The organism is Pseudoalteromonas sp. J010 (assembly GCF_003934235.1).
In the GTDB taxonomy this organism is placed as follows: Bacteria; Pseudomonadota; Gammaproteobacteria; order Enterobacterales; family Alteromonadaceae; genus Pseudoalteromonas; species Pseudoalteromonas peptidolytica.
Window position 1 is genome coordinate 1 of sequence record NZ_RDBW01000019.1, and the last position, 57,671, is coordinate 57,671.

Annotated in this window: 46 protein-coding genes (1 of these 46 running past the window's edge); 25 read left to right on the forward strand and 21 right to left on the reverse strand. The window is 41.1% G+C overall.

All coding sequences use genetic code 11. From position 1 onward, the window contains the following. The first annotated feature begins 471 nt into the window (after positions 1–471). Positions 472–825 (forward strand): hypothetical protein, encoded by a 354-nt coding sequence (locus EAG18_RS11445; protein ID WP_125252518.1) that lies wholly within the window; start codon positions 472–474, stop codon positions 823–825. Positions 826–1,114: 289 nt separating this feature from the next. Further along, entirely contained in the window at positions 1,115–1,564 is a 450-nt protein-coding gene (locus tag EAG18_RS11450) for a DoxX family protein (protein WP_125252519.1), read from the forward strand. An 85-nt stretch (positions 1,565–1,649) separates the two neighbouring features. Here EAG18_RS11450 and EAG18_RS11455 read toward each other — a convergent pair whose 3' ends face one another. The 3 genes from EAG18_RS11455 to EAG18_RS11465 all read right to left on the reverse strand — a co-directional run bounded on the left by EAG18_RS11455 (position 1,650) and on the right by EAG18_RS11465 (position 3,926). Continuing rightward, entirely contained in the window at positions 1,650–2,375 is a 726-nt protein-coding gene (locus EAG18_RS11455; protein WP_125252520.1) for an ABC transporter permease, read from the reverse strand. A 1-nt stretch (position 2,376) separates the two neighbouring features. Beyond that, positions 2,377–3,264: an ABC transporter ATP-binding protein gene (locus EAG18_RS11460; protein WP_125252521.1), complete on the reverse strand. Its 888-nt coding sequence runs from the start codon at positions 3,262–3,264 to the stop codon at positions 2,377–2,379. A 152-nt stretch (positions 3,265–3,416) separates the two neighbouring features. Next, positions 3,417–3,926 carry a DUF2141 domain-containing protein gene (locus tag EAG18_RS11465; RefSeq protein WP_125252522.1) on the reverse strand — a complete coding sequence of 170 codons (510 nt, stop codon included), beginning with the start codon at positions 3,924–3,926 and terminating at the stop codon, positions 3,417–3,419. Between the two features lie 255 nt (positions 3,927–4,181). Here EAG18_RS11465 and EAG18_RS11470 point away from each other — a divergent pair, with 255 nt between their 5' ends. From EAG18_RS11470 to EAG18_RS11480, 3 genes are all read left to right on the forward strand, one after another. Next, on the forward strand, positions 4,182–5,009 hold the full coding sequence (locus EAG18_RS11470; RefSeq protein WP_125252523.1) for a pirin family protein: 828 nt from the start codon (positions 4,182–4,184) through the stop codon (positions 5,007–5,009). Between the two features lie 9 nt (positions 5,010–5,018). Then, positions 5,019–6,002, forward strand: a complete 984-nt coding sequence (locus EAG18_RS11475) for a glutathione S-transferase family protein (RefSeq protein WP_125252524.1) — start codon at positions 5,019–5,021, stop codon at positions 6,000–6,002. A gap of 496 nt (positions 6,003–6,498) precedes the next feature. Beyond that, positions 6,499–9,906: an ATP-binding protein gene (locus EAG18_RS11480; RefSeq protein ID WP_125252525.1), complete on the forward strand. Its 3,408-nt coding sequence runs from the start codon at positions 6,499–6,501 to the stop codon at positions 9,904–9,906. Between the two features lie 183 nt (positions 9,907–10,089). On the opposite strand, the gene EAG18_RS11485 is transcribed toward EAG18_RS11480, so the two are convergent. Beyond that, positions 10,090–10,674 (reverse strand): DJ-1/PfpI family protein, encoded by a 585-nt coding sequence (locus tag EAG18_RS11485; protein WP_125252526.1) that lies wholly within the window; start codon positions 10,672–10,674, stop codon positions 10,090–10,092. Between the two features lie 275 nt (positions 10,675–10,949). Between EAG18_RS11485 and EAG18_RS11490 the strand changes: the two genes are divergently transcribed. Further along, on the forward strand, positions 10,950–13,115 hold the full coding sequence (locus EAG18_RS11490; RefSeq protein WP_125252527.1) for a M3 family metallopeptidase: 2,166 nt from the start codon (positions 10,950–10,952) through the stop codon (positions 13,113–13,115). A 54-nt stretch (positions 13,116–13,169) separates the two neighbouring features. On the opposite strand, the gene EAG18_RS11495 is transcribed toward EAG18_RS11490, so the two are convergent. The 3 genes from EAG18_RS11495 to EAG18_RS11505 all read right to left on the reverse strand — a co-directional run bounded on the left by EAG18_RS11495 (position 13,170) and on the right by EAG18_RS11505 (position 17,272). Continuing rightward, entirely contained in the window at positions 13,170–13,847 is a 678-nt protein-coding gene (locus tag EAG18_RS11495; RefSeq protein ID WP_125252528.1) for a LiaF domain-containing protein, read from the reverse strand. 757 nt (positions 13,848–14,604) lie between these two features. Next, a complete protein-coding gene (locus EAG18_RS11500) occupies positions 14,605–15,909 on the reverse strand; it encodes an ATP-binding protein (RefSeq protein WP_125252529.1) in 1,305 nt (434 codons plus the stop codon). Further along, positions 15,899–17,272, reverse strand: coding sequence for a sigma-54 dependent transcriptional regulator (locus EAG18_RS11505; RefSeq protein ID WP_125252530.1), 1,374 nt, complete (start codon positions 17,270–17,272; stop codon positions 15,899–15,901). The genes EAG18_RS11500 and EAG18_RS11505 overlap by 11 nt, the downstream gene beginning before the upstream one ends. A 175-nt stretch (positions 17,273–17,447) precedes the next feature. Here EAG18_RS11505 and EAG18_RS11510 point away from each other — a divergent pair, with 175 nt between their 5' ends. Genes EAG18_RS11510 through EAG18_RS11520 form a run of 3 tightly spaced genes read left to right on the forward strand, consistent with a single transcriptional unit; the run spans position 17,448 to position 21,850 of the window. Next, positions 17,448–18,695, forward strand: a complete 1,248-nt coding sequence (locus EAG18_RS11510; RefSeq protein ID WP_125252531.1) for an efflux RND transporter periplasmic adaptor subunit — start codon at positions 17,448–17,450, stop codon at positions 18,693–18,695. A 46-nt stretch (positions 18,696–18,741) separates the two neighbouring features. Beyond that, the gene (locus EAG18_RS11515; RefSeq protein ID WP_125252532.1) at positions 18,742–19,431 is read left to right on the forward strand and encodes an ABC transporter ATP-binding protein; all 690 of its coding nucleotides are present in this window, start codon (positions 18,742–18,744) and stop codon (positions 19,429–19,431) included. Continuing rightward, positions 19,424–21,850, forward strand: a complete 2,427-nt coding sequence (locus EAG18_RS11520) for an ABC transporter permease (RefSeq protein ID WP_125252533.1) — start codon at positions 19,424–19,426, stop codon at positions 21,848–21,850. The genes EAG18_RS11515 and EAG18_RS11520 overlap by 8 nt, the downstream gene beginning before the upstream one ends. Before the next feature lie 32 nt (positions 21,851–21,882). Here EAG18_RS11520 and EAG18_RS11525 read toward each other — a convergent pair whose 3' ends face one another. Then, positions 21,883–22,806, reverse strand: coding sequence for a diguanylate cyclase (locus EAG18_RS11525; protein WP_125252534.1), 924 nt, complete (start codon positions 22,804–22,806; stop codon positions 21,883–21,885). Between the two features lie 226 nt (positions 22,807–23,032). On the opposite strand from EAG18_RS11525, the gene EAG18_RS11530 reads away from it, so the two are divergent. From EAG18_RS11530 to EAG18_RS11540, 3 genes are read left to right on the forward strand one after another with little or no spacing between them, the layout of a single operon-like run. Continuing rightward, complete coding sequence (locus EAG18_RS11530; RefSeq protein WP_125252535.1) at positions 23,033–24,130, forward strand: PAS domain-containing sensor histidine kinase; 1,098 nt, start codon at positions 23,033–23,035, stop codon at positions 24,128–24,130. An 11-nt stretch (positions 24,131–24,141) separates the two neighbouring features. Next, a complete protein-coding gene (locus tag EAG18_RS11535; protein ID WP_125252536.1) occupies positions 24,142–24,561 on the forward strand; it encodes a response regulator in 420 nt (139 codons plus the stop codon). 11 nt (positions 24,562–24,572) lie between these two features. Then, entirely contained in the window at positions 24,573–26,306 is a 1,734-nt protein-coding gene (locus tag EAG18_RS11540) for an EAL domain-containing response regulator (protein WP_125252537.1), read from the forward strand. A gap of 58 nt (positions 26,307–26,364) precedes the next feature. Here EAG18_RS11540 and EAG18_RS11545 read toward each other — a convergent pair whose 3' ends face one another. Beyond that, positions 26,365–27,825: a dihydrolipoyl dehydrogenase gene (locus tag EAG18_RS11545; RefSeq protein ID WP_125252538.1), complete on the reverse strand. Its 1,461-nt coding sequence runs from the start codon at positions 27,823–27,825 to the stop codon at positions 26,365–26,367. 139 nt (positions 27,826–27,964) lie between these two features. Then, the gene (locus EAG18_RS11550; protein WP_125252539.1) at positions 27,965–28,693 is read right to left on the reverse strand and encodes a glutathione peroxidase; all 729 of its coding nucleotides are present in this window, start codon (positions 28,691–28,693) and stop codon (positions 27,965–27,967) included. A 299-nt stretch (positions 28,694–28,992) separates the two neighbouring features. Between EAG18_RS11550 and EAG18_RS11555 the strand changes: the two genes are divergently transcribed. Then, positions 28,993–29,517 carry a DinB family protein gene (locus EAG18_RS11555; RefSeq protein ID WP_125252540.1) on the forward strand — a complete coding sequence of 175 codons (525 nt, stop codon included), beginning with the start codon at positions 28,993–28,995 and terminating at the stop codon, positions 29,515–29,517. 530 nt (positions 29,518–30,047) lie between these two features. Here the strand turns inward: EAG18_RS11555 and EAG18_RS11560 are convergent. Continuing rightward, complete coding sequence (locus EAG18_RS11560) at positions 30,048–30,404, reverse strand: Hpt domain-containing protein (RefSeq protein WP_125252541.1); 357 nt, start codon at positions 30,402–30,404, stop codon at positions 30,048–30,050. Further along, positions 30,401–33,145, reverse strand: a complete 2,745-nt coding sequence (locus tag EAG18_RS11565) for an ATP-binding protein (protein WP_125252542.1) — start codon at positions 33,143–33,145, stop codon at positions 30,401–30,403. The genes EAG18_RS11560 and EAG18_RS11565 overlap by 4 nt, the downstream gene beginning before the upstream one ends. Before the next feature lie 193 nt (positions 33,146–33,338). On the opposite strand from EAG18_RS11565, the gene EAG18_RS11570 reads away from it, so the two are divergent. After that, complete coding sequence (locus EAG18_RS11570) at positions 33,339–34,409, forward strand: LamG domain-containing protein (protein WP_185745591.1); 1,071 nt, start codon at positions 33,339–33,341, stop codon at positions 34,407–34,409. 151 nt (positions 34,410–34,560) lie between these two features. Here EAG18_RS11570 and EAG18_RS11575 read toward each other — a convergent pair whose 3' ends face one another. Continuing rightward, a complete protein-coding gene (locus EAG18_RS11575; protein WP_125252544.1) occupies positions 34,561–35,451 on the reverse strand; it encodes a TetR/AcrR family transcriptional regulator in 891 nt (296 codons plus the stop codon). A gap of 125 nt (positions 35,452–35,576) precedes the next feature. Here EAG18_RS11575 and EAG18_RS11580 point away from each other — a divergent pair, with 125 nt between their 5' ends. Both EAG18_RS11580 and EAG18_RS11585 read left to right on the forward strand, forming a co-directional pair. Beyond that, positions 35,577–37,328, forward strand: coding sequence for an ABC transporter ATP-binding protein (locus tag EAG18_RS11580; RefSeq protein ID WP_125252545.1), 1,752 nt, complete (start codon positions 35,577–35,579; stop codon positions 37,326–37,328). Between the two features lie 1,282 nt (positions 37,329–38,610). After that, on the forward strand, positions 38,611–39,078 hold the full coding sequence (locus tag EAG18_RS11585; protein WP_125252546.1) for a GNAT family N-acetyltransferase: 468 nt from the start codon (positions 38,611–38,613) through the stop codon (positions 39,076–39,078). Between the two features lie 88 nt (positions 39,079–39,166). Here EAG18_RS11585 and EAG18_RS11590 read toward each other — a convergent pair whose 3' ends face one another. Both EAG18_RS11590 and EAG18_RS11595 read right to left on the reverse strand, forming a co-directional pair. Next, positions 39,167–39,703, reverse strand: a complete 537-nt coding sequence (locus EAG18_RS11590) for a DUF3833 family protein (protein ID WP_125252547.1) — start codon at positions 39,701–39,703, stop codon at positions 39,167–39,169. A 2-nt stretch (positions 39,704–39,705) separates the two neighbouring features. After that, entirely contained in the window at positions 39,706–40,227 is a 522-nt protein-coding gene (locus tag EAG18_RS11595) for a chalcone isomerase family protein (protein WP_125252548.1), read from the reverse strand. 137 nt (positions 40,228–40,364) lie between these two features. Between EAG18_RS11595 and EAG18_RS11600 the strand changes: the two genes are divergently transcribed. After that, on the forward strand, positions 40,365–40,847 hold the full coding sequence (locus tag EAG18_RS11600; protein WP_125252549.1) for a GNAT family N-acetyltransferase: 483 nt from the start codon (positions 40,365–40,367) through the stop codon (positions 40,845–40,847). 530 nt (positions 40,848–41,377) lie between these two features. Here EAG18_RS11600 and EAG18_RS11605 read toward each other — a convergent pair. The 4 genes from EAG18_RS11605 to EAG18_RS11620 form a co-directional block, all read right to left on the reverse strand. Then, positions 41,378–41,656, reverse strand: a complete 279-nt coding sequence (locus EAG18_RS11605) for a SelT/SelW/SelH family protein (RefSeq protein WP_125252550.1) — start codon at positions 41,654–41,656, stop codon at positions 41,378–41,380. 385 nt (positions 41,657–42,041) lie between these two features. Further along, a complete protein-coding gene (locus tag EAG18_RS11610; protein ID WP_125252551.1) occupies positions 42,042–43,202 on the reverse strand; it encodes an aspartyl/asparaginyl beta-hydroxylase domain-containing protein in 1,161 nt (386 codons plus the stop codon). 18 nt (positions 43,203–43,220) lie between these two features. Then, positions 43,221–45,020: a tetratricopeptide repeat protein gene (locus tag EAG18_RS11615; RefSeq protein WP_125252552.1), complete on the reverse strand. Its 1,800-nt coding sequence runs from the start codon at positions 45,018–45,020 to the stop codon at positions 43,221–43,223. Between the two features lie 351 nt (positions 45,021–45,371). Beyond that, on the reverse strand, positions 45,372–48,215 hold the full coding sequence (locus EAG18_RS11620) for a TonB-dependent receptor (RefSeq protein WP_125252553.1): 2,844 nt from the start codon (positions 48,213–48,215) through the stop codon (positions 45,372–45,374). 286 nt (positions 48,216–48,501) lie between these two features. Between EAG18_RS11620 and EAG18_RS11625 the strand changes: the two genes are divergently transcribed. Continuing rightward, positions 48,502–49,215 carry a LytTR family DNA-binding domain-containing protein gene (locus tag EAG18_RS11625; RefSeq protein WP_125252554.1) on the forward strand — a complete coding sequence of 238 codons (714 nt, stop codon included), beginning with the start codon at positions 48,502–48,504 and terminating at the stop codon, positions 49,213–49,215. Between the two features lie 12 nt (positions 49,216–49,227). Here the strand turns inward: EAG18_RS11625 and nhaR are convergent, their stop codons facing one another. Further along, complete coding sequence (gene nhaR / locus EAG18_RS11630; RefSeq protein ID WP_125252555.1) at positions 49,228–50,118, reverse strand: transcriptional activator NhaR; 891 nt, start codon at positions 50,116–50,118, stop codon at positions 49,228–49,230. A 147-nt stretch (positions 50,119–50,265) separates the two neighbouring features. Between nhaR and EAG18_RS11635 the strand changes: the two genes are divergently transcribed. Continuing rightward, complete coding sequence (locus EAG18_RS11635) at positions 50,266–50,565, forward strand: hypothetical protein (RefSeq protein WP_185745592.1); 300 nt, start codon at positions 50,266–50,268, stop codon at positions 50,563–50,565. Positions 50,566–50,686: 121 nt separating this feature from the next. Next, the gene (locus EAG18_RS11640; protein ID WP_125252556.1) at positions 50,687–51,130 is read left to right on the forward strand and encodes a hypothetical protein; all 444 of its coding nucleotides are present in this window, start codon (positions 50,687–50,689) and stop codon (positions 51,128–51,130) included. Here the strand turns inward: EAG18_RS11640 and EAG18_RS11645 are convergent. Next, on the reverse strand, positions 51,122–52,021 hold the full coding sequence (locus EAG18_RS11645; protein WP_125252557.1) for a response regulator: 900 nt from the start codon (positions 52,019–52,021) through the stop codon (positions 51,122–51,124). The two genes, EAG18_RS11640 and EAG18_RS11645, sit on opposite strands and share 9 nt — an antisense overlap. A gap of 92 nt (positions 52,022–52,113) precedes the next feature. Here EAG18_RS11645 and EAG18_RS11650 point away from each other — a divergent pair, with 92 nt between their 5' ends. From EAG18_RS11650 to EAG18_RS11670, 5 genes are all read left to right on the forward strand, one after another. Beyond that, positions 52,114–52,920 (forward strand): chromosome partitioning protein ParA, encoded by an 807-nt coding sequence (locus EAG18_RS11650; protein ID WP_125252558.1) that lies wholly within the window; start codon positions 52,114–52,116, stop codon positions 52,918–52,920. Positions 52,921–53,142: 222 nt separating this feature from the next. Beyond that, positions 53,143–54,414 (forward strand): efflux RND transporter periplasmic adaptor subunit, encoded by a 1,272-nt coding sequence (locus EAG18_RS11655; protein ID WP_125252559.1) that lies wholly within the window; start codon positions 53,143–53,145, stop codon positions 54,412–54,414. A 12-nt stretch (positions 54,415–54,426) separates the two neighbouring features. Further along, positions 54,427–55,116, forward strand: coding sequence for an ABC transporter ATP-binding protein (locus EAG18_RS11660; RefSeq protein WP_125252560.1), 690 nt, complete (start codon positions 54,427–54,429; stop codon positions 55,114–55,116). Positions 55,117–55,125: 9 nt separating this feature from the next. Further along, positions 55,126–56,457 carry an ABC transporter permease gene (locus tag EAG18_RS11665; protein ID WP_125252561.1) on the forward strand — a complete coding sequence of 444 codons (1,332 nt, stop codon included), beginning with the start codon at positions 55,126–55,128 and terminating at the stop codon, positions 56,455–56,457. Between the two features lie 10 nt (positions 56,458–56,467). Then, a protein-coding gene (locus tag EAG18_RS11670; RefSeq protein ID WP_125252562.1) for an FtsX-like permease family protein crosses the window boundary here: on the forward strand, positions 56,468–57,671 show its 5' portion. 5 nt of this gene lie beyond the right edge of the window; only the first 1,204 of its 1,209 coding nucleotides appear in the window; the start codon lies at positions 56,468–56,470; its stop codon lies beyond the right edge, outside the window.

A 57,671-nucleotide genomic window follows, 5' to 3' on the forward strand; every position in this document is an offset into this window, starting at 1 on the left:
CCAATTTGACTTAATACTTGCTCAATTTGAAGGAGTAAATCTGACGCTAACAGCGTTAAAAATTTCTCATTTAGAACAACTAAATAGCAAAATTTTTGCCTCGTTATCGACAAGATTTTCTCGCCTCAAAATAGACCACTTAATTAAGCAAATTGGTATAAAAAGTGGGCGATAGATTCGTGTCATTGTTTGTTCCAAATACCGAAACTTTACATTTATTTGAAATACCCCTTTCGGGAATAAGATATTCCATATAACTTTATTTTTTGTAACCTTATATGTGGTCAATAATTAGCTCGTTCAATGCAGCCATAGTGACAGAAGTAAACAAGCTTGGGTGATCTGAGCCTGCGCCAAGCAGTAATTTGCGTGAATATTTCTCATCATTTGGTTGCGTAATTAAGTGTATTACTCCATACTTCACTCTGTTTACATCACATACACTTTTTAACATTTTCAAAGGACTTGATAATGATTTACAAAGCTACCGGTTGGGCCGCTGTGCTCCTTGCTATCGTTGCATTATATCCAAGTATGCAGCCTGGTGCGTATTCTGTTATTGGTTTCTACCTTTGTTTGTTTTCTCTCATTATTGCTGCATTCGCGAGCCACATGGACAGGCCTATTTATTTTCGCGGGGCGATAGGCATATCACTCGTTAACATACTATTGGTTAACGATGGCACGCGAGCCAGCTTATTACTTGGACAAAGCGACTGGGTGTATATCGGTTCTATGTATGGGATTTTTCTCGTCGTGGTCAGCATCTGTGGATTTTTGGTGAGTAGAGACTTACTGATTTCAACTCTTGAAAACCATCGATAACGCTTAACGCCATGCAGCTGTTACATCAGGTTAATTAGACTGGTATTGAATGGTGTTGTGTATGAGTTATGTCCTCTCTGTTTGGGGACGGCTATATATTATACTAGTTAGTCCGAGCTTAAAGGTTAAATCAGTTTCTTCCTTATCTCAGCCAAAGACTCGCTTTCATTCTTATAATTAGAATGAAATTAGTGATTTTTACAAATTTTATATTCTAAAATGGAACGTATACTTTCCTCATCGGCTCTTCAACAACGAGCCCCCAATTTTATAAACTGAGGAAAGTATCATGAACATCATTAATATCATCAATCCAAGTAGTACGTTTTCATCGTTAGCATCTTTGTTTGGCCGCGTTGGGTTGTCAGCGATTTTCATCTTAGCCGCTGTCAATAAGATCCAATTTTACGAAGGCAACGCGGCATATATGGCCTCCAGTGGTTTGCCTAGTGAGTTATTACCTTTGGTTATTGCGTTTGAGTTAATTGGAGGGCTCTTCATTTTGATTGGCGCTTTTACTCAACTAACAGCGCTCGCGTTTGCCGGATTTAGCTTAGTTAGTGCTTTGCTGTTTCACTTTGACCTTGCGGATCAAATCCAGTTTTTAACGTTTTTTAAAAATATAGCGATAGCCGGAGGCTTTTTGGCATTAGCGGCAACTGGCGCTGGTGACTTTAGTGTTGATAAAAAACTAAATAACTCACGCTTGATTAAGATAAAAAGCGAGTCACTAAACTAAAGCTGCCTTTACACTGGCAAAAATAATTGCCGAATGTCGTAAAAGAAGCGCACAGGGTTGGGTCTGTGCGCTTGCGGGATCAATGCTAGGCTTGTTTAAATTTGGTATGTGCAACAAAGCACAGGAGACAGGTTTGTAGGGTGAATATGCTCAGGTGGTAATAAATTGCAAAACCTAAAGCGGCGTCAATAACACCAAGCGCTAACTGCGAAATATGGAAGGTAGGTAGAAGCCAAGCAAACCACTGCATAGGCTCAGGAAAAAGAGTAATTGGCAACCAAAGACCTGACAACAGTGAAAGTGGTAAGTAGACTAAGTTGACGACAGCTGGCGCTGCTTTTGCCGACACACACAAGCCAATTACGAGCCCTAACAGACATAAAGGAAAGGTACCTAATAAGGCGATTAACACAATTATAAGAAACTGTTCCAAGGCTAATGATACACCTGAAAACAAAGCTAACATACTCATTAAACAGGCCACAATTAATGAAAAAACCGAGGCACTTACGCATTTTGCGAAGAGGTATTGGTATGCAGAAACAGGGGATAATTGCTTAAGAACCAACCAGCCATTTTGCTTTTCAATAGCCACGTTCACACCAAATGAAAATAACGCCGGGCTTATCATTCCAAATATCAAATAGTTGATAAACATATAATTGTGAGAGTCGTCATGGCTGAACATGATGCCAAAGAAAAGATAAAACAAGCATGGAAAGACTGATGCAGGGATCACAAATCCCTTACTTCTAAAAATACTCAATAGTTCAACTTTGCTTTCTAGTAAAAAAGATGTTGTATTCATCATGTTAAGCATTTCCATTATTCATTAAAGAAAGGTAAGCCTCTTCTAGGCTCATTGGTGCTACCTGTAAATTGTGAACATCAAATTGTGTTAATAGTTGCTGTAGAATGGGGTTTGGCTCGTTCGTTAGTATGGTGAACTTATTGCCTTCAACACTTAGATTTACCATAGGGAGAGCGTCAAGAAGTGTGACCTCAGGCAAATCGCAGGTAAACTTTATTTGAGCACGAGGGTAGATGTTAGCTAATTCTGGTATATCGGTTAGGTTTGTACACTTACCCTCCCTCAGCACCAATAATTCATCAGCCAGTGTCTCAGCTTCATGAAGATAGTGTGTGGTAAGCAACACCGTTTTATTTTGTTGCTTTAGCGCGAGAATGGCTTGCCAGAGTTGTTGTCGCGATTCAACGTCCATACCAACGCTTGGCTCATCTAAAAAAATAATATCCGGATCGCCCACCATTGCGATGGCCATAAACAATCTTTGTTTCTGCCCTCCAGAGAGCGTATCAAAGGTTTGCTGTAAAAAACCTTCGAGCTGACAGAGTGAGATAATGTCATCCAATGGGGTAGGGTGTTGATGATAGCTTGAAAAAAGCTCGATAAACTCTCGCACTTTGATATGCAGAGGCAGCCCGCCCAACTGCATCATAGCGCCAACACGCTGGCGACAAAATAATGAGTCTGGAGGATGACCAAGTACACGAACCTGTCCCGATGTTGGCTTTATTCTGCCGAGCATGATGTTTATTAAAGTAGTCTTCCCTGCACCATTTTGCCCCAAAATAGCATGCACTTGACCTTGTTGAAGGGTAAGGTTTAGCCCCGCTAAAAGGGGGTTACTGTCTCGGTATCCAAAATTGATATTTGATAAATCGATTGCGCTATTCACGGTCTTGATTCCATTTACTAGGTATATTTGCAGTATGTATAGGTAACGGAGTGAATATCAGTGAGTGTTGTCAGAAAATAAAATGACAATTGTCAGAGGTGGAAAACGCAAGACAGGTGTGATGAACACCACACCTGTTAAAACCTCAGATATTAAAGGCCTGTGACTTTTGATAAATGTGTAGAGAGCGTAAGTTGTATTTTTGTATTGGGCGCTTTGACCGTAAATAACGCTTCTTCAAAATCACCTTTTGAAAAACTGTCATGAATATTATTGGATAAGGCGTAAGGCTCACTGGGCATGCCTGTAAATGGGAAAATCATTCGATCCATGCCACCATCACTGTCTTCGTCATGAATAACATGAATGGCATACTTACCAGCTGGTACCGACTCAAAAGTAACAGTGGTTAAGGGAGAAGTTGGGGCGACAACCAGTTTTCGAAAAAAGTGTGCATCGGGATCATTCACATTCTTGTCACTGTGGTAGTCGGCGCTGTTGTCAAATAACAATACCAGCATTTGTCCTTTCGTGTTACTTACTTCAGTAATTTCAACAGTTAGATTAGTTGGTGGGCCTGCAACAGCGTTTACGCTGACAGGACTGGTAGAACTACACGCCGTAAGTAATGCTAGCGCCATCAAAATAATTAGAGACTTCATCCTTTGCTCCTAGTAGCAGTTAAATTGTAGCCTCTCAAGCTTGTCAGATAATTGTGTTATTACTGTTAAAAATTGTTATTTGTGACTTGCATTATTACTGTTCAGACCAGATTGAAGTGCTGCTGAGTATTTAATCTAATTATAGGCTAAGTTTATTCCATTCTATTAAATCGAACGTACTAACCAAATTTGACTAATTTTAATCTTTTTCAGCTTTGTTATGCTAATTCTCAACAAAGATATTGAGGCATTATTATGAAGATACGTCGAATACAAAAAGCACAAGCAACAAGTGACGGAGCTGGTGTAAAGATTAACCGAGTGGCAGGTTTCGATGGAAAAAGTTTAGATCCATTTCTAATGATTGATGAATTAAGGTCGGAAGATCCGAAGGATTTTATGGCTGGTTTTCCACCTCACCCACATCGCGGTATAGAAACATTAACGTATATCAGAAAAGGTGGATTTGAGCACCAAGACCAAATGGGCAATCGTAAGGCAATCCAAGCCGGAGATGTTCAATGGATGAGTACGGGACGGGGCGTAATACATAGTGAAATGCCGTTAAGTGATAAAGAGGGGATGCATGGGTTTCAGCTTTGGTTGAATATGCCAGCTAAAGAAAAGATGCGGGCGCCCAGATACCAAGATTCAACAAAGCAACCTGCAAAACAAGTAGTGCTCGATGAAACAAGTTATTTTACAGCGCTAGCGGGTACATGGCAGGTTGGAGAGGTGCAGCTAAAGACGGCGCTACAAGAGTTAGCTGGTCAAAGTGCACTTGCTGATGTGTGGCTACAAAAAGGAGCGCGTTTACAGGTAGATATTACTCAATTTGCTAAAGTGATGATCTATATCCATACCGGACAATTGGAAAGTTATGGTGAGCAAACGCTTATCGAATTAGACTCAGACTTTTTGCTTGATATGGTGGCGACAAATAACGTCGGTTTCTTGCTCCTTGCTGGACAACCGATTAACGAGAAAATAGCGCATATGGGACCGTTTGTTATGAATACGCAAGAAGAGTTGCAACAGGCGGTGAGAGACTACCAAATGGGTCGCTTTGGCGACATTGTATAGGGGGTTTACATGGGACTATTAATTGATGGTCAATGGCACGACAAATGGTATGACACAAAGCGCAGCAAAGGCAAATTTGAACGGGAATCTGCAAAGCTACGTAATTGGATCACGCCCGATGGTCGTGAGGGAGCAACAGGAAAGGGTGGATTTAAAGCTGAGTCTGGTCGTTATCACTTGTATGTATCGCTAGCCTGTCCTTGGGCACATCGTACGCTTATTTTTAGAAAGCTCAAACAGCTAGAAGCGCATATTGATGTTTCGGTTGTGGATCCTGATATGCTTGACCAAGGTTGGAGTTTCTTAAGCCAACGCCCTGAGGTTGAAGAACGAGTGTACGGGCTTGAATTTATGCACCAGCTGTATACAAAAAATGATAAAAGCTACTCAGGCAGAGTAACCGTTCCCGTACTTTGGGATAAACAAACTGCACAGATCGTCAGTAATGAGTCGAGTGAAATCATCCGGATGTTCAATAATGCGTTCAATCACATCACAGGAGATAGTAGCGACTATTATCCACATGCGCTGAGAAGTGAAATTGATGAAATCAATGACTTTGTTTACCACAATATTAATAATGGTGTATATAAAGCAGGGTTTGCTACAACGCAAGATGCCTATCGCATTGCTGTTCATGATTTGTTTGAGGCATTAGACAAAATTGAAACTAGACTTGCTAACACTCGGTACTTGGTTGCAGGGCAATTAACGGAAGCGGATTGGCGACTATTTACGACCTTGATCCGGTTTGATAGCGTATATCATGGGCACTTCAAATGTAATATTAAGCAGATAGAAGATTATCCAAATCTTAGTGCTTATTTGCGAGACTTATATCAACATGTTGGGATAGCTGAAACCGTCAATTTTGAGCACATAAAACGGCACTATTATTTTAGTCACACTATGATTAATCCGACCCAGGTAGTACCGGAAGGACCCAATATTGACTATCTGAGTGACCATAACCGCCACAGACTTTCACTGTAAAAGAGAGCCAACATTGCCTTTGTATTGATTTAGACTAGAGTTAAATAGGCGATGATTATGTGGTTTTATGGTGTCGTCATCGTCTATTCTGAAGGTTGAGAGGCGGTGTTGGCGTCAACGCATACGATTGTTTATTGTAATGTTAGTCGCAGCTTTGCGTAGTGTTGAATTTGGATAAAAAGCGAGATAAGTTGCGATTTTAAGTTATACCAATTCACTTAGTTAAGCTTTCTATTTTGAGGCGAGAAAACTTTGTCGATAGCCTCGCTACCGCGCTTTGCTATCGCCAAGGTTTTTGCATTTGTGCGGGCACGGTAAAAATTTTGCTATTTAGTGGTTTTAAATAAGAAATTTTCAACGCATTTAGCGCCAAGTTTACAGCTTCAAATTGAGCAAGTATTAAGTCAAATTGGTATAAATCAATGCCTGTCTAGGTAGAGAGCTATAGTGGTGATGCAGGGATTACATGCTGCGGTCACAAAATCAAGGAGAAAGCGTGTCTTCTTCCAATATTGCTAAAAGTGCGATTGTATTATTGTTGGCAGTTCTGCTCGGGGCTATTTTATATTTTGAAAATAACATTCAAGACGACCTCAATGACAGTTTTTACCAGCGCTTGGAGCAAGTGCACTTAGCTCAAAATAATATCTATTTAAGCGAAATTGATGCCAGTAGAAGGTTTTTGTACTTTCTTCTCGATACGCCCCCTATCCAAGGTATTGCCAGAGCTGAAAAAAATAATGGCATCGACCCGCAGGAAAATACACCTCTAAAAGTGTGGCGAGCGCGACTTAGCACAATTTTTAGATCTATGCTTTATTCCTACGACGGTCTGATTCAGATCCGGTTGTTGGATGCACACACTGGACTGGAGCTAGTCAGAGTGGAGCGACAACTCGGAAAAGTTATTACGGTTTTAGATAGCAAGTTGCAAAATAAAAGCCAATATGATTATTTTACGCAGTCATTGCAACTGCCTGAGCGAACTATCTACTCAACGTCAATTAACTTGAACAAAGAGCGCGGTCAAATTGTTGTGCCGTTTCAACCCACCAAGCGTTTTACCTTACCCACCTACGATATTGATAACGATTTGTTCGGCATATTAGTGATCAACACCAATGCAGAAAAAATGATAAATAAAATTGTCTCACAAGCACCCAATACGCAAAAAGTGATAGTGCTAGGAGAGGGCGACTCATTTATTTATCATCCAGACTTTGCTCTGCGTTACAGCAGAGATCTCAATCCGGATATAGATTTTCGTAGCCGCTATCAAGTGCAGCCATGGAACAACAAACTACAGCTAGTGGAAGACAAAGAAACGAATGCACGCTTTTTAGCATTAATCAATGAAGTGGAAGGGGTAAACGTTGGTAGTTTGAATGCGAAATTAGTCAATCTGATCCCATTTTCAATTTACCAGCAAAGTTTGAATGAAAAACGACTCACAACATATAGTTTACTTGCAGTTGCCAGTGGTGTGTTTGCGCTGATTTTCTTTGCTTTTTGGCAATATACCCGAAGTTTACAAGCGCTTGACTCAACGCGTGCAGAGTTCAAAGCTATTTTAGATGGAGCATCAGATGGGGTGCTTGGTTTTGACAAAGCTCTACGGCTCACAAGTTTTAATGAGTCGGCCACATCTTTTTTTAACAAATTGAATAATACCAAGCTCAGGAGTGAACCGCAGTTTCTACCTGACCCTGTATCTGCATTTATTTATGCTAATGCAAGTAAAGTACTTGAAGGCAAAGAAGTCGAGTCTCGCTCGATTAAGCTGACTCAAAGCGGCCAAGATAACAGTTGGTTATCGCTGAATTTATCGCCAATTTATGGTGGTAAACAAGTGATCCAAGGTGTGGCATTGTTTGTTGAAGATATAACCGCACAACAAGAGGCTGAAACACAATTGCTATTGGCGAATGAGCGTCTTGAAAATGAAGTCGCAGAGCGTACCAAGGAGCTAGTAGATGCGCGTGATAAAGCTGATAAAGCCTCAGAAGTGAAAAGTGCCTTTATCTCAACTATTAGTCATGAGATGAGAACGCCACTCAACGGTATTTTGGGGTCGCTGAATTTGGTTAGAAAGGAGCCTGTAACAAAGCATCAGCAAAAATATTTAGAAATGATGGAAACTAGCTCAACCACACTGTTGTCACTGATCAATGATGTGCTTGATTTATCAAAGATAGAAGCTGGAAAGTTAGAGATTGATAATGAACCTTTTAATCCGCTTTCTGTGATTGAGCATGTAGCCTTGTCTATGTCTACCAAAGCTAAAGAGCAAGAGATAATTTACATAGTCGACCAACTAGGTCTCGAATACATCGAATTATGTGGGGATGCTGCGCGAGTCAAACAAGTTGTATATAACTTGCTTAGTAACGCAATCAAATTTACCAAAGAAGGCTATGTTAAATTAAGTGCCACCACAAAACTGACAGACGATACGGTATGGCTTAAAGTTGCAGTGGAAGATACAGGTGTAGGTATAGACAAAGCAAATCACAATAAACTGTTCCAGTCTTTCAGCCAAGAGTCAACCAACACCGCAAATGAGTTCGGAGGTACAGGCCTAGGTCTTTCTATTTGTAAACAATTAATTGAAAAGATGCTGGGGCATATTCGTTTTGAAAGTGAAAAGCATAAAGGTAGTGCATTTTGGTTCGAGCTACCGTTTGCTAAATCACAAGCTAAGGCTATCAACCTCCCCAGTTTTCTTGCTGGAAAAACCGTGTCTGTTTTTTGCGATACGACTGTTGAGTTGGACTACATGATTAAACTCATCACGAAGTTTGGCGGGCAACATGTTGATCATGCTCGCCCAAGCGATATTTGTATCGCAACCAGTAAACAAGCGTTTTCTCAGGTAGAGCAAGTAGCAAGTGAGTTCAAAAAGGTGATTTTGGTTGGCGATGAACTGCAACATATCAATGATTCTGACAATATTGTGCATATCTCCGCACCTGTGAGGCTGGGCGAGTTTGTCTCTGTGTTTGACCTCAATAAAGCTGTGACCCTTCAGCCGAGCTTAAAGAAATCAGGAGAGGCAGTAACGCTTACAGGCAACTTGGTAGCAGGGTGCGAGTTTCTTGTGGTTGATGATAACCAAATTAATCGCATTGTTGCTAAAGGTATTTTGGAAGGACAAGGTGCTAAAGTGCAATTTGCAGTAGATGGTCAGGATGCTATCAATAAACTATTATTATTTGAGGATCAAGGGGTTAATTTTGATGCCATCTTTATGGATTGCAATATGCCTGGAATGGATGGCTACCAAGCGACAAGAGCTATTCGTCAAGGGCAAGGTGGTGAGTGTTTTTGCAATACAACAATCATTGCTATGACAGCAAGTGCTTTGGCGGGAGAAAAAGAGCGCTGTCTCAGTGCAGGTATGGACGAATTTGTGACCAAACCAGTTGTAATTGAGCAGCTATTTTCAGTGCTAGAGAGCCTCAACATCTATGCTAAAGAGGATGATTCGGTGCTTATCCAACCATTTGAATTTGGCAACAAAGACGATGAAGAGGTACGGCAACAACTCCCCATTTCAGAGAGTGAGATACTTGAGCGGTTATCAGGAAACTACGAGCTGTTACAACAGCTTTATGCGCTGTTTTTACAGGACTCTGAAAGTAAAATGCAGCAACTAATACTAAGCATTAAAAATAGTAACTGTGACGCAACTGTAAAATACAGTCATTACCTGAAAGGGCAAGCTGGAGATTTGGCTGCTCAAAAGCTGTTTGATGTGCTCGATAATATTGAAACATACGCCCGAAACCATCAGGCTGGTCAATGTAAGTCCCACCTCGCAGCTGCGCAAATAGAGTATGAGAATGCACTTAAGTTTGTAAAAAATCGAGTTGCAGATCTAGAGCAACAACACGCCAAAAGTTAGTAAAGTGTTTGGTTGTATGGGTACAGTTCCCCTTGCGCCATCAAGAAACGTGGATGGCGCTATCACGAGGTTTATCGCTCACAAGGGGTTAATTAACAAAATTTATTGTGTAGAAATCTTCCGTAAATTCTGGCGTCATTGCACCAAAGCGATACAATGGGTTTGATATAAAGTTAGGCTGAACTATTCGTTAGGATATTTTGGCCAGTCGTAGTCCATTTGCATCGCGGTTTTTCGAGCGATAGCCTGCCCAAAGCGCTTTTTCACAAGCTCCAGGCTCATATCGATACCAGCAGAGATACCCGCTGAGCTAGTAAAATTTTGATCCATCACAAATCGTGTGTCTTCAATGACTTCTAGGCTAGGATATTGCTCACGTAAATCATCGAGATCTTGCCAATGTGTTGTGACACGTTTGCCATCTATAATACCGGCCTCTGCGTACAAAAATATGCCAGTACAAACTGATGCACACTGTGAAGTATGATTTGCGGTTTCTGCAAGCCAATTGAGCACATTGTGGTTTCCACAAATTTTGTGATGAAGTCCTCCAACGACAATAAGTAAATCGAATTTAGGATGTGAATGTATGCTGTAATGGGGGTTTACACTCATTCCACCCCTTGTTGTGACGGGGATATGAGTAGGTGCAACTAGGCTGACGTTAATGGGGGTATCTATAAAGCGTTTTGCAGTATTGAATACTTCAAATGGACCACAAAAGTCTAAACATTCTGCGCCATCGTATATGAAAATGCCTACTTCCATTATCTATTCTCACAGATCAGTTTTTTACTAACTTGGCTGATTTCAGCTAATTTTTCAAGGTAAATTGTAACAATCCATGAAAAAAGCTTTTGGTTTTGCGCTAAGCGTTGGGCTATTTATACAGCGTAACTGTTGAGATTAACCCATTTTGCAGCCGATGAGTGCACTTCTTGCTGCTCTATCGCGTAGAATCAGGTTTTACCCGCAAAGAAATTGCACTTTTGAAGGCAATCCGTAATATTTCCCTTCAAGATAACAACAAGCGATGAAATATTATGTTCAAACCTTCTATCACATTATTAAGCGCTGCAGTGTGTGTAGCCCTTGCTGGTTGCGCAGGTACTACTAACAAAACGGCTGAGCCGGTCAAATTAGTTCAAGACAAACAGTATGATAATGTGCTGTTACAGGAATTTTCAGGCCCTTATCAAGGCGTTCCTCAGTTCGATAAAATGAAACTGAGTGATTTAGAAGCCGCTCTTGAAATCGGTATGGCAGATAATCTGAAAGAAATTGAAGCGATTGCGAACAACCCAGCAGAGCCTAATTTCGATAATACAATTGTGGCATTAGAGCGCACTGGTGCAGCTTTAGATCGTGTTTTTACCTACTACGGTCTGTGGAGTTCAAATATTTCAAGTCCTGAGTTTAGAGAAATTCAGTCGCGAGTAGTACCAAAGTTTTCTGAATTTAGCTCTAAGATCACACAAAATCAAAAGCTGTTTGAACGAGTGAAAACGGTGTATGAAAGCGCAGAGTATAAAAAGCTAACTGCGGAAGAGCAGCGTATTACTTGGATGCGCTACAATAGCTTTGCACGTAATGGTGCAACCCTCACAGGTGATGACGCTAAGCGTTATGCAGACATTAATCTTGAATTGTCAAAACTACACACAAAATTTGCGAATAATGTACTTGCTGACGAAGAAAACTATGTTGTTTACCTCAGTGAAGCACAGCTGTCAGGTTTGCCTGAGTCATTTGTGGCGTCTGCAGCGGCTGCAGCGAAAGCGCGAGGTAAGTCAGGGATGTACGCGATTACAAACTCTCGTTCTTCGATGGATCCATTTTTAACTTACTCAACAGAACGTGAGCTACGTGAAAAAGTTTGGAATAACTACTATAACCGTGGCAACAATGGCGGTGAGTTTGACAATAAAGCTATTATTTCTGAAATCTTAAAGCTCAGACACGAACGTGTTAATTTACTGGGCTACGAGAATTATGCTCAGTGGCGTCTTGAAGACCGTATGGCCAAAAAGCCAGAAAATGCCATGGCACTGATGAAGAAAGTGTGGCCAGCAGCCATTGCTCGTGTAGAAGAAGAAGTTGCGGATATGCAGGCTATCGCTGATAAAGAAGGAGCCAAGATCACTATTAAGCCATGGGATTATCGTTTTTACGCTGAAAAAGTACGCCAAGCTAAATATCAGTTAGATTCAAATGAAGTGAAGGCCTACTTACAATTGGATAACCTGCGCGAGGCGATGTTCTATGTTGCGGGTCGTCTGTTTAACTTTGAGTTTACTGAAATCACCGATGGGTCGGTACCCGTTTTCCACCCAGATGTTCGGGTGTGGGAAGTGACCGACAAAACATCAGGTGAAAATATCGGCCTGTGGTACCTAGATCCATTTGCACGTAAAGGTAAGCGCTCTGGAGCGTGGGCTTTATCGTATCGCAGTCATACCACGTTTGATGGTAAAACCAATGTGTTGAGCTCAAATAACTCTAACTTTGTAAAAGCACCAGAAGGAGAAGTTACACTTATTTCTTGGTCTGATGCTGAAACTTACTTCCATGAGTTTGGCCATGCACTTCATGCACTATCATCGAATGTGAAATACCCAAGCTCTAACTCTGGTGTGCGTGACTATACAGAGTTCCAGTCACAGCTATTGGAGCGCTGGCTTGCAACTGATGAAGTAATTAACCGTTACTTAGTACATTACAAAACAGGCAAGCCTATGCCTAAGGCACTTATCGAGAAAATTAAAAAGTCAGCGACCTTTAATCAAGGTTTTGCAACGACTGAGTACTTAGGTTCAGCGATTATGGATATGTTGTTCCACACAACGGATCCAGACAAAATTGGCGACCCAGTTGCATTTGAAAAGTCACAGTTAGATGCGCTTGGCATGCCGAGTGAAGTGGTTATGCGTCATCGCACGACACATTTTGGTCACGTATTCTCTGGTGAAGGGTACTCTGCAGGCTACTACGGTTACCTATGGGCTGAAGTATTAACATCTGACGCTGCAGAAGCTTTTGCTGACTCTCCTGGCGGTTTCTACGATAAAGACGTTGCACAGCGTCTGGTGGATTATCTGTTCTCGGTACGTAACGCAATGGATCCAGCCGAGGCGTATAGAAAGTTCAGAGGTCGTGATGCCAAAGTTGAAGCATTAATGCGTGATAGAGGCTTTCCAGTAGAAAAGTAATACTGAATATGCACACAAAAAGCCCCCTAGTGACCAACTAAGGGGCTTTTTCATTTAGTATTTTGAGTTAGATTGATCACTGAACAAAGACTTTAGCCCGTCTGCAAACTGTTTTAACTGCATTTTCATTGAGCGTTTTACACTGACCTCAAGACTTCCCAAAATGGTTCTACCTTTAATATATATGCGAGGGCGTTGTTTTACTTGGGTATTTGTCGCTAAGGTATTTCGTGTATTTTCGACCGAACCCATAATATTGTTTATATCAGTTATCACATCCACTGAATCAGGAATATAGATTTCGCCACTGCCTAGAATGCAGTCCATGTAAATATGCACTTCAGGGTGGCTAAAAATAGCGCAAGTAAAATCCAACTCAATACTACCGAGATAATTTTTTAAATGAATTTCCTTGGGAACAACCCATTCACCGCTGCGGTGGCTTGACCCTAACATTGAAGTCATGTGCATTTTTTCGACATCCTCAGTCGATGAGGTAAATTTTGGCCCCAACCGAGCTGCTTTTTCACTGTGATATCTGGGGTCTGACTTGAGTGGTAAGTCGGCACTCAATGCGGCAATTTTTTGGTGTTCTTGTAAATTGTAGGCTTGATCTAATCTTCTCTCGAACGCCTCAGCTGATAGTTCACCATGGCTATAGTTGAGTATTAGCTGATCGATGATTTCCTCTCTAACTGACTCGAGAGGCCTATCTTGTAGTGGTACAGACATAACATGAGGTTCCATTTCGTTGATGTGCTAGGTATTAAGCAATTATTAAGCCACTGAAAGCTTTTAATAAAATCAAATGGTTAAAATAACAACAAAGCGTGACTTTATGATAAACACTAAAACTTAACGAATGAGCCTACTATTTGGTCAAAATAATCTACTTGATTAAGCAAATGAATTTCACTCCTCGCTGGTTGGACTTTTCAATGAGGTTGAAATCACTGTGGCATTTGCTAAGGTGTAATACCAATTTGACTTAATACTTGCTAAATTTGAAGGAGTAAATCTGACGCTAACAGCGTTAAAAATTTCTCATTTAGAACAACTAAATAGCAAAATTTTTGCCTTGCCTACAGGACGTAGGTACCAAAGCGTGAGCAGGACGCGGAAGCGGTGTTATCGACAAGATTTTCTCGCCTCAAAATAGACCACTTAATTAAGCAAATTGGTATAATCTCAGCTAGTTGGCTTAACTGAGCTAGGAATTAGTTGATATTAAGTGGACAAAAATCAATTAATCAAGGAGTTTTTTCATGGCGAAAAAAGACGAAATAAAGCAACTTAAAAAGGAAATAAAAGCCCGTAAAGCAAAGATTGAAAAGCATGAAGCTAAAATCAAAAAGCTGAAAAAGGCGATTAAAAAGGCATAGCCGCAGCACCATCAGTGTGCCTTGATTTTTGTAATTCAATCAAGTCACACTGATGCCGAATGCGGGCGCAGACCATTACCTCAAGCTACTTACCTTGTGATGTCGCTTCATAGCAATAAACTAAAACAACTGCCTTTTTCGATTTCAGAGCAGACACTAATTCGGCCTTTATGACGATGAAGAATTTGTTGACTAAGTGCAAGCCCTATTCCTGAGCCATTGGGTTTGGTAGTAAAAAACGGCACGAAAATTTTATCAATGGCACTTTGCTCTATTCCTACACCATTGTCTGTGACCTTTATCTCACATTTGCCGTAGCGATTAATAGTAGCGGTTACTTGGACTACTTTTTCTTGCTTGTTAGATGTTGCGTTAAGCGCCTCTTTGGCGTTGCTGAGGAGATTCAATAGCACTTGCTCTATCATTTTTCTATCGATCTTGATGGTCAGTGACGCAGGGGAAACATCAAAGGACAAAGAGATTTTGGCTTCGTTAAATTCGTTTTGGACAAGGGGAGCAATATCATCAAACAGTGCTTTGACTGTAACTGGTCTCAGCTCAAGCTCTGGAATATGGGTGAGCTTTCTATAATTATCGATAAACCCGAGCAAAGATTGGCTGCGTATCCCTATGGCTTGTAAGCTCTGAAGATAGTCTTCAACAAGCTCTTTGTCTGCTACTGTACCTGCGAGGTGATTGTTAGTCATGTTCACAAGTGTATTAGAGAGCGAATAGATGGGCGCAACTGAATTACCAATTTCGTGAATAAGTACTCGGATCAACTTTTGCCAAGATTCAATTTGCGTACTCTCAAGCTGCTCTGAGATAGCGGTAAACAGCCAAAGCTCGTATTGGTTATTATGATTAGAAAAAGTGAAGTATTTAAATAGTAGATCGGCAGTAATATGACTACCTACTTTGGCCTGTTCAAGCTCTGGGTGAACTTTTAACAATGAAGTTCCTGTTTCGGCACCGCGAATATCGAGTAACTGCTTTGCGCTGTTATTACAGAGTATAATAGTATGGCCATTTTTTATGAGGATCAGACCTGCCTCAATATGTTGTAACATGGTTTCATAAGTGGTCACTAACTCATCTTGTTTGACTTTATCTTCTCGCACCTTTTGCATCATTTCGTGACAAACAGTGAGCGCTTGCTCACTAATAGGGTGTGCATGATTAATCCGAAAGCTACTATCTTGGTATTTGAGTGCAGTAAATACCTCTTCGAATTGTTGTTTTTGGCTTTTTAATGTGGAAATAGATAAAGCAGAGAACCCCGCGGCAATAGCGACAGCCAGTATGCTAAACAGGTGAGCGTAGCTATGAAGTAGGCCTAAAACCCCAAGCGTGGCGAATAAAATAGCTCCAAGTTGAAAAGCTATCATTCGAGTAAGAGGCTTATTCCACATCGTACTTCTCCATTTTGCGATAAAGCGATGCGCGTGTTATGCCAAGCGCTTTAGCAGCGTGACTGATGTTGCCTTTGAAGTCTTTAATCGCGCGTTCAATGGTTTTTTGCTCAATTTCTGCCAGGTTGTAAGAGTCTGTCACTGGATTGTCAGGTGCATGTGTTTTTGATGTAGTGAGTTGGAACTCGAGCTGTGCCGAGTCAGACAAAATAACAGCACGCTCCACTAAATGCTGCAACTCACGGATATTACCTGGCCACTGGTACTGTACTAGCTCTGCCATCACTTTATCGCTGATCGCTTTGCGCGCTAACTTGTACTTTTTACTATATAAATCGGCGTAAAACTCGATAAGTAACGGAATGTCTTGAGGCCTATCTCTGAGCGCTGGGAGCGTCAACTCAACCGTATTGATGCGATATAATAAATCTTGACGAAAATTACCTTCACGAACCATATCATATAGGTTCATGTTGGTTGCTGTGATCAGCCGTAAGTCGACTTCAACTTGCTTGCTGCCACCTACAGGCGTGACTATTCTATTTTGGATAGCGGTAAGTAGTTTCCCTTGTAATGCTAAGGGAATATTTGCGATTTCATCTAAAAACAAAGTTCCGGAGTCTGCCAATTCAAAGCGGCCTGGCTTATTGCTCTTGGCATCAGTAAATGCACCTTTGACATGACCGAACAGTTCACTCTCAAATAACGAGCTGGCAATCGTCCCCATGTCCACAGACATAAAGGTGTGCTCTTGTCGCAATGATTGTTTGTGTAGCTCCCTCGCGACGACTTCTTTTCCTGTGCCACTTTCACCTAAAATAAGCACATTGGCATCAGTTTTTGCCGCTTTTTCTATGGTTTGAAAGACTTGCTCCATGGCGGGACTTGACGCAATTAAGTGTTCAAACGGTTTATGTTGTGCAGCCATTGAAATTTGTGCGAGCTGCGTCAGTTTTTTGGACTTTTGTCTTTGTTCGCTCAGTTCAATGCAGTTTGCGACTGTGGCCAGAAGTTTCTCATTTTGCCAAGGCTTAAGTACAAAATCATTGGCGCCAAGTTTAATGGCATCAACCGCCATGTTTAGGTCACCGTAGGCGGTAAAGAGCACAACGACAGCATCTTCATCGATTGCTTTTATTTGCTTTAGCCAATAAAAACCTTCAGCACCCGAGGTAGACTCTCGAGTGAAGTTCATGTCTAACAGTACCAGCGCAAAGTCTTGTTCAGACATCGCTTTTTTAATGTCATGGGGATTATCTAACGTTACCACTTTTTTATAATATTGTTTGAGCAACATTCTCGTGGCGACAAGTATTTCGGTGTTATCGTCTACAACTAAAATCGCTTTGTTATTGACCGCCATAGGATCTCCTTACCTCGTAAAACTGTACGATATCGTACACTAGGTGTTTAATTTTTTTACACTCTTTTGTTCCTTTATTTTATTGTTTAAACTTATCTTTATGATTTTTATGTTGTTTTTTATTTGGCATGTAACTTGAGTTATTAAATCTAACTAAATTCAAGTGAGTGACAAAATGGATAGAAAAATAACACCTAACAAAAAATTCCGACTTTGGTGGTTGGCTCTGCCTATGGTTGTAGTCGCATACTTTGCATTCGGTAGTGCTGCGACGAGTAGCGGGAATCGATTTAATGTTGATATCAATCGGATCAAAATAAGCACTGTCACAGAAGGGGAGTTTCATGATCTGATCCCTCTAAGAGGTAATATTACCCCAAGTAAGTCAGTGTACTTAGACGCCATAGAAGGAGGGCGAGTAGAGGCGCGCTTTGTAGAAGAGGGAGCCATGGTAAAAAAAGGCGACAAGCTACTCGCGCTTAGCAACACCAGCTTGCAGCTTGATGTTATTTCTCGCGAGGCGCAAATTTCAGAGCAGCTGAATAATTTGCACAATACACGCTTAGCAATAGATCAAAATCGCTTAAATTTAAAACGGGATCTATTGGAGTTGGACTTTCAAGTTAGTCAAAGTGAACGAAAGCTTGCTCAGTTTAAGCGCCTAGGTAATGGTAACTTGGTTTCAAAAGATGAACTGCAAGCCGCCGAAGACGAAACTGTGTATTTGAAAAATCGCCGCAAACTAATTATTGAGCAGCAACAACAAGATGAAAAGATCCGTACCGCACAAATTGCGCAGCTAGAAGACAGTGTTAAGCAATTAAATAAAAACTTAGCGTTTGCACGTAAGAACTTAGAGAATTTGATAATCAAAGCGCCTATTGATGGACAGTTGACTGCACTCAGTGCAGAGTTGGGGGCATCTAAAGCAAGGGGAGCGCGGTTAGGTCAAGTTGATATCGTTTCTCAATATAAAGTGTCGGCACAAATCGATGAATTTTACCTTGGCCGTGTGTATGAAGGACAAGCTGCAAGATTGTCTTTGCAAGGTCAACAATATGAGTTAACCCTAGAAAAAGTGTATGCCGAGGTGTCAAATGGGCGATTTGAGGTAGAGTTAACCTTTAATGATGCCTTACCGAGTGGGATCCGCAGAGGGCAAAGCTTACAGTTGGATTTATTACTGGCAGATGCTAAGTCGGCAATATTGTTGCCAAATGGCGGATTTTATCAAGATACCGGTGGTCAATGGGTGTTTGTGTTAGAGCAAGGCAGTCAAGTGGCGGTGAAAAAGCCGGTGACGTTTGGTCTGCGTAATAACAAATTTATTGAAGTACTAGATGGACTGGCAGTGGGTGACCGAGTGATCACCTCAAGTTACGGTAGCTTCAAGGATATGCAGTCAGTAAGCCTGATGCACTAAGTGTAAGCCAAATCCCAAGTTAACAAGATTCAGAAGGCACAAGAATATGATACAGCTAACAAAAATAAATAAAGTTTTTCGTACAGAATTGGTTGAAACTTACGCGCTAGAGGACGTCTCGCTGGTAATTGAGCGCGGTGAGTTTGTGGCCATTATGGGGCAATCAGGTTCAGGTAAATCTACTCTACTGAATATTATCGGTATGCTAGATCAGCTTGACGGTGGTGAGTATATTTTTGATGGTAGTGACATCAGTCACACGACAGAGGGACAATTGGCGGATATTCGCAAAGACAATATTGGTTTTATTTTCCAAAGCTTTAACTTGATTGATGAACTAACAGTATACGAAAATGTTGAGCTACCTTTGGTATATCAGGGAGTTGCAAAAAAGGAGCGTGAGCAGCGTGTCACTGCGGTATTAGAGAAAGTGAATATTGCTCACCGTAAAGATCACTACCCACAACAGCTTTCCGGTGGTCAGCAGCAGCGAGTTGCAGTTGGACGAGCCATTGTCGCCAAGCCAAAAATGATTTTAGCGGATGAACCAACTGGTAACCTAGACTCCAAAAATGGTGAAGAGGTGATGGGGTTGCTGGCTCAACTCAATCAAGAAGGCGTGACAATTGTGATGGTAACGCACTCTGAGCACCATGCAAATTATGCACACAGAACGATTCACGTTTTGGATGGGCATATCGTTTCCAGCCAAATGCAGGAGGTACGTTATGCTTAAAAACTATCTCTTGATTGCGTATCGTAGCTTGCTACAACAAAAGCTTTATTCGGCTATTAATATTTTGGGTTTGGCGATTGGTCTTGCAATTTGTATTAGTATGGCAATTTTTGTTGAATCTGAGCTTGGCTACGACAAGTTTATCCAGGATCACGAACAAGTGTATCGTTCGTCAGTAAAGTGGATGCCTCCCAGTGCGCCTGAAATCTATTATGCTCAGGGGCAAGTGTTTAATGCCCAAAACTACAAAACACATTTTGAAGAAGTCGTCGATGCCACTCGATTTAGACAGGTGACGGTAGCACTTGGTGAAGGTAGGGAGAGCTTTATTCATGAAGGTGTACTGCTTGCTGATGCGAACTTTATAGACTTTTTTTCTTTGCAAGTACTACATGGTAATGGCCAAACTGCACTCAATAATCCTAATTCCATCGTGCTAACAGAAGCTGCCGCAGAGCTTTATTTTGGCCGCACCTCTGTTGTTGGCGAAGCGTTATTAGGTGATGGAAAGTTACCTTTGAAAGTCACTGCGGTTATCAAAGATTTACCACAGCGCACTCATTTGAATGTGTTTGCACTAATCAGTATGGAAACGGCAACAACTTATTATGGTGATACCAGTTGGCAGCGTGACCCAAGTTTTAACTATTTCACTTATGTTAGGCTTGCTGACGGCGTGTCGGGGCACGACGTAGAGGCAAAAATCCCAAGTTATTTAGAGAACCGCTACGGCCATGGTGCAAGTGACACGTTAGACTTTACATTAATGCCTGTCAGCGATATTTATCTTCACTCTCAAATGTATGGCGAGATGAAAGAAAACGGTGACATTAATACGGTATATTCATTTAGTGTGATATCGGCACTTATTCTTTTTATTGCTTGTGTTAACTTTATGAATTTATCTACCGCGACTGCTACTAAGCGAGCAAAAGAAGTTGGGGTGCGTAAAACCTTGGGTGCAAAGCAGCAGCATTTGGTTGTACAGTTCATCGTTGAAGCGATGATGTTAAGTTATATTGCGTTGATCATAGCCGTGGCACTGGTTGAGGCTTGTTTACCTATGTTCGCAAGCTTTATTGGTAAACCACTTAGTTTTGATTTTTATTCACAGCCCGTTATTTTAGCTATTCTATTGCTACTAGGCTTTGTCGTTGGGCTCATTTCAGGTTCGTATCCTGCTTTTTATCTGAGCGGCTTTAAACCCGCCAAGGTACTCAAAGGAGAAATCACACAAGGTAGGTCAGGGGCACTGTTACGCAAAGGGTTGGTGGTGTTCCAATTCAGTGTTGCCATCGTGCTTATTATTGCCACTGTAGTGTCAAACCAACAATTAAAATACGCCCGAGCGATAGAGTTGGGCTATGACAAAGACAACACTTTTGTACTGAATCGTCTCTATACCGATATTGCAAGCCAGCAACGCAGTGCACTGAAGACAGAGCTGCTCTCACATCCAAATATTAACAGTGTAACGGCAAGCTCTGCTGTACCAACACAAAGCATAGTTGATGCCTTTGGAATGGTTAACCCTAAGACTCAATTATCGCAAACTATGCCTACTTTAGCAGTCGATGAAGATTACTTTAGCAGCTACAACATCAAACTACTGACTGGCCGTGGGTTTAGCCGTGATTTTCCTGCAGATATATTTACTCTGCCTAGTGAGACCAATCCACACCCTCACTTTTCTGTTGTGATAAATGAAAAAGCAGCGCAGAGTCTTGGGTTCAGCTCTGATGAGGCTATCGGTAAAACGTTTGAAGTGAGATTAACTCGACACTCAAGTGCAACAGCGACCATCATTGGCGTCACACAGAACTATTACTTCTCGTCGCTCAGAACAGAAATAAGTCCAACCTATCACTTGTTAAGGGAAGGAGAGGGGAATGCGATGGCAATTAAATTCCGAGGAGATGCCTCGCTTATTCGCGATTTTATAGAGGCGACTTGGCGTAAGCTGATACCCGAGCAACAGATGGAGTTGACATATCTTCAAACTGAGTTTGAACAGATGTATCAACAAGAGGATAAAGAAATCACGGTGTTTAACTTGTTTTCTCTCCTTGCCATTTTCATTGCGTGTCTTGGACTTTTTGGCCTTGCTTCTTTTACAACGAAACGTCGGACAAAAGAGATTGGTGTGCGTAAAGTGTTGGGTGCCTCGGTGATGGACATTGTCTTATTGATCAACAAAGAGTTTTCAAAACAAGTCTTGATTGCAAACCTGATTGCTTGGCCGTTGGCATACATTGTGATGAGAGAGTGGTTGAATAATTTTGTTTATCGCATTGAGCTATCTTTTGTCCCATTTTTGGCCGCTGCCGTGATAGCCTTTGTAATTGCTTGGGTGACAGTAGGTTCTTTAACTATGGTAGCTGCGCAGGCAAGGCCTATCAATTCATTGCGATATGAATAAAAACGTTAAGGCCTCACATTAAATGAGGCCTTTTATCTGTTTGCGCCGCAGACTTTGTTTTTTCCGCCATGTTTTGCTTCATACAGTGCATCATCAGCTTGTTGTACCAGCGAGGCGGCTGACTCGTGATGGCTTTGTGCATTGTAAGTTGCCACTCCAGCGCTGATGGACGCATAGTTAAAAGGGGAATGCTTGTGCTCGATTTTGGCATCGAAAAAATGCTTGATAATACGCTCAGTGATCTTAATTGCCGAGTCGTACGGGGTGCTTGGGAGTAAAATTACAAACTCTTCGCCACCGTAGCGGTACACGGCATCCATTGGGCGACGGATATGGCTTTTGACAGACTTAACCACATGCTTTAATACGTCATCTCCCATAAGATGTCCATATTCGTCGTTGTACAGTTTGAAGTAGTCAACATCAAGCATAATAACACTCAAAGCATGCTCGGCTCGCTTTGCACCGCGATAATGTTTTTCAAGATCTGACTCAAAAAGCCGACGGTTAAATGCTTTTGTTAACCCATCAACATAAGAATATTCTCTTAGCTGATCAGCCTGTTTTTTGTACTTTAAATGGGTTTTTACGCGGTTTACCAGTGTTCGAGCAACAATAGGTTTACTGATAAAATCGACCGCCCCCGCGTCCCAGCACATTTCTTGCTGATTTTCTTTTATATTTGAAGTAACAAATACAACCGGAATTTGCGCTGTGATCGGATCCTTTTGCAATTCTTTGCAGGCGTCAATACCGGTGATCCCATCGAGCATCCAATCCATTAGGATTAAGTCCGGCAGAGCAAGTTTAATATAATCAATGGCTTTTTCAGCGCCTTCAAATGCAACCACTGTGCACATGTCCTCAAGGCAAGCTGTTAATACTTTTTGTGTCAGCGGGGAGTCTTCAATAATGACTACGGTGCAATCATTAAGCTCAGTCACTTCTTCAAACATTGTGTTGCTCTACTCCTACGCGAGGCTGCCAATTATGATGGCTCAAGGTTGAATATAGCGTTAAACCTGCTTTGCTGCTATGTCAACGTCATACCAAGGTTGTACCTTAATCAAAGTATACGCTTTATTCATGAATTAAAACACTTTTATAACAAAAAAGCGGTTTTTGCTTGAATAAATGGTGATTTCTACTATACAAAAATATACGTGATTTAAAGGAATAACGATGACAAATTCAGCCCCCCTCGCCAAAGCAGAGCGGTTTGTTGGTGATGACTCGCTCTCTGATCTAATCTTCGACAATATTCCTGACTATGCCTTCATTAAAGATGACAAGTTCAGGATTGTGAAAGCAAATGACGCTTTTCGTTCAATGTACCCAGAGTCTGCCCGTGAAAAAATTATCGGCTACACCACTTTAGAGTCGTATCACCCTGAGGAGGTGGAAGCGTTTATCAAAGACGACAAGCTTGCATTTGCTAGCGGATATGCCGAATGCTATGAGACGGTAACCTTTCCAGATGGCGGCGTACGTACACTCTTTACTCGCAAGAAGCGATTTTATGATGCTAATGGTGCTGCGTTTATATTGGGGCTCTCGAGTGACGTTACCGAGCGAGAGCATTTGGTTGCGCAGCTCAAACGCTCAAATGACGCATTAGATGAATTTGCATATATAGCTTCACATGACTTAAAAGCACCACTCAATGCGATTTCAAAACTAGTAACTTGGATTGATGAAGACTATGGAGACGAATTACCTGAAGGGGCAAAAGAAAACTTTGCGTTGATCCAGCAGCGCGTCTCTAGAATGAATAAGTTGTTGCATGACTTGTTGATATATTCACGGGTTAATCGCAAGCATAGTGAATGCGAAACTTTTGAATTTAGTGAGTTTTCACAAGAAATTTATGACTCAATTGATATCGAATCAACGCTAACACTGCAATGTGCGTCACTAATGGTCACTTTACCAAAAACAGCCCTTGAGGTTGTCACGCGAAACCTGATCAGTAACGCACTGAAACATCACCATTGTGAGAGTGGTAATTTGATCATAGRCATCAAAGAGACGCCAGAATTATACCAGTTGCATTTTACTGATGATGGCCCCGGGATCCCCAAAGAGTATCGAGAAAAAGTATTCGAAATGTTTCAAACACTCAAACCCCGAGACCAACAAGAAGGCAGTGGTATGGGGCTCGCGATTATTAAAAAAGTACTAGATTATTATGGTGGTAGCATTGAGATATTAGATACAGATGTAGGCACTGAGTTTGTAATTAAGTGGCCAAAAGTAGACACCAGAGTGAATCCTATTTAGGCGAATAAGAGATGCAGAATAACGATATTACAGTGTTAGTTGTTGAAGATGACGACGTTGATTATATGACAGTAAAAAGAAGCTTTGCAAAGCGCAAAATCATGAATCCTATGGTTAGAGCAATTGACGGCGTTGAAGCACTCGAATTACTGCGAGGTGGCCAAGTTGATTACCCGTTTATTATTCTTCTTGATTTAAAGATGCCACGGATGGGCGGGCTTGAATTTTTAGAGAAGTTAAGAGCGGATAGTCAGTTACAAGAAACGGTGGTATTTGTGCTTACTACGTCAAAAGACGAGGATGACATTCACCACAGCTATGCAAATAATGTTGCCGGTTATTTTTTAAAAGAGCAGGCCAGTGACTCGATGTCGAGTTTAGTGGATATGTTGGATGGGTATTGGCGGATAGTGCAGTTTCCGGCAAAGTAAATGGTGCATATATGAATATATTGCTGGTCGATGACGATATTGTTGATAGGAAAATGATCCGCCGCTCTTTAATAAAGGGAGGTATTGAGCATCAACTTACCGAAGTGGAGAGTGTTGAAGAGGGGATAATTGCTATTGAGCAGCTTTCGTTTGATTTGTTGCTTCTTGATTACAATATGCCAGCAAAGAATGGCTTAGACCTATTGATAGAGCTGAAACGGATTAACCATATTCGAGATCTAACTATCGTTATGATCAGTAATGCGCAATCTGATGAGCTGGTATTAAAGTGCCTTGATTTAGGGGTTCAGGATTTTTTATTAAAAGAAGAAGTCACAGCCTCAATATTGAGTCGCTCAATTATTCAAGCGAGAAAGCGCTTTGAACTTGAAAGCCAGCTCCACAATAGTTACTTACAAGTAAAAGAAATGGCTGAGCTGGATGCGCTCACCGGCTTGTATAATCGTTATTACTTTGAAGAAACTTGTCAACGGCTGATGCAAGCAGGCAAAAGTCGATATAGCTGTGCTGGGGTTTTGATTGTAGATATTGTTGATTTTAAAAAAATCAATGACCGGTTTGGTCATGAGGCAGCCGATCAATTGCTGGTTGAGCTTGGTGCAAGCTTTAAGCGGCATACCAAACCCGAAGATATAGTAAGCCGTTTTGGGGGAGATGAGTTTGCTTGTTTGCTGGTATCTTGCGACAACCCATTACAAATAAAAATTGAGGCAGAAAAGTTAATAAAGCTATTAAGTCGTACCTATTCTATTATGTCTATGGATATTCGCTGCCAAGTACGAATGGGGCTAGCGCTTTATCCTCTAAACGGTAAGCGAGCAGATGACCTTATCCGCTTCGCTGATATTGCACTTTTTAGATCGAAATCAGCTAAGAGCAGTGCGGCATGTATATTTGAAGATAACATGCAGACTGAGTTTCAAATGAAATATAACGTTGAGCAAGACCTAAGAGGAGCAATCGACAAACAAGAGCTCGAGCTTGCATTTCAACCTATCGTTGATATTCGCCAAGGGAAGGTGGTATCACTTGAGGCGCTGATCAGGTGGCCTACTGCTCAATTCACTAGCAGTCCGCAGGAATTTATTTTGGTAGCGGAAGAGTCACGGTTAATAGAGCCTTTAGGAAAATGGATTATTGAGCATGCGATCTACACATTAAAACAAATTAACTCGAAATTCGGCTATCCGATCCGTTTAGCCATTAACCTTTCACCGTTGCAGCTGGTGGATATGTCCTTACCTGCTTTTATCAATGACTGTCTTGAGCGTGCAAACATGGAAGGGGGGTTATTCACATTCGAGCTGACCGAAACCGCGCTGCTTAATGACAGTGAGCGAGTAATGACTAGCTTAAATCGCATTAAGGATATTGGTTGTAAACTTGCTTTAGACGATTTTGGTACCGGTTATTCGTCTATCTCTCACCTGCTAAATTATCCAATTGATATTGTAAAGGTAGACAAATCCCTCACCGATAGAATAGAAGCAGATGAAATGGGGGAAAGAGTTTTCTTTGGCTTGATAAATATGTTGAAAAGCTTGCAGTTAAGTATTGTGGTGGAAGGTGTTGAAAGGTATCAGCAGTATTATGCTTGTAAAGAGGCTAATGTTGATAAAGTTCAAGGCTATTATTTCTCAAGTCCTGTCTCTGAGTCCTCAGTTATTAATACTATAAGAGCAATAAACAAAGATCTCGCCAGAGAAGTAGATGCAAGACGTTAACGGGTAAACCAGTGAAGTACTGGTTTACCTGCCGATCAGCTATTAAATCAAGAAATGCTTAGGCACCTGGTCCGCACTCTAAACAATGAGCGATAATGTCGGGTCCAAACTTTAGATTGGCATTGAGGTTACGAAGCGCAGTTCTTAAGCCTTCTTCTATCACTGGATGATAAAACGGCATCTCAAGCATTTGTGGTATTGTCATCTTATTTTGCAGCGCCCAAGCCAGTAAATGAGCGATATGCTCAGCCGCAGGGCCAACAAATTCAGCACCTAAGAATAGCCCAGTCCCCTGCTCAGCATAAACGCGCATATGTCCTTTATTTTTTAACATGACTCGACTGCGGCCTTGATTTTCAAAGCTCACCTCGCCGATGGCGAAACAGCCACAATCACCGTATTGTTTTTCTAGCTCCTTGTAACTTGCCCCTACCATCGCTATTTGCGGATCGCTAAAGACTGCTGCAAGTTTGGCTCGGCGTAGTCCGACTCGAACATCCGGAAAGCGACCGGCATTTTCACCTGCAATGGTGCCCTGATCCGCAGCTTCATGTAACAATGGGATTTGATCACTGGCATCGCCAGCAATGAAAATGTGCGCGTTACCTGAGCCATCAAGGCATTGCATAGTGTGTGGGTCAGCTATAGGAACGCCTCTACTATCGAGTTCAAGGCTTGTATTTTCTAGCCCCAAATTATCAACATTAGGAACTCTCCCCGTGGCAGCTAGCACATAATCAAACTGCTCTGTTTGTGGGTAACCCTGCTTATCTATATAGGTGAGTTCGGCTTTATCGCCCACTTGCTTCATCTGTGAGACGTTGGCATCGGTATCGAGATAAAATTCATTGCTAAATACAGTAGTCGCATAATCTTTCACAATGGGATCCGTCAAAGGGCCAAGGCCTTTGCCAACGCCAAACACTTTGACTTTCACACCTAGGCGGTGCAGTGCTTGGCCAAGCTCTAAGCCAATTACTCCAGGTCCAAATACAGCGACAGAGTGTGGCAGGTCGTCCCAGTCAAATACGTTGTCATTAAAGACTAAGCGTGTTCCAAAGTTATTAAACGCCTCAGGGTAACTTGGTCTAGAGCCTGTGGCGATGACGAAACGTTTGGCTGTGATCTGCGTATGCTCATCTAATTGTACCGTGTGATTGTCTATGAATTTGGCTTTACCTTGGAGTTTATCGTGCTCAGGTAATTCATCAACGGCATCCACAACAAAGCCTACAAAGCGGTCACGCTCGCTTTTTACTCTTGTCATTACTGCTTTGCCATCAATTGTGGCTGGTGGTACTTTTACACCGAACTTTGGCGCAGTTTCAATTTGATGTGCAGCTTCTGCTGCTGCGATTAGTAGCTTACTGGGCATACACCCAACGCGAGCACAAGTAGTTCCATATACACCTGATTCGATCATTAATACTTCTGATGTATATTTCTTAGCATTTCTATAGGCGCTAAGACCAGCAGTTCCCGCACCAATCACGACTACGTCAGTGTTTATCTTTTTCATTTGTTGATCCCAAAATTTGAAAGTGTAAACCCCCTTGACAATATATGATTCACTGTCTTATTTGCTCGTGTTGGGGGGCGCAGTATGACTTGATATCTGTATATACCAAGTCACTGTGTAATAAGGTTATTGAAGTTATTTACGCAAAATATTCGGCTAAGTCGTCTGAGCCACCAATATGCTTACCGCCAATAAATACCTGTGGTACAGTTTCACGTCCAGACAGCGCTTTAAGGCTGGTTAGTGATGCTTGTTGACCTAGTACTAACTCTTCGTATGCTAGCCCTTTTTCCGTTAGTAATGCCTTGGCTTTTTCACAGAACGGACAGCCAATTTTGCTGATAATAGTCACGGGTTCAGGCTTTATTTGACTAGGGTTAATATACTCTAACATGGTGTCTGCGTCTGACACTTCAAATGGGTCTCCCGGCTTTTCTGGCTCAATAAACATTTTGTCAATCACACCATCTTTAACTAGCATTGAATAGCGCCAGCTTCGTTTACCAAAGCCTAAATCATTTTTATCGACTAACATCCCCATGCCGTCAGTGAATTCGCCATTACCATCAGGGAGTAGCGTTATATTTTGCGCTTCTTGATACTGGGCCCACGCATTCATTACAAAGGTATCATTCACAGATAAACATACAATTTCGTCAACGCCGTTTTGCTTAAATACACTCGCAAGTTCGTTATAGCGAGGCAGGTGAGTCGATGAACATGTTGGTGTAAATGCACCTGGTAATGAAAACACAACGACGGTTTTACCTTTAAAGATTTCATCGCTGGTGATGTGCTTCCACTGATCATTTTCTCTGATTGGGAATGTAACCTGCGGTACGTGTTGACCTTCAATATTCTTTAACATTTTGCTTTCCTTCTTAAGTTGATGTGGCTAGTATGCCGAGAGTTTTTCTATTTGTATAATTGATTGTTTTGATTGAATCGTACAATAAAATAGATTGGTTGGGACTTTGAGCACCGTTAACTTTGATCTACTTCATGAACATTGTTAATCTGAATTTTGGATAGTTGATGCCCACCTTGTTGCAAGTGTAGGCGCTATTTTAGTGAGAGCAAGCTCTCCTTTTCGTGCCTTGGTAGGAGAAGTTGTTTGCTTCTTGTCCAAAAATTCAAGTTAGGCTTTTTAGGGAATTAGAATAGTAGATGAAATCACATTTTGAATTAATGGCAGATTACAATCGCTGGATGAATGAAAGGATGTTTGAGGCAATTGCACAATTAAGCGACATTGAATTACACCAACCTCGGGGGGCTTTTTTTAGTTCTATCATAGGGTCGTTAAATCACATTCTTGTTGCAGATGTTATTTGGCTCAAACGATTTTCTACAAGTAGCCATCAATTCAAAACATTGCATCCATTACTAGATATGACATTACCATCAAAATTAGACGACCTGCTATATGATGAGTTTGCGACCTTGAGGGCTGCGAGGGTAGCAATGGATGAAATCATTATAAATTTTGTTGAAGAGGTAACAGATGAAGTCCTAGCAACAGAGCTTCACTATCAGAACACAAAAGGTAAGACTTTCGCTCGCAAATTAAGCTTGTTACTACTCCATTTATTTAATCATCAGACACACCACAGAGGACAGGTAACAACATTGCTTAATCAAATCGACATCGATATGGGAGAAACTGATTTATTGGCACGGATCCCCCAGTGAATTAGGCTCATCTTCAATCGCTAGTTGGTGTCACTAGTAACTTTTATAAGTCTCAAACCATCATAAATGTCCGCACAGCAACAATGTGGCTGATGGTAATAAAGTAGGACTCATAATATTGCAGCTCAAGGCTGAACAGGTTATACCATGTGCCTTAATTAAGAGCTCTATTTTGAGGCGAGAAAATCTTGTCGATAACATCGTTTCTGCGTCCTGCTAGTGCCAAGATACCTAAGTATATGTAGGTAGGCAAAAATTTTGCTATTTAGTATTTTTAAATAAGAAGCTTTTAACGTAGTTAGCGCCAGGTTTACTCCTTAGCGCTAACTGCGTTGAATTCACTTCCAATAGCCAGCTATTGGTGCATAAATTCGCCTTGCCTACAGGATGTAGGTACCTTAGCGAGAGCAGGATGCGGGAGCGGTGTTTTCCCTAAAACTCTCTGGCTAGGCAGGGGAAAAACTAAGTTGTGCTTTAGCAACAATGAGTTGGAACATTTTTTACCCAAACCTCAGGTTACCTAGTAGGTATTAACTATGGGGGTGAGAGGAGAGGTATGCCTTTAATTCCCTGACAAATTCGCTGCCAATTTCATGGTGGATAGCTTTTATCTTTTCGGCGCATAGGCTGCTGTTGCCGTCCATTGCAGCATATTCTAGCTCCTGTAAATAGTCTGCTAATAACTCAGCACCGACTGCTTTTGCTGAGGTTTTAAGATAGTGCGCTTCATCTTTCAAGCGCTTTAAATCGTTATCTTGATACGTTGCCCTCATTTTTGCAAAGCTCGATTTTGATTGAATTAAAAAGTCAGTATAAAACTTTTTAGCCGTAATAAAGTCATCGCCGATTAGTTCGATCAGCACATTAGGGTTGAGGGTTTTACTCATAACTTTAATTCCATCTTTAGCCATTTACCCAATGTACTTTGAAGCTCTGTTAATCTGACAGGTTTGCTGACATAGTCATTCATACCACTATCAAGGCACAACTTTTTATCACCCTTCATTGCAGCACCAGTTACAGCAATGATGGGAGTTGGGTCGAGCGTGTTGGCAGACTCAAATGCACGTATCAACTTAGCAAGCTCGTAACCATCAAGTTCAGGCATGTGACAATCAGTAAGCAATAACTGATATCTTTGTTTTTTAAACATAGCTAGCGCTTCGCTGCCGTTGTTGGCAATATCGCACGATAATCCGAGCTTATTTAACTGCTTGACTAGGAGCTTTTGGTTAAATGGATTATCTTCAGCAAGTAAAATATGAACGGCTGTCTTATTGTCGACAGCTGCGCAGCCGCTTTGAACAGCAGCATCTTGATGTAATAAAAACTCATCAATAGCGCTGAAATCGCTCAAATTTTCTAGCTCTGTTACTTCACATTGCTTTGTCTTTTCAGCGAGCTTTTCTAACAATTGCCTTATTGAATAACATGTTTGAGGCGATACGGGTTTGGACGGTTGAGATAAAGGTGGGCAATTAGCAGCAGACCGCATTGACCGCTCATCAACAAACAGTAATGTCGGCACTTGATAACTATCTATATTACTGCCGGTATTGTTTTTACCAACGATAACGTGAACTAATGCGCAATTGTTTGTCTCTTCTATTTGCTCTATTGCATCAATAGCGACTAGCTTATGGCAGCAATGTAAACATGCCTGATAAAGTTGTTTAAGCGTTACTTGGCTTTGCCACGAAATATCACAAAACCAATATAACGTTTCGAAAATCTTATTTTTTGGTTGCTCAGGACTTGCTTGCCAAACGGGAATACTAATAGTAAACGTAGAGCCACTACCTAATTGACTTTCCAATGCCACTTTGCCACCCATTAAATCGATTAGTTTGCCGCAAATTGCAAGTCCCAACCCTGTTCCACCATATTTCCTCGTGGTGGAGCGTTCTGCTTGTGTAAAGGGGGTAAACAGTTTTTTTTGTACTTCAGCTGCGATGCCTATACCGTTGTCTTCTACCTCAAAAATAAGGTGAGACAACGCGACGCCTTCAGACTCCCAATGAACCGATATTTTGACAAAAGCCCCCTCGTCACGCTCGGGCATGCTAAATTTGATGGCATTACTAAGAATGTTAAAAATAATTTGCCGAGTACGGTTTTCATCACCTACCACCTCTAGTGGAAGGCTCTGATCTTCAAGTACAAGGAGCTGTACGCGATGCTCTTTGGCATGAGCCTCGAATGTCTTAAGAATATTGTAAATCATTTTCGAAGGTGAAAATGGGTAGCTTTCGAGCTCCATTTTTCCTTGTTCCACTTTGGCGAGATCTAAAATGTCATTTAAAATGGCAACTAAGTTATTAGCAGAGATCTGTGCTGTTTCTAACAGCTCTTTGTTATCTTCATCAAGCTCTGACAATCCGATTAAGTCTAGCGAGCTGATAATGCCATTCATAGGCGTTCTTAGCTCGTGGCTCATCATTGATAAAAAGTCGGATTTGGTGCTGTTTGCTTGCTCAGCCTTGCTGATTGCCGCTTGCAAGTCTGCGGTACGTTCAGCGACGCGTTGTTCCAATTCTTGATTAATGTGCTGTAATTTCTTTTGCGCGATATAAACATCAGTTTGATCGATAACCACACCGTCGATACGAACAGGCTCTCCAGCTTCATTTTTCCCTACTACACCTTTAGCATAGACGACGATAATATCTCCATCATTGAGCAAACCACGATAACGTTGTTCAAACACTTCACCAGTTAATAGCGAGTGTTCAAGTGCTTTGATAACACGAGGCTTATCTTCAGGGTGTAAGCTTTGCTCCCACTGACTTAATTGACCTATAGCATCTTCTGGAAGTTTGAAGATTTTATTCGCTTGATGATCCCAGCTCCAAAGCCACTGCTTTGAAACTCTAGTCGCTCGCCATGTGCCTATTTTTCCTGCTTGCATTGCCAGGGCTTTACTTTCTTCTGCATCATGCAAAGCACTTAACATGTCTTTTTCGTGTGTACAATCTGCCAAAATACCATATATGCTATGGGTACGAACGCAGTATTTTACTTGCTCGCCTTTTAACTCAAACCACCTCAGTTTTCCTTTAACTTCAATCCTAAATTCAAAGTGTAACATCAAGCCAAGTTCTATATGGTGTGATAAAAATTCAGTAAACAGTGGCCGGTCTTCATCATAGATCATGTCTTGTAGTGATCCCCAATCCAAAGCTGCTGACACAGGTAAGCCAATTAGGGATTTAAATTTTGGTGAAAAATAGGCACTTTTATTGACCAAGTCGTAACACCAAGCACCAAGGTTGGCGCTATTTACAGCGTGCCTTAAAATTCGAGTTTGCTCATCTTCCAATGGGTTCTGGCAGTAATACATTGTTAATTCAGCAATATGCACAAATATTTCATCGCTTTTTACATCATAAAAAGACAATAAAAATTGTACTGTTGGGGAGCCGCGAAGTGATACCTGTATGAGTGCACCATCCGACAGTGAACGATGCTCGGTGGTACAAGAAGGAAATATGAATAAGTCTTCTAAGCGTTGGTTGATAAGTGTATCTGGACGGTGGAGTAACTGCTGGGCCACAGTAGTCGAGTGGCTCACCTTCCAGTCAGCTGTTACGATCAGCACAGGCATGCTATTTTTCAATGCTGTTAACATCTTATCCTCCTGAGTTCCCCTCAATAATATAGCAGCTTATTGGTGTGTTGCTTATGTTATGGCTGTGTTGAGAGGGGAAATAGGTGGTTTTCATATCTCCTGAATTTATTGCATATATAGGAATGAGATTTTAGTTGGATTTATTAATTTTGAAATGTATTATAATAAATTAAAAACTTTATATAGGATATTTATGCTTTTAACTGGTTATTTCTCAAGGCTTCTTATTATTTTTATATCTTTTTTCTCGTTCTTTTCTTACGCATTAGATAAAAACCCAGATGGACTTGTAAGTTTGTGGAAGCTAGACAATGCTCAGGCTGTTATCGACTCTGTTGGTGAAAATCACGGTACATTTTACAATGGCCCTGTAACTACGCAGGGGAAAAATAATCTTGGAATAAAATTTGATGGTGTAAATGATACCGCTATTATACCTGATAGTGAAAGTTTAAACTTTGGTAATGGTGATTTTACCGTCGCGTTTTGGGTTAAAAAGCTCCAACCTACAACGAGTAATTGGAACCGATGTGCCGCAGTTAATAAGTGGCACAGCGGAGATAAGCCGGGAACAAATGAGTGGCATTTATCTATCTGTAGCGGTAGAAGCTCCAAAGGACTTACATTTGGAGTTGAAGTAGACAAGCAGTCCGTCAGCGTTAGAGATTATGAAGCGCTTACACTCAATGAGTGGTACTTTATTACAGGTGTGCGTGAAGGTGAATATATAAAATTATATAGAAACGGTGAGTTAAGAGGTACTGAGTATGTGGGGAATGGCTCAATAGCAGATACTAGCAGAAGGTTACGGTTTGCAACGTGGGAAAAGTCGACTCTATATAGTCACAGCGCATCAGTGTTGGATGATGTTCAAATATATAGTAGAGCGCTTAGTGAAACTGAAATTGCTCGACTTAGTCAAGGTGGTCTTTTTGCTAAAAGCACTTTGCAGCTATGTGAGAGTCAATTAGATTCAGCTAAGTTGAGTATCAATAGTCTTAGTACTCAGGTTTTCACTTTAAGAAACTTATCTAACATTTTAGAAAATAAAGTGGCGTCATTAGTTAATGAAAATGACAGCCTAAATAAAACAATTTCGGAATTGACTCATACTACTCAAAATCAGCAGCAAGAAATTACAGAGCTAGAAAATAGTAATATGTTACTGTTAGAGGAGAGTGCTCAAAAAGATGTTCATATATCTACACTTAATCAAGAAATATTGAATCTAAAAGCGGAGCTCGCGGCGTTAAAAGGTGAGTAATCGGAAGTTGATGAAATAAAATAGCCGAAGATTTGTAAAAAATGAGTTAATATCTAGTTTTAGTTGCACAAACGGTGCTCATCTCATAAAAAATAAATCTGCGTGATTTAACGGGATAACCAGAAATAAGTATTTTTGGTTATCCCATTACCTACACTACTTCTACATCTAGTCTTTCTGCGAGTAATTGACGCTCATTGTTGAGGCCTCGATAATCTCTTAGTCCAGCGATTAATGCTCTTAGTAATATTGTATCTGGGTTGCTGTTTTGTAATTGGTTTTCTAACAGTGTGAGGGTATGTTCAACTATTTTTCGCTTTGGTTCGGATAGCTTCAGCTTTTGCGCTTTATTTTTGAGCTGAGAAAATGCTTGTTGAACTTGTTGTTGTTGTAGCTGCTGCTTTTTCGCTTCAATTTCTTTGAGTGAAGGAAGGTCTTTTTCGGTCAATACGGGCGGTAGACCATGCTTTGGTAGCTGTGTACAGATTGAGTCTAAGCAAGATACAACCCAATTGACCAGCTTTTCAGTGTCAAAGTCAATTCCCTCGACAACCGAAAGGGAAAGGTAATTAGCGATTATTCCGTCTAACGTCATCGCCAAGTCGGTTTCCCAGCGTTGAATTTGCTCACCATATTTCTCCCTCAAAAATCCTACTTGTAAGGTCAACCAAGTCAAGCGGAACTCTTGGTAAAACATGAGTAGGCTGTGGTTCAAACTTAGAGATTCCTCTTGTAATAACAGGTTAAACATCGCCTGATATTGCTGTAAATCTTCATGTTGAAAGCGAATTTGTTGCCGCAGTTTTTCGTCGGGGGTGAGTGTGGCGTTTTTCAAAACCGTGGTTATTTTTTCCAGTAAGTTGTTGGTTTGAATTTGAAATACAGCTAATAGTAGATCTTCTTTTGACCTGAAATGCAAATAAATAGCCCCTTTTGAGATCCCTACGGAGTCGGCGATAGTTTGCATGCTAAACGCACAATCTCCTTCAGAAACCAACAGTGCTTCTGCACACTCCAAAATTAGTTTTCGCTTATCAGACATCATGCCTCCTGTAATCGTAAATAGTATACAGTCAAACTAAAAATGACCAATAGGTCATTTTTAGTTTGACTGAGATTGAAATTTGTTCAATTATGTTGCTATGAAATCAACAGGAATATACAAACATGAATAGTACAGCATCATTAATTCAATTAGTGCGTCGTACAAGGCCTAGTGGGCTGTTGTTGTCGACACTTTTTGTAGTGACCTTGATGTCTAGTCTTTTAGGGTTGTTAGTCCCGCTACAAACGAAAGCGCTACTAGATAAGCTGAGTGAGACAGGGACGTTTACCAATGAACAAGCGCTAGTTTTGCTCGCGGTGTTAATAGGCTCTGCGATCTTAACTGGAGTAATGACTTATATTATGGGAAAGATTGGTAATGAGCAAAAACGCAAGTTGCGTGCAGATTTATTTAACCACATTATTGCTTTACCTATGTCATTCTTTGATAACACTCGGGCTGGAGAGCCTGCAAACCGTATCGTGAAAGATACAGAAATTATTGAAAATCTGGTGAGTGAGCAATCAGTTTCATTTCTTTCTGGTGTTGTGTCATTACTGGGGTCTTTTATTATTCTATGGCTTCTAGATTGGCAAATGACGATGGTAATGCTCGGGGCTGTTATGGTGAGCTTTATGCTGATTTTACCTTTTTCAATGAGGCTCACTATGCTTTCAAAGCACCTACAAGATACGGAAGCATCTTTGTTAGGGCGACTAACAGAGCTGTTTTCTAATATTCGACTACTCAGAACACAATGTGCGCAAGAATTTGAAATTAATAACAATAATAGCCAGTTAAATGGGCTTTATAATACCGCAATGAAAGAGCATTTCTTACTTGCTACGATTGGTTCATTAGTCAATTTGGTTATTATGGGGTCTATTGTTTTGGTACTAGGGTTTGGTGCTTCACGCGTTGCAACTGGAGCGATGACACTTGGTGCTTTTGTCGCTTTTATCATGTTTTTATTAAATATAGTCTTACCTATGGGTCAGCTAAGTATGGTAGTCGCCGCATTCAATAAAGCAAAAGGCGCTGCTATTCGGATCAATGAGATATTGACTACTCCTTTACAAATAGAAGAGGGGGTAAAATTAAATTTGACCAATGAGTCAATCATTGTCAGGGAGCTATCTTTTGGTTACCGTGATGACAAAATGATATTTGATACATTGAATTGTAAATTCTTGGCTGGAAAAACGACAGCCATTGTTGGAGCATCTGGCGCAGGTAAGTCTACTTTGTTTGCATTGCTACAGGGCTTTTATCAGGCTAAAAGTGGATGTATCGAAGTCGCAGGTTCAAATTTGAATGAGATAGACAAAGAGAGTCTTAGATCACAAGTTGGGTATGTGGCACAAGACAGCCCACTATTGTGTGCGACAATATACGAGAACTTGGTTTATGGTGCAAAGCAACAACCAGAACCGGAGCGACTTAGGCAGGCTATTATTGATGCCGATCTCAAGTATTTTATCGATACCCTGCCAGCAGGGCTTGATACTCAAGTTGGTGAACGCGGCGTGACTCTATCAGGAGGGCAAAGGCAGCGTATTGCGTTAGCGCGAGCATTATTGAAGGAGCCAGCTGTACTTTTATTAGATGAAGCAACAGCTAATCTTGATGCGCATACGGAAGCTGCTATTCAACTTGCATTACACAAAGCGCAAGCCGGCCGAACTACGATTATTGCTGCGCACCGCTTAAGTACAGTTGTAGATGCTGACAATATCTTGGTAATCCAAAATGGAACAGTTGAATCACAAGGTAAGCACGATGAATTGATGCAAAGCAGTGAGTTTTACAGCCAACTGATAAGTAAGCAGTTCGGATTAAAAACAGACAGAGACATCACTGTAGCTTGCTCTTAAACTGTGTACCTGTTTGTAATTAAACTGCGAATACACATCTGCCCCCTTACTATAACAAAGCTTTCGCGTTTGTTTTTGAGGGGGCATCACTCTACTTTAGTATTTGGTAATTATTTTGTATTAATTTTTATTTTAGTATTGGTTCTTTTTGGTGGTTTGTAATACAGTTAACATGATAAACAACCTCTGCCTTAGATTAAAGTTGCTTTAGTAGGTACGGTATATTTGAGCTTGAATATTTTTATGAGTTAAACAAGTTCATATTTTTCGGCTGGTTGTAAAGGGAAGAATCACCAGGAGGGTAAGCTATTTAATTGATACGTATAGGTTTGCTTATGTCTCGTAAAACTTTACACCCTAATTCACGTACATCATTACCTCTTGTGCTGCTCATGACCGTGTTGTTGTTAGTGTTTACGTTTTTGCATTTTCCTTAATGAGTAGAAGCTACCTAAAATGCCGCGTAGAGTACACCTCCAATCGCTTTTCATCTCGATATAACTCGAGCTTTTTCAAGTGTCGACGCCATAGTGAAATTAGCACATCGTTTCGGTGCCTCTATTAAATTTATACAGTTAGATACAGAACCAAACTGGAGTAAACTTGGGCGGAATACGTAGTTTACGATTCAAACCTCAGCTCCAATAAGTCAACAAAACAACCTCAGCTGGGCTTGTCCCACACTTTGTAACAGTTTTTATATCGTCAAATTTAATATTTAAAACAAACGCTTATGGTTCTTTGTTAGTCGGGTAACGTAATTCAATTATTTGGTGGTGTAATTCTGGCCGCGATAATTTGCTTATTGCTCCCAACTCGGTATAGTTTAACGCTGGCCAAATAAAGTAAACCTGAGCTTGGGTAGTAAACGTATTTTTAACACCAAACCGCCATGACAAACTGGTTGTATTGGTAGCAAAAGGTGACGACTTAGTTATGCTGTCAGACTACTTGCTCAATTTGAGGGAGTAAAATTGAGGCTTGCTACGTGAAAAGCTTTTTGTTTGGGACCACTAAATAGCAACTTTTAACCGTGCTTAAATGGGCATAAGTACGTTGGCGAAAGCAGCAGTGGTTGGATGTGATCAATATGCTTGCTTTACCTCAAAATAGTTTATTTAAGTAAATTGGTATAAAACGCATTTTAGTGAACGAAAGTGCTGTTTAAAGTGAGCTTTAATAACAACGTTTTTATTACCTCTTTACCTTAATCTCAGGTTAGGAAAATATCGTCCATATTATATGGACATCATAAAATAGGCCTTAGTTTTCAGAGGCAGGTATGCAATTAATTCAGCTAAAATCAGATGATCCACAAGTAATGTCGGTGTTTTCTGAAATAGATAAGCTTATGAATAGCTTATATCCAATCGCAAGTGCACAATCTTTATCGGTGGAAGAGATCAATCAACCTAATGTCTACGCTGTTGGTTTACAAAATGATGACGGTATAGTTGCTTGTGGAGCTATCGTTAAGCAGTTTGATAAAACGCTTTATGGCGAGATTAAACGGCTGTACGTAAAGCCGAGCTATAGAGGGAAGGGGCTATCCAAACGGATTATGCAAATTTTACTTCATTACGCTGGTGAAGCGCAAATTCCACTTATTCGCTTAGAAACAGGTTCAAAGCAAACAAGTGCTATCAACTTGTATGAAACTTTAGGTTTTGAGCGTTGTGAACGCTTTGGTATGTATCGCGACAACCCACTTAGTGTGTTTATGTCGCTATCCCTAAATACTGGCAACTAAATGGTAGGAAAGTGGTTAACGTAACCGCTATTACGTTAACCATGTTGTCAACGTTGCTTAAACTAAAGTTCCATATTTGGTGTGGTTTTTATGGCTTTGATTTTTGCATGAAGATAGTGACCTCAGCCATGACAATCCCAAACTTTTCGATATAAGAGCGATTAATGAGTGTTGATTGGTCGAATGACCACATCCAATCATCAAATTTAACCTCATAGCTCGTGTCTCCAACAGGGAGATCCATTCTGTATTGCCAATTCATGGCGTTGCCAAATGTACCACCGGTTGCTTTATCAAGAATATCACCAGCAACGCCGGAATATTGATTCTCAGCTTCTTTACTAATGGTCCAAACTCTTGTTTTTACACCGTCCCCGAGTAGGTATTCAAAATATTCGTCGAGTACGAGCTGGCCGCTGTTATTGATTGAGCCTTTGATCTCTACGGTGAACTGTTGTACTAAATTTCCATCTCTGTCTTGAACTATGCCCCAGGCCTTTACATCTCCTAAAAAGAAGTCATAAGGGTCAAATTTTGGCGTCAGTGAGGTGTATTTAGCCCCCTCAATTCCTGTACTACATGCGGTTAAAAACAATATTATCAGTGAACTAAAAATTAAACGCATAATTATCTCCTTAGGCCTAACAGCTCGTTGCGCATTTGCGGCTCTGTGGTTTTTTCACCGAGCCAGATATTAAAAAACCACGTGGTAAAAGCTGGGTCTTTGACTTCGCCTATCAATTCGTTGTTGTGATAGAACAGAGTATGGTCTTGTGCTGTTTTAATTCCAAGAAGCACCGTTTCATCTTTCACATCAGGGAATATATTGTTCATTATAGTGAGCCACTGATCACCGAGCTCAACATCATTAAAGCCTTGTTTTTGCATTTCTTCGAGAGAACGTTTGGCAATGTCTTCACCATTTAATGAGCGAAGGTACTGCAACTTGAGTGCGAATGGTTGGGTGGCGGAAAAGTTACCTTGGGTAGCAAAAAGACTCGCGTCATACACATCCCAAAAAAGATATGTCATGCGACTAGTTTGACCAACTTGTTTTGGGTTTTCGATAAAGTTTGCTATTACATCTTCACTGGCAGTGGCTAACTTGCTAAATAGCAGCAACAAAGTAAAAAGGATCGTCCTTCGCATTGATTTTCTCCAATTTCAACAATGCTAACCTTTACGTATGAAAGGGTTGCTTTGTTCACTTTGGTTGCTTGCCTGTCTCATTGTTATCTTTTCATATTATTTGTTAAGCTGGATGAAACCTGATTATTGGAGTAACAATGAACATCTCTATTCGCCCTGCCAAAATCACAGATGCAGAAACCATCTTACACTTTATCAATGAGCTGGCTGTGTATGAAAAAGAGCCTGATGCTGTATTGAATACCGTAGCTGAAATTGAAGATAAGCTATTTGGCACAGATGCCAGAGCACACAGTGTGATCTGCGAGTCAGAAGGGGTCGCTATCGGCTTTGCCGTTTACTTTTTTAATTACTCTACATGGCTCGGTAAACACGGCTTATATCTCGAAGATTTGTATGTCTCTCAAGATAAACGTGGCAGTGGGGCAGGTAAAGGGATCATGAAGTATTTAGCACAGTTAGCGTTAGAGAAAGGGTGCGGTCGTTTTGAATGGGTAGTACTTGATTGGAATAAGCCGTCAATAGACTTTTATGAGAGTATCGGTGCTAAAGCCCAGAGTGAATGGATTATTTATCGTTTATCAGGACAGGCGTTGCTCGATTTTGCAAAAGACGAATAGTCTGGGTGCTGGACAAGTTGTGCTCTCTTTAACGAACATCTTATATCATACCAATTTGACTTAATACCTGCTCAATTTTAAGGAGTAAACCTGACGTTAGCCGCGTTAAAAATTTCTTATTTAGAACAACTAAATAGCAAAATTTTTGCCTTGCCTACAGGACGTAGGTACCTCGGCGTGAGCAGGACGCGGAAGCGGTGTTATCGACAAGATTTTCTCGCCTCAAAATAGACCACTTAATTAAGAAAATTGGTATTAAGTAACCTGAGCTGCGGATAATTAAATGCTTTTCTAGCAGCCAGTGCCTGCTTGTACCTTGGCCAGAGAGGACGTGGAAGTGGTATTTCCCCTAAATTCTCTGGCTAGACAAGGAGAAGAATGAGATGTGCTGTAGAAGCAATAAGCTAAAACATTCCTCATCCAGTCTTAGGTTAAATAAAATACAATGAGTGTTCTGATATTTTTTACGGATCACCAGACCAACTTAGAGATCCTCAGTTAGGTGAAGCCGTTAATGTTTATGCCGTGTCTCAGTGTTTATCGACATGGCCTAAGTCACGTGAAGGGTCTAACAAATCACGAACCTTTCGTTTTAATATTTTGGCTTCAGGGAAACCACCATCAGCTTTACGGCACCAAATTAATGTATTGTCGTAATAGATTTCAAATACGCCTTTACTCGCAGGAACCAAGGCTACTTGCTGAAGGTCGTCAGAAAAAGTTGATAGCAGCTCTTGGGCTAGCCATGTGGCTCTGAGCATCCATTGACAGAGCACGCAGTAGTGAATAGTGATAGTGGGTTTATTCATAGTTGACTTTACTTCTGATTGTTTGTGTATGTGCCTGTGCTGAGAGTTGCATTGAGGCTAGCTTGGGTAAGTTTATCAGACTCCCTGCTGAGCGTCATAAGCAATACTAGAGTGAACGTGAGGCAAAGTGAGCAGTAATATAATTTCTATCAATATAAATTGACTAGACGCTTACTCACACCTTGAGTTATGTAATGCAGTAGATTGCAGGAAAGTAAAAAGTACGAGATGAAAATAATAACGTCGAGAAAAAAACGGGGGGATTCCCCCCGCAATTATCCAGGGAGACCTCAATGTTAAGGTCAAACTATAAGTTACGGAAAATTTACATGTTAACAACCCATTTGTGTTGAGCTGTGGTCAAATCGTGACGAATGTTGCTAATTTAGTGATTATTTTTATAATTAATTAATCTTTTTGTTAGGTTAGCGTTCCATTCGCTCCTAGTACTGAACTCGCCTTGAATCGCCGAGCGCTGAGCCAAGGTAAGCGCCGGATGCCATATTGAAAAAATAAGGACGATACGGTCTTTGTCGCCACCATTATGTGCCATGTGTAAGTACGAGTCGTCAAATATCGTAAGAGAGCTGTCCTGCCATAATACACGTTCGCCATTGACTTCTAAGTAACACGCATCTGGTATATCAATTGCCAAGTGAACGGTCAAACTATGATTAGAAAGTCCATAGTGTGGTGTAATTGTCTGTCCTTTTGCTAACTTTGAATAGAATACTTCATAAGGTGTATTTGTTAGGCCGTAGCATGGCACATTCTCAAGTGCTTGCTTTAACTTTGGAAACTGACTAGAGATTGCGTGGTTTTCGCTGCCATCTTTAAACAGAGAAAGCGCTTGCCAATTATCGCTATTAGCGAGCTTTGGAAATTCATTCTCATATATTTTGCCGGATAAATAAGGGGTTAAATGCGAAGAAAGCGATTGAATTGCATGTTTATACTCAGTAATTATGTCGGGCACACAATCCATAAACTCCTGATACCAAGAAAATGTTTCAGCAGGCCATATAGGCCGAGCATCGAGATCCGTTACATAGAACAAATGTGGTGCTTGAGGTGTTGTAAAGGGAGTGCTGGAGTATTGTACCCATCTGGCCGCTCTGTAGCCTTTGGGGACAGCGAGGTTACGCTCCATACACTGCCAAGCGTTTTTAAAGCGCTCTACCGTTTGTGGCGCCATATTATTTGGAAGCTGTAGTTGTTTAAAATTGCCAGTTAACCTCTCACACAGTGCGTAACAAATTAACGCTGTATGTTCTTCGCCCCGTTGCTCAAGTAAATTGCCAAGATATAAGTAAAGTAAATAATTGTTTGGTGCGAGTTCAAGGCATTGAAAATAGGCAGCTTCACTTTCTTTGAAAGCCTCGATTTGCTCTAGAATCACGGCGACACGATAGCATAACTCAGCATTGTCTTGATGCTGTGATAGTAAGCTACTTAATAGTGCTGGCCACTTAGTTTGTGGTTCAATATTCAAAATCGGCTGTAGCAGAGCGTCGATGTTGAGCGTTTGAGCTGGCTTAGTTGTCATTAAAATATTATCTCTGTATTAATTTTTCATAATGCCAATATCAAGAGGTAGCGTCATGCGATAACTACTGTCTGTTGCTTGGAAAGGCTGCGTCCCATGCCAAAAATAAGAAGGGAAAATAACAATCTGACCTCGCCTCGGTTTGACCGATTTGAATGGTGGAAAATCATATGGTGGCGCCAATGGTGGGCGGCCAAATTCAATGAGGCCGCTGTTACTATCGTCTTCGGGTGTATTGATGTATAGCACGACGCTTATCCAACCAGCAGGGTGAATATGGCTAACATGAAACCCCTGCTCACTGAGCTTAACGGACCAAGAGCCTGTAATTTTTTTCTCACTATGCAAGTGAGCTAGAAAAGGATGATCTTGCTCTGCACTTAGCTGATTAAGGCACCTATCGACATCGGCTAATAATTGCGTTTTGGTTTTTGCAATAATATCGATGTCTCTATTTAGGAGGCCTCCCGATATTTGCGAACCGTTGACCAAGGTCTGCTCACTGGGAGCTTGCTTTCCCTGATGAAGCGCAAGTAGGCAAGCTTCAAGCTCTTGTAAGAAGGTTTCACTGCTGTCATAACCCTTTGGCGCTGACAGGGTTGTTGTAAGTACAAAGCTGGGATCGCATAAATGCTGGTGCTTCTGCTCGTCCGTTGCCCGATAAAGCACGCTTAGCCAAGCAAGCGCAAGTTGTGAGTCTGGCCGCTGTTTGAGTACATTTAAAAGTAATTGATTAGCGACATCAAAATTGCCCAACTGCAGCGCAAACTTAGCTTGCTCACATAATCGGTCATGCTCAGGTGCTATTTTGTTGGCGTTATCTAAATGTTGAAAAGCATTATCAAAACGCTCTTCTTTGGCAGCTAAACGACCCAGAAGTGTCTGCATTAGAGATGATGAAGAAGCAAATCCTGAATGTGTTATACAAGCTTTACATGCTTGATATTGGTTAGTATTCCAATACAGCTCAGCTAAACACTCCGTCAGTTCACGTTTGTTATCTGTCGCTGTATACAACGCTTCCTTTATACTTATTGCAAATAGTTCATGCTGACCATTTTGCCAATAAAGCTCATTGAGTGCTTTGTGTACTGTCGTATTATACGGTGTTACTTTTAAGGCATGTTGGTAGGCTTGTTGTGCAAGCTGAAATTGACCATTGGCAAAATAGCAATCGCCTAGGTTATACAGTGGCTCATATTGCTCTGGCGCTTGTGTGTGTACAAATTGGAAGCATTGGATAGCCAACTCAAACTTTGCCTGTAACTTGTAACATAAACCAAGATTATGAATAGCTCGAAAGGCTACTGGTGCACCTTGTGGTACTGCTAAGTAGCACTTTATCGCTTCATTAAGGTTATCTTGGGCTTTGTATATGTCTCCAAGGATTTTTGTAAACTGTCCACTACGGTCGGTATCTTGGCCTTTAACAGCCCATTGTGTAGCAGCTGAGAACTTATTTTGTTCAAGATAAAGTAGTGCAAGGTTTTTTATTGTTTCTTGGTTTGTGGGCTGACTGCTCGCTATTTGTAAATAATGCGCTTCGGCTTGAGTATATTGGGCCGATAACCAGTAGCATTTAGCAATATGGTTTAGGATTTCTGATTTTTGAGGGGATAACTTATACGCGGTACTTAAAGATGAAATAGCTAGAGGCCAGTTTTCTTGAGCTTTATGGCAAATACCAATAAGGTAGTGAATGTCTGAATGGTTGGAATGAGCAAATTTTTCAAGCATAGATAAAGCCTGACTTGGCTGATTTGCCTGAATGTGATTGAGCGCGTTTTTCAGCGTGGTGTTCATTTCATTCGTTTGCATTGTATTGTTGTTATTTTAAAAGTCGTTTCGGCACGCAAAATAGTAAATTCGCCACACATTAACATAGCGGCTTTCCCTGTTGTAACTACCTCAGCCAATTTACACATTAGAATTAGCCTCACCTCAAGGTTGATTAACTAACTTCTTACCACGAACTTAGGCTAAATAAGAAATTAATGAATCTAAAAGAGTATTGCTTCTTCGTATTGACTAGAGCGTTAGCATAGTTGGAATAAACCAACAGCTTTAAAAATAAGCGTGAAGAAAAGTTAGGCTCATGTCAATATGCCTAAGTTTAAATCAAATAATGAAAAAGGGAGCCTTAGCTCCCTTTAATACATTACGTTCTGGTTAGAATGTGTAAACCGCACTCATGAAGTAGCGAGGGCCGATTACATCATACAGCTCAGGGAAGGTATTCGCTTGTTGCTGAGCATCACCTAGTGGGGTTGGCTCAGTGTCTAGCACGTTTTTAATACCAAATGTTGCTTGAACATTGTCGCTGAAGTGATAGCTGGCACTCAGATCGACATACCATTCGGCTTTTGACACAGGTACTATAGTATTTGTACCCGTATCTTCATCCACTTCGCTCATATAGCGAACTAGCGCCGACAGGCTTAAATCACCAGATGTCCACGTGAAGCGGTTATTACTCTGGAATTCTGGGCGAGGTACAAGACAGGTGTTACCGAACTTACCTTCACAATAAACAGTATCGGTAAAGCCTACACTCGCAGTCTTAAAGTACTCGTCAAGGATTGTGTTCTTTGAGTTAATGTTCAGTACTGAACCATTATCACCAATGCCAAAACCAAGCTCAGTCGTCCAGTTAAAGTTAATGTCATAACCTTTTGTACCTAACTCTGCAATGTTAGCATTCAGCGCTGTTACTAAGTCAACGTTACCATCAGGACGACGTACGATTGCTTTACAGAATTCAGAGTTAGGATCTTTGAGCTGGTTGTAACATACATCTAGGATGTTATTAACACCACCACCTAACACATCAATTGCATCATCTATGGTGATATCGAAGTAGTCAATTGTTACGTCAAAGTTTTCAGTTGGCGTGATAACTAGACCTAGCGTAACCGTTTCAGAAGTTTCTTCTTTCAGGTCTGGGTTACCACCAAAGCTACCTTCAATTTGCGCATTTGCTTGTTCAAATACACCTACTTGAGACGCAGCAACACCGTGCGCTTCACATAGTGCTCTGTCTGTTTGACCTTCTACGAAGCCATCAACACTACAAGGATCTGTTGCACTTGGGAAGCCGTTAGCTGCACCTTGGAATAGCTCTGCAATATTTGGTGCACGTACAGACTCTTGATAACCTGCACGGAATGATACGTACTCGTTTACTGTCCAGTTAATGGTTGTCGCAAATGAGGAAACATTACCGATATTGGAGTAATCAGAAAAGCGACCAGCAAACCATAGTGTAATATCATCAGCAAACGCAGCATCAGTCACCAAAGGAATATCGATTTCTGTGAAGATTTCATCAACACTGTAGTTACCTACAGTTGGTTCACCGGCGTTAAAGCCCAGTACATCACCAGATGCCAAAAACTCATCTGGACGGAAGCTAGAGTCGTCAAAGCGGCTCTCATAACCAATTACAAAGCCTACAGGCATATCCGCAGATGGAACAGTGAATGGCAATTCACCAGCAATATCAAAGTGGAAAATTTCTTGCTTGATATTTGTGACGTTAGATGCACCAACATTAACAAAATCAATAGCTGCTTGCGAGATGTTACCTTCACCAAAAATATTGATTGGCGCACAGCCACCAGACGGGTCTTGACACGCAGTACCGTCGTCGGTCACTAAAATTGCTTGTCTGAATCGAGACTCAGAAACGTCATTATTTAAAAGGTTCGAGCGGTCAAGCTCTGAGCGGCTATAATAAGCGTTATATGCCCAATCGCCGATAAAGCCATCAACACCAACTAGTAAACGCATGGCGTTACGTGTGTCAATTACTTGTCTAGGACCGTTTTCAACCATACGGCGGCCGATAGTTGCAAAAGTGAAGTTACCGTTCGCATCTAACTGGCTGACCATGTTGCCTGTTGGTTCGCCTTCATCATCAAGCTCAGGAACCAAGGCTTTCATTGCGGCTTGTACATCAGCACCAAAGAATGGACTATCAGGGTTGACTACAAGATTGTTTACAAAAGCTGGTGTAGGCGCTAGTTGCGAAGGTACCTCATTACGGATGAAGGACAGTTCACTGTATAAGCGTGTATCGTCGTTCACATAATAATGTGCAAAGGAGTTAAGTGTTAAACGCTCTTGAGGCAATTGAAGGTAGTTGTCAGGTGCATAGTTGAATGCGTCTGCTGATGTGTAAGGTAAGCCTTCGCCATTTGGACCAAAACGCCCTAATGTATCACCATTTGGTAGGGTTGGACCTGCAAATATACGAGTGCCAGGAATACCTGATGAACCACCAGGAACCAAGCCGTTTTCACCTTCCGTTAGCGTTACGCTGGTAAAGTCTCTATCCCCTTGGAAAATCGGCTCGCGCTTGGCGTAACCGATATAGACAGTCGCGTTACCTTTATCGTCAGCAAAATTACCACCAATGGTTAAGTCAGCATTGAATTTTTCACCATCACCTTCTTCTGTGATGTCATACAGCGCTGAAATTTCAGCACCTTCAAAATCGTCTTTCAAACGGAAGTTTACAACACCTGCAAGTGCATCAGAGCCGTATACCGCGCCGGCACCACCGGTGATAATATCTACACCTTCAATCAAAGAAGCAGGAATGGTATTTAAGTCAACAACCCCTGTTTGTGTTGCTGGAACCCAGCGGCGACCATTTACCAAAACCAAGGTACGCTCATCTTCTAGACCACGCAAGTCAACTCGAGCGGTACCATCACCAGGGTTGTTAGAGCTTGGGCCGAAAGAAGGTACGGTTAGTGGCAGCTCAGCAAGCTTTTGCTCGACGTTGAGGTTTCCAGACATAGCAAACTCAGTACCGTCTAATTCGATGACCGGTGTCTTAGCCGTTAACGCTACACGTTGAATACGAGAACCCGTAATCGAAATTCTTTCTACTTCTTCTACTGAACCGTCGTTTGCTTCTTCTGCTGATGCTTGCAAGCCTAAGCTCCCGCCTATCAGACACGCAGAAGTGATAAGCATGCTCACTTTAGAACGCTTAAATTGCTTCATGATATCCCCTGATTAGTATGTTTTGTTTTTGATACCTTTGTTGAGCTTACAAACTCAGTACAAAGGCTTATTAGTATCAGGTCGAGGCTATGATGGAAGTTCAGATTATGCTAGCTGAGATCCACAAGATGAAGGAAAGTAGTGACAACAGGCGAGAAAAAAAAGATCAAAATTTATTTGCATATTACATTATGACAATTTATAACAATAATATGTTAATGGTTGTGACGTGAGATATAAGGAAACGTATCTTATTTTACTCGGTTCTGCGTATGTAAGGTGCCAGATGAAAAGTATGACAATTTTGATGCCCTCCAGTATATCTGAGCTTGGGGCTGAAATGAGTACAAGATTAAAGAGTTCCGATATTAGTTCTCGATTTGTATATTATAATGATATTGTTGATATTATCGAAATAATAAAAGTGGGCGAAATAAGCTGCTTTCTGTTTGACTCTGAAATAGAAGCGTCAGACATGTCGTTGGTTTTGGCTGAGCAGGGAGTTGAAATACCCACGATTAAACTTGGTGTAAATATCAGCTTAAAAAGCCAGGCTGAATTGACATTTAAAGGCCAGACTAGACAGGACACCTTGATAGCTAACCTTACCTATGCTGCATTAGCGCAAGTATCAAGCGAGTCAGAAAATCACTACCTACCAGCCAAGCGATTGATAGTAAAAGATTCAGGTCATATCCACGTTATCAAGGTAGAGGAGTTAGCCTGGGTTGGTGGGGCTGGGAATTATGTTGAATTGCATATGCTCAATCGGCAGCGCTCCATTTTACACCGTGATACCATGTCTGCGATGGAAAAAAACTTAAAAACCTACGGCTTTTCAAGGATCCATAAGTCGTCTTTAGTCAATTTAAATGCCATTACAGAGCTAAAGACGCGAGACAATGGTGATTATGATGTCATATTAGAAAATGGTGACTTGCTCCATCTATCTAGACGTTATAAGCAAAACTTAGCGGCATTGCTGCAGGTAAATAGTTAGCAGACATTACGGTTAGCTAACACCTTTTGCAAAATGAACAAATTCGCTAAATATTGAGTCTTTTATCAGTCTATCAGGGGTAAACGCGTAATAGTTTTGAAAGGTGTTTTCTATCGTACCTAGCAGTGTTACGCCATAGTGACGTTGCAATTCTGCCTTGATAGAAAGCGGCGCTGGAAAAATGCCAAAACCTTGCTGACCTAGAGCCTTCATTAGCGCACTATCGTCAACATGACCTGATACTTTGACTTCGATATTCTGGTCTTGCAACCAGTATTGAATAGAGTTGGTCACAGGGCTGTTTTTCGCGGGTAGTATTATAGACTGTGCTTGTAAAGAAAAAGGGTAATTTTCACGGAGCCGCTCGCAAATTGCAGCAGAGCCATAAAGGCCGATTTGACTCTTGCCAATCTCATGACAGAAAACTTTAAACGGTAAGTGACTGTCTAGTGGTTTGTCAGCAAGTACAATATCAAGCTTATGTGTAGCCATTTGCGCTAATAGCTCTGACTGTTGACCATCAATACAGTGGAGGTTGGCAACTTGTTCATTTTCAATTAATGGTGCGAGCCATTTTGACACAAGCGATTTTGGAATTGCATCTGAGATACCTACTTTCAACGTTCTGTGCATAGCCGCTGCACCATCTTGGGTCGTTTCTAGCCATTCTTTTGCTATTGAAAACATGTCATCTGTGTATTGTTTGGTTAAAATACCAAAATCCGTCAATCTGAGCCCTCTCCCTTCTCTGATAAACAAGGGTTTTCCTAATCTTTCTTCTAAGCTTGATAGTTGGGCACTAATCGTTTGCGGTGTGAGGTGTAGCACTTTACTTGCACCCGCGATACTACCTTCGTTACTGACCTGCCAAAAATAATAAAGATGGTTGAAATTAATATTCATACTGTTCGTAAAAACCTTATGCTTAGTTAGATATAATCAGCTTTTATCTTTTTTTGAACATTAGTAGATTTAGTCATACAGCGCAAGTACTCGTTATTGAACTTGACGTTTTGTGATGAATAGTTGATTTGGTGGACTGAGGTAACAATGAAATTAAACCTGATAGGTGTCAATGAACCAATAGCGGCATCAAACAAAGTAGCATTTATGAAAGTCATAAATAGTGCGCTACACAGCTATACAAAGAATATACGCAAGGTGAATGTAAAAGTCGAAAAGCAAGGTCATAGAGATAACTTTACGCTGTGTCACGTAGAACTGTTGCTGCCGGGACTACCGACGTTAAAGGTAAAAGCGAAGGGAAAAACCTTGCTACAAGCGCTCACTCGCGCACTCCAGAATAGTAAAAAAATACTGAAAGAGAATTATTTTAAACTTAGTCGCTAGCCCAAGGCTAAGTTATTCCGTTCCCAAGCACTTGCAGTGGCAAGGATGCCACGCAATTTTCTAAAGTTAATAGAAAATCCACCGATAACAAGGCTCAAGGAAATCATATCGGTCAGTAACAATGAGTGTTAATTTTTTAATTCACAGTCCCGCGCGCTCTGCAATACCTGAAAAGGTACTTGATCCAGACACTGAAAAGTCATCTCAAGCAGAACAATCCAGTCAAGCCCAGCCCGTTCGGTTATCAGAAGAAGAAATGGCTAAATTATCTGGAGAAGAAGCGAAAAAGGAGCAAGATGAAGCTGCCTTACCTGAACATATTCAAAAAATGGTTGAAAAGCTTGAAGAGCTGAGAGAGAAAATAAAAGAAGAACAAGAATTGCTAGATAAACTCAAAGCGAGCGATTCATATCCCGAAGAAATGAAAGCTGAATTAGTGGTACAAAAGCTTGAATATATCATGGCGATGCAGAATCAGGTGATTGAACTGACGAAAAACATCCAAGATGCACTCAAAGAAGCGGGGATCACTGATCCTGGCATTTTGCTAAAAGCGCTAGCCTAGTAGCCCTACCAATAATATTTTACCTTGAGCCATGTTGGGGCGCTGACAACATAAGTCTATTCTCATATTGTCAGCTGTTTTGTATAAGCGTTTAAGTTTGGGAAATGGTTTAGAAACCAGTTGTAAGGTTTTTACCCTTAAGCTTCTTCTGGTAATGCTATCTAAAAAAGCGTATGACGTTGAGTTTAAGGCAGAATGACAAGCGCTAAGCATATCATCGGTAATTTGTTGCTGATGGATTGCTTGGTAACCCGCTTGATCCGATAATTGCCCTGCTGAGGCTGCTAATACACAGATAGCATAAACATCAAACACACCGATAGCGCGTACTTTTTGGCTGCTGGGATCTTCGTATGCCACCATCATGCAAGGTAAGTTGTCAGCATCATATTCCATTTTCATAATTTGATAGAGTCTTAACTCAGAGTCAATATGCTTATTCATTAGCTTTTCTAATTGACCGACTTGTGGAAGTGGGATTCCTTTGTGCAGTGTATGGATCTGTCTTGTTTTGTTGTTTTCTTCCGCGGCGATAACCAGTGGCATTATTTTGTTGTGCAGATCGTCATCTGCAAAAGGTTTGGATAACACAAATTCAGCGCCATAGTCTAAAGCGAGCTTAATTTGCGCTTGGTCGTCTACGGTGGTTACCATCGCCATGGTTATATCGAGTCTCTTTTGTTTTATCGCTTTAACTAATGCCAACCCAGAAATATCTGGCATGTGCCAGTCGGTAAGTACAATGTCAGGTTGCCAAGCACCTATAATTTTTAATGCTTCTTTTGCACTCTGAGCCTTTTTAATCAACAGTTTACGATATCTAAAGCGCGCCAAGCCGCGACTTATAATTTCCAGCGTTGCAGCACTATCGTCTACGAGCAATATCTTCACAAAAAACCACTTTATTGAAAAATATAGATTTATTATAGGCACGATTTTTAACCAATACTAAAATGAATAAGAGAAATAAATAGGTGTCCGATATGCTATTTGACAAACTACCTACCGATGTACTTGTATACATGGCGGTAAACTTTGGATTACTAATATTAGCTTTTTGGTTTTATATTCTATTACTTATTCTAAGAGAGTTTAGGTTATTTGCTACCAAGACAAGTGGTGCTAATGGTAGTACCAATGCGGAGCAACAATATCTATTGCAGCACTGTAGAGAAGCAATTAATAAATCAATGAGGTTTGTGGAAGATAATCAGCAGACGATTCATGAGCTTGCTAGTTTGCAAGTAAATCTGGAGCAGCAACTTGCGGAACTTCGCCTATCAACACAAGGACAGATCACAGCTGAAGAGCAAATTAAAATAGACGACCTCAACAGCAAATTAGTGAAATCCCATCGGTTAATTAAAAAATTAAGAGGAGACCTTGCCAAGAGCCTAGATAGACTAAAAGAAACTCGGCAAAAACTTTACGATCATTATAGGTCGACTGATGAACTGCAAAAAGAAAATGAGTCCCTTAAGCAGCAGTTAGAAGCGTCTAAAACGTCAGGTGGGGGATCTGAGCAGGAGCTAGAGCAGCTTGTAGCTACTTTTGAAAAAGAGCGCCAAGATATGGCTCAAACTATTAATGAATATAAAAGGCAAATTGCAGAGCAAAGCCAAGCTCTCCAACAATTGATGGTTCAAGAGCAGGAAGTTGAAGACGGTCCAAAACTTCAAGCTATCCAAAAAGAACTCGAGCAGACAAGAGATGCGTTAGAGCACCTATCCAAAGAAAAGAAATTCATAGAAAGTAGATATTTAGAAGTTGTCAAAAATCAAACTAAATAGTTAACAAAATGTTTTATTGTGCGTGACTTTTGCTTCGGGTTTATGTAAGGTTTACTAAATTAGATTACCTGAATTACCGTCGGTACATAACACATTATCATTAAAAAAGGTCTTAAAAATAAACATGTTATAGAGCCGATATCAAAGCTGTAAGCGGGCTATATGGCAACTTTGCGATCGTGTGTGTTGTGAGTACGTAGGTGTTGGTAAAAGGATTAATACATGGCTTATATTCCCGATACGAGTGCACAAGACTCGGTAGTTGAAAAACCTAAAAAAAATAAAATAGTTATCGGTATAGTCTGCGCTTTTATCGTAGCGCTTCTTTTCTTGCTGGAGCCGATAGTTGGTCAGTGGCTTAGTGGTCAGAGTGCAATTTCCAGTGACAAAATACATATTTCAGCAGTTAAGCAAGGTGACTTTGTTCGCGATATTTCTGTTCAGGGTAAGGTCGTTGCCGCAAGGCGTCCAACTATCTATAGCCCTGCTGAGGGGACGGTGACTTATTTGGTTGAGTCAGGCGATAGTGTGATTGAAGGACAAACTTTAGCTGTGATTGATAGCCCAGAGCTAAAAAGTGAGTTTGCTCAGCATCAAGCTGAGTTAAATCGGCTTGATACCGAGTTGCAGCGACAGATCATTCAAGCTAAAAAGCAAGAGCTGGCGCAGGAGAATTATTTGGGCAAAGCAACCGTTGTGCTCAATGCTGCAAAACGAGAGATGCGTCGTTCAGAAGACGGTCTGAAAACACAAGTTGTAAGTGATATTGACTATCAAAAAGCGAAAGATGATCTGGAAAATGCTAAACGTGAGTATCTTCTGGCTTTAAAAGAAGTTGATTTACAAAAAGAAAGTCAAAAGTTTGAGATCCGAACTAAGGAACTTGAGCTTGAAGCACAAAAAGTAAAAGTGGCAGAGTTGGAGCGTCAAGTTGACGCTTTAAAGATAGTGTCACCCGTCAGTGGCTTGATAGGCAACTTAGCGGTAGAGCAGAAGAACTCTGTCGCGAAAAATCAACCTTTGCTAAGTGTAGTAGACCTTTCAAAATATGAAATCGAAGTGCAAATACCAGAGAGCTACTCTGACGATTTAGCGCTTGGGATGCTCGCTGAAATCAACTTAAGCGGTCAGTTATACGAGGGAGAAATTGTTGCCATCTCCCCGGAAATAGAAAACGGCCGCGTAGCTGGGAAAATCAGATTCAAAGAAGGTGCTATTCAAGGGCTTCGGCAAAATCAAAGATTAACCAGCCGCATCATAATAGAACAAAAACAGAATATTGCTTATCTGCCGCATGGGCAGTATTTAGAAGCATATAATGGCCAGTTTGCATATGTGGTAAAGGAAAACACGGCGATTAAAACACCAATACGGATAGGATTGAGAAGTATTGGTCAGGTTGAAGTGCTCTCGGGGTTGAATGTCGGAGATCAGGTCATTACGTCAGATGCTCGGATTTTTAAAGATGCCCCTAGTGTGAAAATTATTCAATAAAGGATTAGCACTATGCTGTCGATGCGTCATCTCTCAAAAGCTTATCATACTGACACCATAAAAACTCAAGCTTTACAGCCATTTGACCTTACAATTGAGCAGGGCGAGTTTGTGGCAATAATAGGCCCTTCTGGTTCAGGTAAAACCACCTTCTTGAATATTACAGGGCTGTTGGAAGATTTTTGTGAGGGAAGTTATGAGCTCGATGGCGTTAATGTTGAACACTTAAGTGATAAAGCAAAATCAAAGCTGAGAAATGAAAAAGTAGGATTTATATTTCAGAGCTTTAACTTAATTCCAGAGCTAACTCTCTATGACAATGTAGATATGCCGCTACGTTATCGTAAATTATCTTCAAAAGAGCGCCATGAACGTATTATGGATGCGCTTGGGAAAGTGGGGCTGGCATCGCGCAGGGATCACTACCCCGCACAGTTATCTGGTGGGCAACAGCAGCGGGTTGCGATAGCACGGGCAATTGCTGGTAAACCATCATTTTTGTTAGCAGATGAACCAACGGGTAACTTAGATAGCAAAATGGCAGAAGGGATCATGGCATTGCTTGAAGATATTAATGCCCAAGGCACCAGTATTGTGATGGTTACCCATGACCCTAATCAAGCAGCCAGGGCACAGCGGGTTATTGAGATCCGCGATGGTATATTGAGCGAAGGTAAGAGAATTGAAAAAGCGATAGCGTAAGGAATAATTATGCTTGGATATTATCTTAAATTAGCGCTTATCTCTTTAAAAAAGACGCCGTTTTTGTCCTTCTTAATGATTATCACTATTGCTATTGGCATTGGCGCTGCAATGACGACGTATACGGTAAGCTATTTGCTGGCGAAAGACCCGATCCCTTCCAAGAGTGAAAAATTATTTAATGTTCGTCTGAATAGTTTTGGACCAGATAAGCCATTTAATATTGCCAAAGGTAAGGAAGTCCCTCCAACGATTCTTACTTACCAAGATGCAATGAATTTGCAAAATGCTCAGCAAGGTGTGCGACAGACCCCACTTGGTAGTTTTAAGATGATGACTCGCGGCATTACGCAACCTGTCACTGAAGCAAAAATGACTGCCATCAGAAGTGCATATCGCGATATGTTCAGCATGTTTGATGTACCGTTTAAATTTGGCGGGGCATGGGATGAAGTTGCTGATAAAGAAGGATTACAAGTTGCAGTGATTAGCCAAGAGTTGAATGACAAGCTGTTCCTTGGAGAAAACTCAGTTGGTAAGTCTTTACTTATTGGTGAGTCCTCTTATCAAATAGTTGGTGTGACTGAAGATTGGTATCCTATTCCAAAGTTTTTTGACTATCGAGTGAGAGCATATAACAAACCAAGAGATATTATTATTCCATTTAATACTCAAATTAATAATGAGTTGTGGACAAGTTCAGACGTCTCATTCTTATGCTGGAAAGAACCATCTGACGATTCTTTTTCAGCAATATTAGCATCAGAATGTGTGTGGGTTTCATATTGGGTGGAGCTAGCGTCTGAGGCGGATCGAAGTCGCTACCTTGATTTTTTGCACCGCTACTCGATGGAGCAGCGAGAGTACGGACGTTTTCTTCGCGAGCCACTACATCAGTTGTTCAACGTCAAAGAAGATCTAGTTGATAGAAAAGTACAGAAAGAGGACGGCAATATAGCACTGTGGCTTGCGTTTGCGTTTCTTGGTGTATGTTTGCTCAACTGCATGGCGATGATGGTAGCAAAATTTCACACTAAGACAGGTGAGGTTGGTTTACGCAGGGCTGTTGGTGCATCTAAACAAGATATTGTCGCGCAATTTTCCATCGAGACTTGCATTGTGGGACTGCTTGGCGGTGGTTTAGGGTTGTTGCTAGCACAATTTGGTTTGGTGGTAACGGCTCAGCTCTATAGTCATCTATATGCCGAAATGTTAGAAATGACATTTGGCATTGTAGTGATGACTATTGTATTGGCTATTACTAGCGCGATGGCTTTTGGCTTGTTACCTATTTTGCATGCAGCAAAGGTGCAACCATCTAGTCAGCTGAAAAGCCTATAGGAGCCTATATATGAAAGACTTACTACCAATTTTAAAAACCTTTAGAAAAAATAAAGTCTCTCCTTTGCTGCTGATACTTCAGATAGCCTTAACTTTTACCATTCTAGTGAATGCCATTTTTATGATGGTAACAAAAGAAAATGAGCTAATTCAGCCAACAGGATTAAGTGAGAGTCAGCTATTTAGTTTCAGCACAAATCTTGAGGGAAGTGACGAAGAAAAGCACGCAGCATTAGATACCGATTTAGCTGATATTCAAGCGCTTGCCAGTGTTGAGAGCGCAAGTACCATAACCAGTTTACCACTGACCAATTGGGGTCGCTCGCTTGCGGTTGGCTTAACTCCAGAGGATGAAGATAGAGTCACGCATGCAGGGTATTATGGGTCGGATGAAACGGTGGTTGATACGCTCGGGCTTAGGGTTGTTGCAGGAAGAAGCTTTCAGCATAACGATGTGGTGCACAAATATTTTGATGGTCATACAGCATCAGCTAGCGTGCTGATCTCGCAAGACCTTGCTTATAAAATTCGCCCTAATGATTGGAGAAGTGTGGTTGGCGAAACCATATACGTGCAATCTGTACCCCAAAAAGTCGTTGGTATCGTCGAGACTATGAAATCTCCATGGCGGTTCTGGTATGCGTATGATATGGCTGTGATCAGTTCAGTAAAAGAGCATTATGAGCAAAGTATTATTGTAGTCAGAGCCGTGGAGGGCCAAAGAGAGCAAGCGATGAGCGAAGTACATCAGCTTTTATTCAAAAAGCCAGCAAGGCAAGTGGATAACTTTAAGTCATTCGAGCAGATAAAAGCCGAGAATTTGCAAGCTGACTATGCGGTATCCCAAACCCTAAAAGTGGTGATAGCGGCACTAGCATGCGTGACTATTTTGGGCATTTTTGGCCAAGCACGATACACAGTATTAAAGCGCAAAAAGCAAATAGGTACGCGTAGAGCGCTAGGTGCGACACAAGGTGATATTCTGCGTTATTTTATGATTGAAAACGCAGTTGTATCATTACTTGGCGTATTGCTCGGTACAATTGTTGCTATTATTGCAAACATCTATTTGGTCAATTATTTTGGGCTAACGAGTGTGCCAGGTGAGTACTTGATTAGCGGTGCCATTGTCATGGTTATTGCAGGCCAACTAGCTGTCTACTACCCAGCAACGACAGCTTCTAAAGTACCACCGGCAATAGCAACTCGAGCTG

Excerpts from the sequence above, each read along its gene's own strand:
- EAG18_RS11465 (WP_125252522.1), bottom strand. The coding sequence starts at position 3,926 with ATGAAGTCTCTAATTATTTTGATGGCGCTAGCATTACTTACGGCGTGT.
- EAG18_RS11635 (WP_185745592.1), top strand. The coding sequence starts at position 50,266 with ATGAAATTAAACCTGATAGGTGTCAATGAACCAATAGCGGCATCAAAC.
- EAG18_RS11455 (WP_125252520.1), bottom strand. The coding sequence starts at position 2,375 with ATGATGAATACAACATCTTTTTTACTAGAAAGCAAAGTTGAACTATTG.
- EAG18_RS11640 (WP_125252556.1), top strand. The coding sequence starts at position 50,687 with ATGAGTGTTAATTTTTTAATTCACAGTCCCGCGCGCTCTGCAATACCT.
- EAG18_RS11555 (WP_125252540.1), top strand. The coding sequence starts at position 28,993 with ATGAAATCACATTTTGAATTAATGGCAGATTACAATCGCTGGATGAAT.
- EAG18_RS11545 (WP_125252538.1), bottom strand. The coding sequence starts at position 27,825 with ATGAAAAAGATAAACACTGACGTAGTCGTGATTGGTGCGGGAACTGCT.
- nhaR (WP_125252555.1), bottom strand. The coding sequence starts at position 50,118 with ATGAATATTAATTTCAACCATCTTTATTATTTTTGGCAGGTCAGTAAC.
- EAG18_RS11485 (WP_125252526.1), bottom strand. The coding sequence starts at position 10,674 with ATGGAAGTAGGCATTTTCATATACGATGGCGCAGAATGTTTAGACTTT.
- EAG18_RS11590 (WP_125252547.1), bottom strand. The coding sequence starts at position 39,703 with ATGCGTTTAATTTTTAGTTCACTGATAATATTGTTTTTAACCGCATGT.
- EAG18_RS11665 (WP_125252561.1), top strand. The coding sequence starts at position 55,126 with ATGCTTGGATATTATCTTAAATTAGCGCTTATCTCTTTAAAAAAGACG.
- EAG18_RS11580 (WP_125252545.1), top strand. The coding sequence starts at position 35,577 with ATGAATAGTACAGCATCATTAATTCAATTAGTGCGTCGTACAAGGCCT.
- EAG18_RS11500 (WP_125252529.1), bottom strand. The coding sequence starts at position 15,909 with ATGTGGAATAAGCCTCTTACTCGAATGATAGCTTTTCAACTTGGAGCT.
- EAG18_RS11510 (WP_125252531.1), top strand. The coding sequence starts at position 17,448 with ATGGATAGAAAAATAACACCTAACAAAAAATTCCGACTTTGGTGGTTG.
- EAG18_RS11495 (WP_125252528.1), bottom strand. The coding sequence starts at position 13,847 with ATGTCTGTACCACTACAAGATAGGCCTCTCGAGTCAGTTAGAGAGGAA.
- EAG18_RS11560 (WP_125252541.1), bottom strand. The coding sequence starts at position 30,404 with ATGAGTAAAACCCTCAACCCTAATGTGCTGATCGAACTAATCGGCGAT.
- EAG18_RS11600 (WP_125252549.1), top strand. The coding sequence starts at position 40,365 with ATGAACATCTCTATTCGCCCTGCCAAAATCACAGATGCAGAAACCATC.
- EAG18_RS11655 (WP_125252559.1), top strand. The coding sequence starts at position 53,143 with ATGGCTTATATTCCCGATACGAGTGCACAAGACTCGGTAGTTGAAAAA.
- EAG18_RS11625 (WP_125252554.1), top strand. The coding sequence starts at position 48,502 with ATGAAAAGTATGACAATTTTGATGCCCTCCAGTATATCTGAGCTTGGG.
- EAG18_RS11610 (WP_125252551.1), bottom strand. The coding sequence starts at position 43,202 with ATGACAACTAAGCCAGCTCAAACGCTCAACATCGACGCTCTGCTACAG.
- EAG18_RS11575 (WP_125252544.1), bottom strand. The coding sequence starts at position 35,451 with ATGTCTGATAAGCGAAAACTAATTTTGGAGTGTGCAGAAGCACTGTTG.
- EAG18_RS11595 (WP_125252548.1), bottom strand. The coding sequence starts at position 40,227 with ATGCGAAGGACGATCCTTTTTACTTTGTTGCTGCTATTTAGCAAGTTA.
- EAG18_RS11520 (WP_125252533.1), top strand. The coding sequence starts at position 19,424 with ATGCTTAAAAACTATCTCTTGATTGCGTATCGTAGCTTGCTACAACAA.
- EAG18_RS11535 (WP_125252536.1), top strand. The coding sequence starts at position 24,142 with ATGCAGAATAACGATATTACAGTGTTAGTTGTTGAAGATGACGACGTT.
- EAG18_RS11515 (WP_125252532.1), top strand. The coding sequence starts at position 18,742 with ATGATACAGCTAACAAAAATAAATAAAGTTTTTCGTACAGAATTGGTT.
- EAG18_RS11550 (WP_125252539.1), bottom strand. The coding sequence starts at position 28,693 with ATGTTAAAGAATATTGAAGGTCAACACGTACCGCAGGTTACATTCCCA.
- EAG18_RS11470 (WP_125252523.1), top strand. The coding sequence starts at position 4,182 with ATGAAGATACGTCGAATACAAAAAGCACAAGCAACAAGTGACGGAGCT.
- EAG18_RS11540 (WP_125252537.1), top strand. The coding sequence starts at position 24,573 with ATGAATATATTGCTGGTCGATGACGATATTGTTGATAGGAAAATGATC.
- EAG18_RS11650 (WP_125252558.1), top strand. The coding sequence starts at position 52,114 with ATGCTATTTGACAAACTACCTACCGATGTACTTGTATACATGGCGGTA.
- EAG18_RS11565 (WP_125252542.1), bottom strand. The coding sequence starts at position 33,145 with ATGTTAACAGCATTGAAAAATAGCATGCCTGTGCTGATCGTAACAGCT.
- EAG18_RS11450 (WP_125252519.1), top strand. The coding sequence starts at position 1,115 with ATGAACATCATTAATATCATCAATCCAAGTAGTACGTTTTCATCGTTA.
- EAG18_RS11525 (WP_125252534.1), bottom strand. The coding sequence starts at position 22,806 with ATGTTTGAAGAAGTGACTGAGCTTAATGATTGCACCGTAGTCATTATT.
- EAG18_RS11620 (WP_125252553.1), bottom strand. The coding sequence starts at position 48,215 with ATGAAGCAATTTAAGCGTTCTAAAGTGAGCATGCTTATCACTTCTGCG.
- EAG18_RS11490 (WP_125252527.1), top strand. The coding sequence starts at position 10,950 with ATGTTCAAACCTTCTATCACATTATTAAGCGCTGCAGTGTGTGTAGCC.
- EAG18_RS11660 (WP_125252560.1), top strand. The coding sequence starts at position 54,427 with ATGCTGTCGATGCGTCATCTCTCAAAAGCTTATCATACTGACACCATA.
- EAG18_RS11505 (WP_125252530.1), bottom strand. The coding sequence starts at position 17,272 with ATGGCGGTCAATAACAAAGCGATTTTAGTTGTAGACGATAACACCGAA.
- EAG18_RS11445 (WP_125252518.1), top strand. The coding sequence starts at position 472 with ATGATTTACAAAGCTACCGGTTGGGCCGCTGTGCTCCTTGCTATCGTT.
- EAG18_RS11605 (WP_125252550.1), bottom strand. The coding sequence starts at position 41,656 with ATGAATAAACCCACTATCACTATTCACTACTGCGTGCTCTGTCAATGG.
- EAG18_RS11615 (WP_125252552.1), bottom strand. The coding sequence starts at position 45,020 with ATGCAAACGAATGAAATGAACACCACGCTGAAAAACGCGCTCAATCAC.
- EAG18_RS11570 (WP_185745591.1), top strand. The coding sequence starts at position 33,339 with ATGCTTTTAACTGGTTATTTCTCAAGGCTTCTTATTATTTTTATATCT.
- EAG18_RS11475 (WP_125252524.1), top strand. The coding sequence starts at position 5,019 with ATGGGACTATTAATTGATGGTCAATGGCACGACAAATGGTATGACACA.
- EAG18_RS11585 (WP_125252546.1), top strand. The coding sequence starts at position 38,611 with ATGCAATTAATTCAGCTAAAATCAGATGATCCACAAGTAATGTCGGTG.